Below are 53,195 nucleotides of genomic sequence, written 5' to 3' on the forward strand. Positions count from 1 at the left end.
CCGAAGCGCGCGAGCGAGCGCTCGATCCGGCGGATGTCGCAAAGGTCGGAGCCGATCCCGAGGATCATCGGCCCCGGCTCCCCGCCCGGGCCGCCTCCATCGCCGCGCGCATGTCGCGGATCGCCCGGGGCAGCCCGACGAAGATCGCGTCGGCGATGAGCGCGTGGCCGATGTTGAGCTCGCGGATCTCCGGGATCCGCGCGATCGGCCCGACGCTGTCGGTGGTCAGCCCGTGGCCGGCATGGATCTCCAGCCCGAGCCCCTGCCCGTGCTCGGCGGCACGGACGATCCGGGCGAGCTCGTGCGCGGTCGCGGCCGCATCGCCCGCGACCGCGGCCTCGCAGTAGCTGCCGGTATGAAGCTCCACGATCGGCGCGTCGAGCGCGTGGGCCGCCTCCATCACCGCCGCGTCCGGCTCGACGAACAGCGACACCCGGATGCCGGCCTCGGCCAGCGCGCGGATGCGAGGCGCGAGGTGATCGCGCCCGCCGACGATGTCGAGGCCGCCCTCCGTGGTGCGCTCCTCGCGCTTCTCGGGGACGAGGCAGGCGGCATGCGGCTTCAGCGTGCGGGCGAGCGCCACCATCTCGTCGGTCGCCGCCATCTCGAAGTTGAGCGGCACGGTCAGCGTCCGGGCGAGCGCGGCCATGTCGGCGTCGCGGATGTGCCGCCGGTCCTCGCGCAGGTGGGCCGTGATCCCGTCGGCACCGGCCTCCACCGCCAGCAGCGCCGCCCGCACCGGGTCGGGATAGCTGCCGCCGCGGGCGTTCCGGACGGTGGCGACGTGGTCGATGTTCACGCCGAGGCGGAGAGGATGTGCCGACATGCGCCGATCTTTTCGCGTGGCTTCGAGGTGATCGCGTCGTGCTTAGCCCAGATCGGGCCGCCCTGGCGCCTCGCCGCCGCGAGAAATCGCCCGACCCGTGCTGTTTCGAAGGCGACGCGGCGCGGGTCGGATGGTCGCGGCCTCCTGCGAAGGGCCCTCGAACGCGGAAAGGCCGGGCACGACGGCCCGGCCTCCCTTCGACGAAGCCCGAAAGCTCGTCCGTCGTTGGTGCTCAGCGGACCGGGTTGGCGCCGGCGTTGCCCGGAACCGTGCGGGCGCCGTCCTCGCGGCCGGCCGGCATCGCGTTGGCGGCGCCCGGAGCGGTGCCGGTTGTGGCCGGCATGTCGCCCCGCATCGTGCCGCCCTTCTCCATCGTCTTCTCGGACGGGCTCCTCACGCTGCCGGGATTGTTCATGTTGCCGGTCGCGGACTGCGCGAACGCCGCACCCGAGAGTGCGAGCACGAGCGCCGTGGCGGAGATGAGTGTCTTACGCATGGGACGGATCCTTCGTGTGGTCGGTGTGGGAGGAGGAACGTCGCGGCCCGGGGATGGTTCGGAGAAACTTCGCGCGGCCGACCTCTCGGTGCGTGCGAGCCGCGCCCAGGGGCCTGGTCCCGTTGCGCTTTCCGGGGAACGGAAATCGTCGCCGCCCTCCGGAAGCGCGTCGCGGCGTTCGATCGCCGGCACGCAGGCGACGGGACGGCCCGACGTGCCCGGCCGTGCGATGCAGCCTTGCGATTCAGCCTTGCGATTTTCCCCGAAACCGACTATCCGCCGCCACTCGCGTTCGCTCCGGCTGGGGGCTGAACGGACGGTGCCGTTCGCGGCACAGGCTTTTTTCCGCGTCGCCTGGCGACGATCGAACGAGCCGTCGTCCCGTGTCTCCGCCTTCGATCAACCGCTCGGGCCCGTTGAAACGGCTCGGAGGGCTTGGCGCCGGGCGATCTCGCGAACCGAACCGGCCCGGAACTCATCGTGCATCTGCATGTCCGGGCCTCATTCAAGCTGAAGGGCCCGTAATGCCTCTCTACGAGCACGTATTCCTGGCACGCCAGGACGTGACGTCCCAGCAGGTCGAGACGATGATCGAGACCTACAAGGGCGTCATCGAACAGAACGGCGGACGTTTCGAGAAGATCGAGATGTGGGGCGTCAAGTCCCTCGCCTACCGGATCAAGAAGAACCGCAAGGCGCACTTTACCCTGCTCAACATCGACGCCCCCCCGGCCGCCATGGCCGAGATGGAGCGCCAGATGCAGATCTCGGAAGACGTGCTGCGCTTCATGACCATCCGCGTGGAGGAGCTCGAGCACGAGCCGTCCGCGATGATGCAGAAGCGCGACCGCGACGACCGCAAGGATCGCGAGCGCGGCCGTCGTCGCGACGACGAGGGCTTCGGTGGTGGCGGCGGCTTCGGCGGCGACCGCGACCGTGGGGATCGTGGCGACCGCGGCGACCGGCCCGAGCGCAACTTCGGCGGGGAGAACTAAGCCATGGCATTCGGTGCAAGTGCTGGTGGAGCCGCCGGCGGCGGTGGCCGTCGTCCGTTCTTCCGTCGTCGCAAGACCTGCCCCTTCTCCGGCGCCAACGCGCCGAAGATCGACTACAAGGACGTGAAGCTGCTGTCCCGTTACGTCTCGGAGCGCGGCAAGATCGTTCCGTCCCGCATCACCGCGGTCTCGGCCAAGAAGCAGCGCGAGCTCGCCCAGGCGATCAAGCGCTCGCGCTTCCTCGGCCTGCTCCCCTACGTCATCAAGTAGGCTCTTCGGAAACCTGCTGGCCCTGGTCCGCCAGGGTCGGCCACCATCCTTCGGGCGACGGTCTCCGCCGCCCGATCGTTGGGGCGCCTCGCCTCTAACCCCGCCCGCACTCCTGCGCGGCGGCGGGACAGCGGATCTCATGGTTCAGAACCTCGGCATCGGCATCGGCGCGGGCCTCGTCTCTGCACTCCTGTTCGGGATGCTGCTGAAGGCCACCCCGCTCGCGATCGTCCTCTACCTCTTGGCGCCCCTGCCGATCCTCATCGTGGGACTCGGCTGGAATTCCCGCGCCGCGCTCGCGGCGGCGGCTTCCGGCAGCCTCGCGCTCGCCCTCGTCGTCTCCCCCTATCTCGGCCTCGGATTCGCCGCCTACCTCGCCGTGCCGGCGTGGTGGCTCGCCTATCTCGCCCTGCTCGGCCGGCCGAACGCCGACGGCAGCCTCGAATGGTATCCGACAGGCCGCCTCCTCGGCTGGACCGGCGCGACCGCGGCGCTGGCCTTCATCGCCATCGCCGTCCTGTCCGCGCCGAGCCACGAGGCGTTCGAGGGACAGCTGAAGAGCCTAGCCGGCACCATCGTCCGCGCCCAGATGCGTGGCCTGCCGAGCGCGCCGGCCAAGCCCGATGCCGCCCGCCCGGACGCCGGCGAGCCCGTCGCTGACAAGCCCGTCGGCGAAAAGCCGGCGCCCCCCGAAAAGCCCAGCGACGCGGCCGATGCCACGCCTGCGGGATCCGAGGCGCATGACGACCTGGTCGATGCGCTGGCGCGCACCGTGCCCGCTTTCGCCGCCAACGGGCTCGCCCTGCTCCTGACCTTCTACCTCTGGGCCTCCGCCCGCATCGTCCAGCTCTCGGGTCGCCTGCCACGGCCCTGGCCGGACATCCCGTCGACCGTGATGCCGCGCGCCATGCTCGGGCTGCTCGGCCTCGCCGTGATCCTCGCCTTCGCGCCGGGCTACGCGGGCGTGCTCGGCACGGCCCTGGTCGGCTCGGTGAGCGCGGTCTTCGCGCTGCAGGGGCTCGCCGCCTTCCACGACCGCAGCCGCGGCCGGCCGGCGCGCGGCATGATGCTGTTCGGTCTCTACCTGATCCTGTTCTTCACGCAGGGCATCGCCCTGATCGTGCTCACCCTGTTCGGCCTCGCCGACACCGCGCTCAACCGGCGCCGACGCCCCGACGGCGCGACCCCTTGAGACCCCGGCCGGCCCTCATCGGCGGCCTTACCTGAAGAAGGACGAAGACCATGGAAGTGATCCTGCTGGAGCGCGTCGCCAAGCTCGGCCAGATGGGCGAGACCGTGAACGTCAAGCCGGGCTTCGCCCGCAACTTCCTCCTCGCCCGCGGCAAGGCGCTGCGCGCGACGGAAGGCAACAAGAAGCACTTCGAGACCCAGCGCGCGCAGCTCGAGGCGAAGAACCTCGACCGCAAGAAGGACGCCGAGGCGGTCGCCGAGAAGCTCGACGGCCAGACCTTCGTGCTCATCCGCCAGTCGGGCGAGTCGGGCGTGCTCTACGGCTCGGTCTCGACCCGCGACCTCGCCGAGGTCGTGACCAAGGAGGGCTTCACCGTCGAGCGCGGCCAGTTCACCCTGAACCAGCCGATCAAGACGCTCGGCCTGCACGTGATCCCGGTGGTGCTCCACCCCGAGGTCGACGTGAAGGTCACCGTCAACGTCGCCCGCAGCCCGGAAGAGGCCGAGCGTCAGGCCCGCGGTGAGTCGGTCACCGAGCGCGAGGCGTTCAACCTCGACGACCTCGGCCTGGAGGTCGGCATGGCGCTGGCCGAGGCCGGCGAAGGCGCCGACGACCGCGGCTGATCGCATCGCCCTGCCCCCCCTCCCCACGCGGGAGGGGCGGGCTGTGAATGGCGGTGACAGCGGGGAAGGCGGCTCGGGAGGGTTGACGCGTTCCTCGTTTGTTCCAAGATGGGCGCCCGTTCCTCGCACCGAGGGGCGGGCGTCCTCGCGTTCCGGGCACGGTGACGCGGACGCCGGCGGCTAAGCATCGGTCAACCCGACTGGTGCCATGGTCGTCGGATCATGTCTGGGATGCGGCGCCGGCCCGGCCCGCATCGATTCGGAGCGACCGCCGATGGCCCTGCCCAATGCCCTAGCGGCCAAGCTCGAAGCCGTGCAGGCGGAGTACCGCGTCGCGCCGCACAACATCGACGCGGAGCAGGCGCTGCTCGGCGCGATGCTGGTGAACAACGACGCCTACTACCGCGTCTCGGACTTCCTGCTGCCCGAGCACTTCATGGAGGACGCCCACCAGCAGATCTTCCAGGTGGCGACCTCGCTGATCAAGGCGGGCAAGCTCGCGACCCCGATCACCCTGAAGACCTATCTCGGCGACGCCGACTTCGGCGGCCAGACGGTGATGCAGTACCTCGCGCGGCTGGCGGCCGACGCCACCACCGTCATCAACGCCGGCGAGTATGGCCGCACGATCTACGACCTCGCGATCCGCCGCCGGCTGATCACCATCGGCGAGGACCTCGTCAACGGCGCCTACGAGGCCCCGGTCGAGCAGGCCCCGCGCGACCAGATCGAGGACACCGAGCGCCGGCTCTACGAGCTCGCCGAGGCCGGCAAGTACAGCGGCGGCTTCCAGAAGTTCTCGGACGCGCTCACCGCCGCCGTCGACATGGCGGCCAAGGCGTATCAGCGCGAGGGCAAGCTCTCGGGGCTGGCCACGGGGCTCTCCGACCTCGACGCCAAGATGGGCGGCCTGCAATCCTCGGATCTGATCATCCTCGCCGGCCGCCCGGCCATGGGCAAGACCTCGCTCGTCACAAACATCGCCTTCAACATCGCGAAGGCCTACCAGGGCGAGAAGCAGGCCGACGGCACGATCAAGACCAAGAACGGCGGCATCGTCGGGTTCTTCTCGCTCGAGATGTCGGCCGAGCAGCTCGCCACCCGCATCATCGCCGAGCAGTCGGGCGTGCCCTCCTACAAGATCCGCCGCGGCGACATCCGGCCGGAGGACTTCTACAAGATCACCGACGCCGCCCGCGACATGCAGACGATCCCGTTCTACATCGACCAATCGGGCGGCATCTCGATCGCGCAGCTCGCCGCCCGCGCCCGGCGCCTCAAGCGCCAGAAGGGCCTCGACGTGCTGATCGTCGACTACCTCCAGCTGCTGGCGGGCTCGGGCAAGCGCTCGGACAACCGCGTGCAGGAGATGACCGAGATTACCACCGGCATGAAGGCGCTGGCCAAGGAGCTCTCGGTTCCGATCATCGCCCTGTCGCAGCTGTCGCGTCAGGTCGAGAACCGCGACGACAAGCGCCCGCAGCTCTCGGACCTGCGCGAATCGGGCTCGATCGAGCAGGACGCCGACGTGGTGATGTTCGTGTTCCGCGAGGAATACTACGTCAACAACAAGAAGCCCCGCGAGGGCACGGAGGAGTTCTTCGCCTGGGAGGCGGAGATGAACCGCGTCCACGGCAAGGCCGAGGTGATCCTCGGCAAGCAGCGCCACGGCCCGACCGGCACGGTGGAGCTGCAGTTCGACGCCAACATCACCCGGTTCTCGAACCTCGCGCAGAGCGACCGGCTGCCCGAGCAGATGTGATAGGGTGCGCGCTCCGCCCGATCGGAGACGCCCCATGGCGCTGGCGAAGCAGGCTCGGCCCCGCGAGACGATCACCCTGAACGACGTGTTCGAGGCCGAGCGCGGCCTCGTCGGGCTGATCCTCGCCGACCCTGCCACCTACGGAGTGATGGCCCAGATCCTCCGCGATGAGGATTGGACCCATCCGCTCCATCGCGGCGTGTTCGAGGTCGCGGGCGCCCTCGTGGCGGCCGGCGAGGCGATCACCCTCGCGGCCGTCCTGCCGCGGGTCGCCGACGTGGGGCCGGACGGAACGCCGGCCGAGGCCTATCTCGCGGCGCGGATCGCGGGCGCGCCTGCGGCATCGTAGGCCGAACCGCTCGCGCGGCGTCTCGCTGCCGCGGCCGACATCCGCGACCGCCCCGACCCCTATTCTCCGCGACGTCTACGCATGGGCCTTCGCGCAGACCGAGCGTTTCCGGCGCGGACAGTTCTCGTCCCTCGACGCACTCAACCTGGCGGAGGAGATCGAGGACTCGGGCACCGAGATCTACGACCGTCTGGAAAGCGTGCTCCGCAGCACGCTGATCCGTCTGCTGACATGGGATTTTCAGCCCGAGAAGCGGACGCGAAGCTGGGCGCTGTCGATTCGGACCGGGCGCCGGGCCGCAGTGAAGCTTCTCGAACGCAACCCCGGCCTCAAGAGCCGCCTGTCCGGTGCCATCCGGGAAGCCTACGACGACGCCCGGATCGAGGCCGCGGGCGAGACCGGCCTCGACGAAACGGTGTTTCCCGATGCCTGCCCCTATTTTCACGAGGCGATCATGACCGGCGCGATCGCCTGGCCGCCCGAGCCGGAGGCGGGCTAGGCGCCCACGCTAGAGCGTCACCAGCGCGCCGGGCTGCTTCACCTCGATCTCGACGAAGGCGATCGGGTGGTCCGAGCCGTTCATCACGTCGTGGCGGATGCCCGCCGGGCGGCTGTAGGCCTGCCCCGCGGCGAGCGCGGTCACGCCGACCTGCTCGCCGTCATGGACCCGGAGCGTTCCGGCCACCAGCATCACCACGAAGTAGGGCCAGCCATGCTCGTGCCATCCGGTCACGGCGCCGGGGGCGAAATCCCAGCGGGTGATGCGAAGCGTCGCGTCGTCCTGCTGGACGGTGGGAATCGCCGGGATCGTGCAGGCGAACGCCATTGGCTGTCTCCTCGGAAGGCTGCGCGCGCCGCAAGCCCCGTGTTGCAGGTCTTGCGTTGCAGGCCTCGTGCCTTCCGGCCGCTGGCGCGGTAATGGCATGCCCTGACCCGTCAGGCTGCGCGGACGGCGACGCACGCGCGGCGGAACATCGGAGCCCGACGATTTCCCGAGACAGCACCGTCGCGACCGACGCCATCGGGCACGGCGCCCGCCTCATCGTCGATCTCGACGCCATCGCGGAGAACTGGCGCCGCCTCTCGGCGGAGGCACCGGGCCGCGCCTGCGCCGCGGTGGTGAAGGCCGACGCCTATGGCTGCGGCGCCGAGCCGGTCGCCCGGGCGCTCTGGGCGGCGGGCTGCCGCACGTTCTTCGTCGCGCATCTCGGCGAGGCCGCACGCGTGCGGGGCGCGCTGCCCGAGGCCGCGATCTACGTCCTGAACGGGCTCTCGCCTGGCTCCGCCCCGGCCTATCTGGCGATGGACCTGCGCCCCGTCCTCGGCTCGGTCGACGAGGTGTCGGACTGGGCGGCGGCCTCGCGCGGGATGCATGCGGCCGCGCTCCACGTCGACACCGGCATGAACCGTCTCGGGCTCGCCGTCCCGGAGGCGCTGGCGCTTGCCGGCGATCCACGGATCGGGGCCGCCGGCATCGACCTCGTGATGAGCCACCTCGTCAGCGCCGAGCTGCCCGACGAGGCGGTCAACGCTCGGCAGATCGCCGACTTCGCGACGGTGCGGGCGGCGTTTCCCGGCATTCCCGGCTCGCTCGCCAACTCGTCGGGCATCTTCCTCGACGGGGCGACGCACCACGACCTGCTGCGGCCCGGCTACGCCCTGTTCGGCGGCGATCCGACCCCCTACCGCGACGCCAACCCGATGCGGCCGGTGGTGCGGCTGGAGGCGACGATCCTGCAGATCCGGCACGTCGCCGCCGGCGCGCAGGCCGGCTACAACGGGCGCTGGACCGCGCCCGCGCCCCGGCGCCTCGCGACCCTGTCGCTCGGCTACGCCGACGGCTATCCCCGGGCCGCGAGCGGGCACGGCCACGCGCTCGTCGCCGGCATCCCCTGCCCGATCCTCGGCCTCGTCTCCATGGACCTGATCATCCTCGACGTCACCGAGGCGGCGGACGCCCGGCGCGGCACCGTCGCCACGCTGATCGGCGATGGGCTGGACGTCGACACGGTGGGACGCGCCGCCGGCACGATCGGCTACGAGATCCTGACGGGGCTGGGTTCTCGTTACGTTCGCACGTATATCGGGGCGTGACGCCGTCCGCCCCGAGCGGGTCCGGCCCCGAACCCGCTGCGAGCGCATGGCAAAGATCCACCAGACCTTCATCTGCCAGGCCTGCGGCGCGGTCTACAACCGCTGGCGCGGGCGCTGCGAGGCCTGCAATGGCTGGAACACGATCGTCGAGGAGACGCCCGGGGGCTCCGGGCCGCAATCGGGCCCGGCCGCGACCCGGCCCGGCCGGGCCCGCGGGCGGGTGTTCCCCCTCGAGGGCCTGACCGGCGAGGCGCGGGAAGCGCCGCGCATCCCCTCCGGCATCGGCGAGCTCGACCGCGTCACCGGCGGCGGATTCGTGCGCGGCTCGGTGATCCTGCTCGGCGGCGATCCCGGCATCGGCAAGTCGACCCTGCTGATGCAGGCCTCGGCCGCGATGGCGAAGACCGGCGAGCGCGTCGCCTACATCTCCGGCGAGGAGGCGGTGGGGCAGGTGCGCCTGCGCGCCGAGCGCCTCGGGCTGTCGGGCCACCCGGTGGAGCTGGCGGCCGAGACCAACGTCGAGGACATCGTCGAGACCCTGTCTCAGGGACGCCCGCCGGCGCTGGCGATCATCGATTCGATCCAGACCATGTGGACCGAGACCGTCGAATCGGCGCCCGGCACGGTCACGCAGGTGCGCTCCTCCGCCCAGTCCCTGATCCGCTTCGCCAAGACCACGGGCACGGCGGTGATCCTCGTCGGCCACGTCACCAAGGACGGGCAGATCGCCGGCCCGCGGGTGGTCGAGCACATGGTCGACGCGGTGGCCTCGTTCGAGGGCGACCAGGGCCACCATTTTCGCATCCTGCGGGCGGTGAAGAACCGCTTCGGGCCGACCGACGAGATCGGCGTGTTCGAGATGACCGACATGGGGCTGGCCGAGGTGCCGAACCCCTCGGCGCTGTTCCTGGCGGGACGCGACCACCAGGCCGCCGGCACCGCGGTCTTCGCCGGCATGGAGGGCACGCGGCCCCTGCTGGTGGAGATCCAAGCGCTGGTCGCGCCCTCGTCGCTCGGCATGCCGCGCCGGGCCGTGGTCGGCTGGGACCCGAACCGGCTCTCGATGGTGCTCGCGGTGCTCGAAGCCCATGGCGGCATCCGCCTGGGCACGCACGACGTCTATCTCAACGTCGCGGGCGGCCTGCGCATCTCCGAGCCCGCGGCGGATCTGGCGGTGGCCGCCGCCCTGGTCTCGTCGCTGTCGGGCGCGGTGCTGCCGCCGGAGACCGTGTATTTCGGCGAGATCGGCCTGTCCGGCGCGATCCGGCCGGTGGCGCAGGCCGGCGCGCGCCTCAAGGAGGCGCAGAAGCTCGGCTTCGCCAAGGCGATGACGCCGCAAGGGCGCGGCGAGACCACCGACCGCGCGCTCGCCACGGAGTCGCTGCGCCACATCGCCGACCTCGTGGCCGGCATCGCCGCGAACGGGCCGCGCCGGGTCGCCTCGGGCAAGCGCCGCCATGCGGCCCACGACGAGGATGCGGATTAGGCGACCGGCTGAGCGCGGTTCTCAGGACGACCTGTGCCGCGCCGGCGGCTTGGGAAGGGCGGTGAAAGCCCGTCTGCAACCGGCGGGTTCCGGCGGCCGGCAGTCGCCACCGAGGGTGACGACCGAGTTTGACCGCGATATAAGGCGCCCGCGGTCCAGGGGAGCCGCAGACCGCATCGCTTTCGTCGTGGCATCTCCCCATCCGATCCGAACCCGCAGATGCCGTTTTCCGTCCTCGATCTCGTGGTGCTCGGCATCGTCGTGGTGTCCGCCCTGCTGGCGGCCGTCCGCGGCGTCACGCGGGAGGTGCTGGCGATCATCGCCTGGGTCGCCGCCGCCGCGGTGGCGTGGTCGCTCTATCCGATGCTGCTGCCGACGGTTAAGCAGCACGTGACCAGCGACACCGTCGCCCTCGTCGCCTCGATCGCGGCGATCTTCCTCGGCACGCTGATCGTCGTCTCGATCATCACGGTGAAGATCTCCGACGTGGTGCTCGATTCGCGCATCGGCGCGATCGACCGCTCCCTCGGCTTCCTGTTCGGCGCCGCCCGCGGCTTCCTGATCTGCGTGATCGGCTGGGTGTTCCTGTCCTGGCTGGTGCAGGGCAAGGTGCCGACCTGGGCCGCCGAGGCGCGCACCCGGCCGATGCTGGAGAAGTCCGGCGACGCGCTGGTGGCGCAGCTGCCGGAGAACCCGGAAGGCTTCCTGAAGCAGTTCAAGAAGCCGAAGGTCGACACCCCGCAGAACGAACCTGTGGATGCACCGGCCGAGACCGAGGTGCCCCCGCGCCAGACCACGCCGGCCGTGCCCGCGCCGCGGCGCTGAGGGCGCCGCTCGGCCGGGAAGGAAGGCCGGCTCGGCATATGTTGCCGCGGTGACCCTGACCTGCGTTCGATCCGGCTTGGTTGCGATGCCGCGAGGCCTCAGATAACGCCTTGACGACGGCGCCGCGGGGCCGGCCGCGCGGACGCGGTCCGGGCAGCTTGCGGGCGGACGGCAACCAGGGATCGACCTCAGGCCATGTCACACCGCGCCGCAACCGTGGATTCCGTGTTCGACCCCGAGACCGACGGCGATACGCTCCGCGAGGAATGCGGCGTCTTCGGCATCTTCGGGCATCCCGACGCCTCGGCGATCGTGGCGCTCGGGCTGCACGCCCTGCAGCACCGCGGCCAGGAGGCGGCGGGCATCGTCGCCTTCGACGGCGAGGTCTTCCATTCCGAGCGGCGCCCCGGCCTCGTCGGCGACTCGTTCTCGGACGGCGGCACGATCGCCCGGCTGAAGGGCCGCGCCGCGATCGGCCACGTGCGCTACTCGACCACCGGCGGCACCATCCTGCGCAACGTCCAGCCGCTCTTCGCCGAGCTGGCCGGCGGCGGCCTGGCGGTGGCGCATAACGGCAACCTCACCAACGCGCTCTCGATCCGACGCGATCTCGTGCGCGACGGCGCGATCACCCAGTCGACCTCCGACACGGAGGTGATCCTGCACCTGGCCGCGCGCTCGCGAAAGCCGCGGATCGTCGAGCGCTTCATCGACGCGCTGCAGGCGATCCAGGGCGCCTACGCCATCGTCGCGCTCACGAACAAGAAGCTGATCGGCGCCCGCGACCCGCTCGGCATCCGCCCGCTGGTGCTCGGCGAGCTCGACGGCCGCTACATGCTGGCCTCGGAGACCTGCGCGCTCGACATCATCGGCGCGAAGTTCGTGCGCGACGTCGAAAACGGCGAGGTCGTGGTGATCTCGGAGGACGGCATCGAGTCGATCCGCTTCGCCGACAAGGTGCCGATGCGGCCGTGCATCTTCGAGTACATCTACTTCGCCCGGCCGGATTCGGTGGTGAACGGCAAGAGCGTCTACGCCGTGCGCAAGAACATCGGCGTCGAGCTGGCCCGCGAGGCCGCGGTGCCGGCCGACGTGGTGGTGCCGGTGCCCGATTCCGGCGTGCCGGCCGCGCTCGGCTTCGCACAGCAGACCGGCATCCCGTTCGAGATGGGAATCATCCGCAACCACTATGTCGGCCGCACCTTCATCCAGCCGACCCAGTCGGTGCGCGAGCTCGGCGTGCGGATGAAGCATTCGGCCAACCGGGCAGCGATCGAGGGTAAGCGCATCGTGCTGGTCGACGACAGCCTGGTGCGCGGCACCACCTCGGTGAAGATCGTGCGGATGATGCGCGAGGCCGGCGCGGCGGAGGTGCACTTCCGCATCGCGAGCCCGCCGATCACCTATCCCGACTTCTACGGCATCGACACGCCGGAGCGCGAGAAGCTGCTCGCCGCCACCCACGACCTCGAAGGCATGCGCCGCTACATCGGCGCGGATTCGCTGGCCTTCCTCACGATCCCGGGGCTCTACCGGGCGATGGGCGAGGCGGAGCGGATCGAGGCCTGCCCGCAATACACCGACCATTGCTTCACCGGCGACTACCCGACCGGTCTGACGGACCTCGCCATCGCCGGGCCGAAGCGCCTCGCGATGCTCGCCGAAGCGGACTGACCCCTCGCGCATGACCGACACGAAGACCTCACTCGACGGACGCGTCGCCGTCGTCACCGGCGCGTCCCGCGGGATCGGCCGGGCCGCCGCGCTGGCCCTGGCGGAGGCCGGCGCGCACGTCATCGCCGTGGCGCGCACGCAGGGCGCGCTGGAGGAGCTCGACGACGCGATCCGCAGGGTCGGCTCGAGCGCGACCCTCGTGCCCCTCGACCTGACCGACTACGACGGCATCGACCGGCTCGGCGCGGCGATCAACGAGCGCTGGAAGCGCCTCGACATCGTCGTCGGCAATGCCGGCATCCTCGGCAATCTCATGCCGATCGGGCACATCACCCCGAAGGTCTGGGGCCAGGTGATGGATGTCAACGTCACCGCGAACTGGCGGCTGATCCGCTCGTTCGACCCGCTGCTGCGGATGTCGGATGCCGGCCGGGCGATCTTCGTCACCTCCGGGGCGGCGGGCAAGTGCCGGGCCTACTGGGGGCCCTACTCGGTGTCGAAGGCGGCGCTCGAGGCGCTGGTGCAGACCTACGCCGCCGAGAACGAGACCACCAACGTCCGGGCGATGCTCCTCAATCCCGGCCCCCTGCGCACCGACATGCGCCGCGCGGCGATGCCGGGCGAGGACCCGGAGACGCTGAGGACGCCGGAAGACCTCGCCCCGCATTTCGTGCGGCTGGCGAGCCCCGCCTCGAGCGAAACCGGGCTGATCTACGACTTCCCCACCGACCGCACCGTGAGCCCGCAAGCGCCGCGCTGAGCGGTCGGGGCCGAGCCCGCACTTTTCCGGATATCCTGATGATCGACGTGCGCTGCATCTGCGCGATCGGCCAGCGCGGCCAGCTCGGGCTGAACGGCCAGCTCCCCTGGGAGGGCAACACCGACCCGCTCTTCGTGGAGGACGTGACGCGGTTCTTCGCGCTGACCATGGGCCATGTGCTGATCGCCGGCCCGAAGACGGTGGCCTCGGTGCCGGCCTTCGCGTTCAAGGACCGCACCATCGACGTGATCCGGTCGCACGAGGATCCGGAGGCGGTGCTCGCCCGCTATCCCGGTCGCCGCATCTTCGTCGGCGGCGGCATCGCGGTCTGGAACGTCTACGCGAAGTACATCCAGAACTGGGACGTCACCCGCCTGCCCTACGACGGCGAGGCCGACCGCTGGTTCGACCCGGCCTGGCTCGTCGGCGGCGCCCTGCGCGTCGGATAGGCGGATCTGGACAGTCCGTCGGGAAAGTCCGTACTCTCGCCCGATGGGCGAGCACAGCGTTATCGAAGCCGAAGAGCATCTGTCCGAGCTGATCGACCGCGCGCTCGCGGGCGAAGGCGTCGTGATCACCCGGGATGGTCGGCCGGTCGCCAACCTACAGCCGATCCCTCGGTCGGGGCGGCCCGTGACCGCCGAGGACCTGGATTGGCTGGCAGCCCGTCGCGCGCGAACCGCCGCGCCCTCCGAGGATGCCGGGCACCTCGTCGGCCGCATGCGCGACGAGGATTGGTGAGGACGTACCTCGATGCCAGCGTCCTGGTCGCCCTTCTGACGGATGATCCGTCCACGGCGCGGGCGGACGCCTTCTTTCGACGTCACGAGCCGATCGCGATCGTCAGCGATTTCGCAGCGGCGGAATTCGCCTCGGCCCTCGCACGCCGGGTGAGAACCGGCGAGATCGACGCGGGCGCCGCGCAATCGGCGTTCTCGGATCTCGATCGCTGGATCGAACGGGTCGCGGAACGCATCGAGGTCGCATCGTCCGACGTCGTCGCGGCGACCGGGTTTCTCCGCCGCCTCGATCTCACGCTCCGTACGCCGGACGCCCTGAACATCGCTCTGTGCCGTCGTGCGAATGCCGTCCTCGCGACCTTCGACATCAAGATGGCGACCGTCGCGCGCACCCTCGGCCTGCAGGTCACGGAAGGATAGCGTCCTTCGCGCCGAAAAATGCGCCCTCGGGACCGCACTGGGCCCGCTCCCGCCCTATCTGCGCTCGGATCCTCCTGACGAAAGATGCCATGAGCGCCCACAGCTACCGCTTCGGCATCGAAGAAGAGTATTTCCTGGCCGATGCGGAGACGCGCGGCACGCCGCGGCGCTCGGTCAAGCCGTTCCACGTCGAGGCGGCCGAGCGCCTGCCCGAGGCGGGGCGCGAGCTGCTGCAGTGCCAGGTCGAGGTCTGCACCCCGCCCGTCACCGCCTTCGCCGAGGCGCGCGACTCGCTCGCCCGGCAGCGTGGCGCGCTCGCGGACCTCGCCGCCGAGCACGAGATGCTGATCTTCGCCGCGGGCACCCATCCGGTGGCCGACTGGTCGCGGCAACTGCCGACCAAGGGCGACCGCTACCGCGGCATCCTGCGCGACGTCGGCCTCGCCGGGCGCCGCAGCCTGATCTGCGGCATGCACGTCCACGTCGAGGTGCCGGACCCGGAGGCGCGCGTCGACCTGATGAACCGGCTGCTGCCGTTCCAGCCGCTGCTGTTCGCGCTCTCGGCCTCCTCGCCGTTCTGGCAGGGCAAGCCGACGGGGCTCACCGCCTACCGCCTCAGCGCCTTCGGCGAGCTGCCGCGCACCGGCCTGCCCGAGCTCTTCGCCGATGCCGCCGCCTATGCGCGCTACGTGCGGATCATGACGGAGGCGGGCTCGATCCAGGATGCGAGCTTCCTGTGGTGGTCGCTCCGGCCCTCAATCAAGTTCCCGACGCTGGAGCTGCGCATCGCCGACAGCTGCACGCGGCTCGCCGACGCGCTGACCATCGCCGCGCTGTTCCGCTGCCTCGTGCGCTGCGTGGTGCGCCGGCCGGACCTCAATGCCGGGCTCGACGGCGTCTCCCGGGCACTCGCCGACGAGAACCTCTGGCGCACCCAGCGCAGCGGCGTGGGCGCCGAGCTGATCGACGAAGCCCGCGAGGCGGCCCTGCCCTTCGCCGACGCCCTGGAGACGGTGCTCGACCTCGTCGCCGAGGATGCGGCGGCGCTCGGCTGCGCGGCCGAGGTCGCGCATGCGCGGACCATCGTCTCGGGCGGCACCAGCGCCGACGGCCAGATCGCCGCGTTCGAGGCCGCGCGGGACGCGGGGCACAGCAACCGGCAGGCGCTGGACAAGGTGGTGGAATGGCTGGCGCGGACGACCCGGGGCTGAGGCGTCGTCGCGCGGGGCCGGTGCTCAGCCCTTGTCGAACGGGTTCGACGAGGTGCGCAGGGAGAGCCGGATCGGGGTGCCCGGCAGGGCGAACGCCTCGCGCAGCGAGTTCGTGAGGTAGCGGGTGTAGCTCTTCGGCATCGCGTTGAGCTGGTTGCCGAACAGGGCGAAGTGCGGCGGGCGGCTCTTCACCTGCGTCGCGTAGCGGATCTTGATGCGCCGGCCCGATACGGCCGGCGGCGGGTTGCGCTGCGTCGCCTCGGAGAGCCAGTCGTTGATCCGCGAGGTCGAGATGCGGGTGTCCCAGACCTCGGCCGCCTGCACCACCGCCTGCATCAGCTTGTCGACGCCGTCGCCGGCGAGCCCCGAGAGCGGCACCACCGCGACGCCGCGGACCTGCGGCAGCAGGCGGGTACAGTCCTCGCGCAGCGACTTGAGCAGGCCCGGCTGGTCGGCGACGAGGTCCCACTTGTTGAGGCCGATCACCAGCGAGCGCCCCTCGCTCTCGACGAGGTCGACGATGGTGAGGTCCTGCTTCTCAAACGGGATCGTGGCGTCGAGCAGCACCACCACCACCTCGGCGAAGCGCACGGCGCGGATGCCGTCCGAGACCGCGAGCTTCTCGAGCTTGTCCTCGATCCGGGCGCGGCGGCGCATCCCGGCGGTGTCGTGCAGCTTGATCCGGCGCCCGCGCCATTCCCAGTCGAGCGAGATCGAATCGCGGGTGATGCCGGCCTCCGGGCCGACGAGCAGGCGGTCCTCGCCGAGCATCCGGTTGATCAGGGTCGACTTGCCGGCGTTGGGGCGGCCGACGATGGCGACCTTGAGCGGCTTGCCGCGCGGGTCGTCGTCGTCCTCGTCCTCGTCGGTCTCGGGCAGGGCTTCCTTCAGCGCCTCGTGCAGCTCGCCGATGCCCTCGCCGTGCTCGGCCGAGAACGGGATCGGGTCGCCCAGCCCGAGCCGGAACGACTCGTAGGCCCCGGCCATGCCGGCGCCGCCCTCGGCCTTGTTGGCGATGAGGATCACCTTGCAGCCGGCCCGGCGCACCAGCTCGGCGAAGGGCTGGTCGGCGGGCAGGATGCCGGCCCGCGCGTCGATGACGAACAGCACCACGTCCGCCTCGAGGATCGCGGCCTCGGTCTGCATCCGCATCCGGCCGAGCAGGGTGGCCGAATCGGCCTCCTCGAGACCGGCGGTATCGATGATGCGGAAGTTCAGCCCGCCGAAGGCGACGTCGCCCTCGCGGCGGTCGCGGGTGACGCCCGGGCGGTCGTCGACCAGCGCCAGCTTCTTGCCGACGAGGCGGTTGAACAGGGTCGACTTGCCGACATTCGGCCGTCCGACGATCGCGACGGTCGGCAGTTCCATGGGGTGGTCCGTTCTATGTTCGGTCGAGCCGCCGGGCTGGCCGGGCGGCGAAGGTCCGGAGAATGCCCAAAACCTCCAGTGCGAGCCAGTCGCGCCGGAGGTTTTGGACTGGCGTGTCGAGCGATCAGCGCGTGATCGGCGGCGGGGGCGCGGCGGGCTCGGGCTTCGCCTCGGTCACCGTCACGGGACCGCCGGCGACCAGGGCGACGTAGACCTCGATGCGCTGGCGCAGGTTCTGCGGCGTCTCGGGGTCCATGTTGAGCTGGTCGAACCAGCGCCCGGCCTCGTCGTACTGGCCGTTCTTCAGGGCGGTCAGCCCGAGCATCTCGCGGGCGGTGAAGCGGAACGGCGTGCCGGCGGCCAGGCTCTGCAGGCTGGCGAGCGCGGGCGCCGGATCGGGCAGGTCGAGGCGGATCAGCGCCGCGCGGAGCCGCGCGAGGTCGCGCAGGCCGTCGCCGAGCGCCGTGTCGCCGGAGATCGTCTCGAACGCGGCGGCGCCCGCGGCCGGGTCGCGCTTGGCGGTCTCGGCGGCCGAGCGGAACTGGGCGAGCAGGCGGTAGCCGGCCGGCCCCTGCGCCTCGAGGGCGTCGAACGCCTTGTCGGCCTCCGCCACCTTGCCGTCGCGGGCCAGGCGGTTGGCCTCGTCGAACTGCTGCGAGGCGGCCTCGGCCGCGTTGCGCTGGGCCGTCTGCCAGTAGCGCCAGCCGCCGACGCCGGCGACCACCAGGATCGCCACTGCGATGATCACGCCGCTGTAGCGGCGCCAGATCTCGGCGACCTTGTCGCGGCGATAGTCTTCGTTGACCTCGCGGATGAACTCGTTGTTCTCAGCCATCGTATCCCGGTCCGGCGCGCGAGCCGGACGACCTGAAGCGTCTCGATTGGCCCCGCGCCTAGCACGCGGGCGCCGGTTTGGCGACCGGGCGGCGTCTACGCCTGGCCCGGCCAGGCGTAGACGCCGATCAGGATCGGGTGGAGATACTTGCCGAACACGAACCAGGCGACGACGCCGACGACCACCGCGATCGCGTCGTTGCGCCAGCCCGCAGGGGCCGCGGCGCCCCCGTGCTGCGCGACGACCTGACCCGCCGTGAGCGCGCGGCGCTTGGCGCTGATCCGGGCGATCACCGCCCAGGCCAGGAACGAGCCGAACAGCAGGATCGAGCCGAGGTCGCCGTTGGCGAGCAGGTGCGCCGTCGCCCAGATCTTCACGGCGAGCAGCATCGGGTGCTTGGCCTTCGCCCGGATGTGGCCCGGCAGGTAGGCCGAGGCCAGCACGATGAAAGCGAGCAGCACCAGCACCAGGGACAGGTGGCGCGTCCAGACCGGCGGATCCCAGACCGGGATGTACCCGTCGACGCGATAGTTGTGGAAGCCGACACCGATCAGCACGAGGCCGAGGACCGAGAGCAGGGTGTAGCCGAGCTTGTACTTGCCCTCGCCGACTTGGCCGACGACCTCGGAGCGCTTGGCGCGCAGCATCGAGAAGGCGTGGGTGCCGAGGAACAGCACCAGCCCGAGGATCAGGATCAGCATGGATGGGGACTCGGCTCGGGAGGATCGGGCCCCCGCACCGGCGGGAAGCCATTCTGTAACGGTTCTGAACAGAAACTCCCGTGGTTTGTCCAGGCGCGCGACCGCCGTCCGTGCGCGCTCCTCGTCCAAGTGCGCTTTCGGCGCACCCACCGGTCTCGTCCCATGCGGCTCCGCCTCGCGCTGTTTCTCCTGTCGCTGCCGGCGCTCGCGCAGGCGGCCGCCGAGCCGCCGCTGTCGAGCCTGACCCTGGTCGGGCCGCCGAGCATCGTGTTCAAGGCCGGGCGCGACGCCTGCGACGGCGCCGACGTGCCCGACGCCTCGGCCCGCGCGTTCCGGGATGCCACCGGTGCGGTCGCCCTGTTCGGCATGCACTACCGCAACCGGGCCCTGCGCGGGCCGGACCTCGACCACCTCAAGCTCGACTGCACGGTGGTGCTCGACTCGGGCGAGAAGGCCGACCCGGCGCTCTACGACGACCGCTCCTGGATCACCGCCACCTGGACCGAGGACGGCGCCCGAATCGCCGCGCTGGTGCACCACGAGTACCAGGCGAACGAGCATCCGGGCCGCTGCACGGCCGAGACCTACGAGGCCTGCTGGTACAACACGATCACCGCCGCCGCCTCCGCGGATGGCGGCCGCAGCTTCCTGCGCACGACCCCGCCCACGGTGGCGATGGCGGCCCCGTTCCGGCAGGAGGTCGGCCAGGGGCGTCACCGCGGCTTCTTCAACCCGTCGAACGTCTTCGCCGACGGGCGCTTCCGCTACGTCTTCGTCTCGACCACCGGCTGGGACCGGCCCGGGGATCAGGAGGCCGGGGTGTGCCTGTTCCGCACCGCCACGCCCGGCGATGCGGCGAGCTGGCGCGCCTGGACCGGCACCGGCTTCACCGCGTCCTTCCCGGATCCGTATCGCACCAAGGGCGCGCAGGCCGAGGCCTGCAAGCCGGTGGCGCCGTTCCCGACGCCCGTCGGGGCGGTGGTCCGCCATCGCGGCACCGGCGCCTTCGTCGCCCTGTTCATGGCCAAGGCGGGTGACGGGTTCGCGCAATCGGGCTTCTACTGGACGAGCTCGCGCGACCTTCTGACCTGGGACGTGCCGCGGCTGCTCGTCGCCGGGGCGACGCTCTACGACGACCCCTGCGCGGCGCCGGGCGGCCTGATCGCCTACCCGTCCCTCCTCGACCCCAGGGCCGAGGGCCGGAACTTCGACGACGTCGGCGACACCGCGATCCTCACCTACGTGACGCTGCGGACGGAGGGCTGCACCATCACCTCGGACCGCGACCTGCTGCGGCGGCCGGTGGCGATCAAGGTTTGGCCGTGAGCGCATCGTGCGTTGACCGGGACCGCGCCTGCATCATCTTCGAGGGCTGACCACGAGGCCGCCATGACCGACCACCTGTTCGCCTGGGACGAACGCGACGAGACCGTCGCGGAAAACGGCGTCGCCAAGCGCACGATCCCGGGCGCGGGCGCCAGCCTCGTGCGGATCGTCGTCCCCGCCGGCACCTCGGCGGCGCGGCACAGCCACGCGCACGAGCAGTTCGTGCAGGTGCTCTCCGGCTCAGGCATCCTGGAGACCGAGCGGGGCCGTGCGGCATTCGGCCCCGGCAGCGTGTTCCACTTCCCCGCGGAGGCGTGGCACGCGGCGGAGTTCGAGACGGAGACGGTGCTGGTGGAGACCAACGTGTCGGCGTGAGGCCGGCGGATGGGTCCGTCGTTCGACGCGACCCATGTCGGCGGGCCCCTCCAACCTTCGACATCTATGAAGGCGTCCGACCGACCTCCCCTGACTCGATCCGATCGACCTCGTTCTCGGTATCCTGCGCATAGCGTGCGGCCTCTCCGGGTCGAAGAATTCTTCCCTCTTGCGGGTCGAAAGCCACGCCGTCGGTCAGCGTCAGGCAGGCGGCCAGCGCCAGCCACGTGCCGACGCAACTCGGCAAAGCCGCGAAATAGAAGGCGTAGGCGTAGGGCCACGGCCCGCCGAGATCGATGTCGTCGTACGTTTCCGCCAGTTCCGCGAACGCGCAAGCGCCGAACTCGAACCCGGCTTCTCGGCCACGCCAAAGCGCCGGAAGGTGCCCCCGATGATCCGCGAGATCGCGAGCCGATCTCAATCTCAGATCGAACCCGAGGGCATCGATCGACGCTTGCCAGTCTTCGATCGATTTGATCGGACGGGCGCAGAACGCGTAGGCTTCCATCGTCATGTTCTGTCCCTCAAAACCAGTGGATGTCGGCAGCAGCGCTTATCTTCGTCCTGTTCCGTCTTGAAATCTCATATCGCCGATATCAGCGCCGAGGATGTTCTTCCATCGCGCAAGACCACGTCGGTCCGCACGCTTCCCTCCAGCCCATAACCAACACTATCGCCCAGGCTGAAGCTTTGCTCGACGCCGTGCCGGACGATACCTGGAATATCCAGATTGCGAATCAATCGAGCTGTCGCAGCATGCAGTCGGACGCCGTAGGCCGGCACACGGACCTCTCCCGAGATCGAGATTGCCTCCTTGACGACATCCACAAGAAGCTCGGTCTTCGCGTCGATCCTTGCGTTCCCGGTTTTCTATCTGGCTGCGCACGATCTGACCGGCGCCGCCGGTCCAGCGACCATCCGGGCCTCGGGGTTGATCCGGGCGAAAGCCGGCTCTGAGGGAATGGCTGAGCACAGACAGTATCGCAATCCGCAGGCGGATCTCTGCAACTCTGTGCGCGAATCGAAGCTGGTCTCGACGTTCGTTCATGCCAAAGCTCCCCCGAAGAGGCTTTGCCATATTTTCCTAATAAAGTCCATTTTCCTATAGCGCTGCGGAGCGAGGCACGGCCGATCGCCCGGCCGTGCTTCCAGCGTGCAGTTGATGCTCCCGGGCGCCCGGCCTCAACTTTTCTTGCCCCCGCGGCAAAAAGGCCTGTGTTGGCGGCTTCCACGCACGCGTGTAGAGAGTAGCGCTACGAAGGCTCGCCCGTGCACGCCGACGGGACGAGCGCGCCGATTTCGCCCGCATACAAGAACAGAGGCCATCCATGAGCGCCGGTACCGCTTCCGACAAGCATTTCTCGAACTCCTTCTTCGCGGCCCCGCTGAGCGACGCGGATCCGGAGATCGCCAAGGCCGTCGAGCAGGAGCTCGGCCGGCAGCAGCACGAGATCGAGCTGATCGCCTCCGAGAACATCGTCTCGCGCGCCGTGCTCGAGGCGCAGGGCTCGGTGCTGACCAACAAGTACGCGGAGGGCTATCCCGGCCGTCGCTACTACGGCGGCTGCCAGTTCGTGGACATCGCCGAGAACCTCGCCATCGAGCGCGCTAAGCGCCTGTTCGGCGTCGGCTTCGCCAACGTGCAGCCGAACTCCGGCAGCCAGGCGAACCAGGGCGTGTTCATGGCCCTGATGCAGCCGGGCGACACCTTCCTCGGCCTCGACCTCGCCGCCGGCGGCCACCTCACCCACGGCGCGCCCCCGAACGTCTCGGGCAAGTGGTTCAAGCCGGTCTCCTACACCGTGCGCCGCGACGACCAGCGCATCGACATGGAGCAGGTCGAGGCGCTGGCCCACGAGCACAAGCCGAAGGTGATCATCGCCGGCGGCTCGGGCTATCCGCGCCATTGGGACTTCGCCAAGTTCCGTGAGATCGCCGACGCGGTCGGCGCGTACTTCTTCGTCGACATGGCGCACTTCGCCGGCCTCGTCGCCGCCGGCGTGCACCCGTCGCCGTTCCCGCACGCCCACGTCGCCACCACGACGACCCACAAGACGCTCCGCGGCCCGCGCGGCGGCATGATCCTGACGAACGACGAGGCGCTCGCCAAGAAGTTCAACTCGGCGATCTTCCCCGGCCTGCAGGGCGGCCCGCTCATGCACGTCATCGCCGGCAAGGCCGTGGCCTTCGGCGAGGCCCTGAAGCCCGAGTTCAAGATCTACGCCCGCCAAGTGATCGAGAACGCCAAGGCGCTGGCCGACACCCTGATGTCGGGCGGCTACGACATCACCTCGGGCGGCACCGACAACCACCTGATGCTGGTCGACCTGCAGCGGAAGGGCCTCACCGGCAAGGCGGCGGAAGCCGCGCTGTCGCGGGCCGACATCACCTGCAACAAGAACGGCGTCCCCTTCGACACGCAGAAGCCGACGATCACCTCGGGCATCCGCCTGGGCACGCCGGCCGGCACCTCGCGCGGCTTCGGCGTCGCCGAGTTCAAGCAGATCGGCGGCTTCATCGTCGAGGTGCTCGACGGGCTCGTGGCGAACGGCGAGGCCGGGGATTCCGCGGTCGAGGCCTCGGTCAAGACCCGCGTCCACGCCCTCACCGACCGGTTCCCGATCTACGGCTGATCCGGACGCCGCCGGAAGGGAAGCCTTCCGGCGTGCACTGCAACACGATAGAGACGGCCGCGGATCGCCTCGATCCGCGGCCGTTCTCGTTTCCCGAGAGGCCGCCGTCTTTCCAGCTCGATGAGAAGGTCCGCCCGATGCGGTGTCCCTATTGCGGCGGCTCCGACACGCAGGTGAAGGATTCGCGGCCGAGCGAGGACGGCGCCGCGATCCGCCGCCGCCGGGTCTGCCCGGACTGCGCCGGCCGCTTCACCACCTTCGAGCGGGTGCAGCTGCGCGAGCTCGTGGTGCTCAAGCGCTCGGGCAAGCGCGTGCCGTTCGAGCGCGACAAGCTGCAGCGCTCGATCGGCGTTGCCCTGCGCAAGCGCGCGGTCGACCCCGAGCGGATCGAGCGGCTGGTCAGCGGCATCACCCGCCAGCTCGAGAGCGGCGGCGAGGCCGAGATCACCTCGGAGGCGATCGGCGAGCTGGTGATGGAGGGCCTGAAGGGCCTCGACGACGTCGCCTACGTGCGCTTCGCCTCCGTCTACAAGAACTTCCGCGAGGCCAAGGATTTTGAGGACTTGCTCGGCACCTTGGCGGAGGCCGGCGTCGAGCCACCCGAGGGCGTCGCGGCGGGCAAGCCGCGCACGGCGCGGTCGCGCTCGTGACGGCCGACGCGCGCTTCATGCGCCTCGCCCTCGCGCTCGGGCAGCGCAACCTCGGGCGGACCTGGCCGAACCCCTCGGTCGGCGCCGTGGTGGTCGCGGGCGAGCCGGGCGCGGAGCGGATCGTCGGCCAGGGCGTCACCGCCCCGGGCGGCCGCCCGCACGGCGAGCCCCTGGCGCTCATGGATGCCGGCGCGGCGGCCCGGGGCGCGACCCTCTACGTCACGCTGGAGCCGTGCTCGCATCACGGCCGCACGCCGCCCTGCACCGACGCGATCGTCGCGGCAGGCATCGCGCGGGTCGTCAGCGCGATGGAGGACCCCGACACGCGGGTCTCCGGCCGCGGCCACGCGCTCCTGCGGGCGGCCGGCATCCGGGTCGAGACCGGGCTGCTGGGCACCGAGGCCCGCCGCGACCATGCCGGGCACGTGGCGCGGATCACCCACGGGCGGCCCCACCTCCACCTCAAGCTCGCCCGGACGCGGGACGGGTTCGCCGCCGCCTCCGACACGGCGCGCCTGCGCATCACCGGCGCGATCGCCGACGGCGCGGTGCACCTGTGGCGGTCCCATGCCGACGCGATCCTGATCGGCATCGGCACGGCGCGCGCCGACGACCCTTCGCTCACCGTGCGCCTGCCCGGCCTCGGCGGTCGCTCGCCGCTGCGGGTGGTGCTGGATTCGCAGCTGCGGCTGTCGCCGTCGAGCGTGCTCGTGCGCGGCGCCCACGACGTCCCGACGCTGGTCGTGACGACGCGGATCGCCCCGGCCCATGCCAAGCGGATGCTCGAATCGCTCGGCGTCGCGGTGGTGCGCGTCGCCGCCGATGCGCGCGGGCGGGTCGACCTGCACGCGGCGCTGGCGATGCTCGGCGAGCGCGGATTGACGCGGCTCTGCAGCGAGGGCGGCCCTCACCTTGCCGACGCGCTGGCCGAGGCCGATCTCGTGGATTCCTGCACCCTGATCACCGGGCCCGGCACCTGCGGTCCGCAGGGCGGCCTGCCGGCGGTCGGCCCGCATCTCGGGCAGGCGCTGGAGAGCGGACGGTTCCGGATCGCCCAGTCCCTCGACCTCGGGGCGGACCGGGCCGTGACCTACGAACGGAGTGAGGCTTAAGCGATGTTCACGGGTCTCGTCAGCGACGTCGGAACGGTGCTCTCGGTCTCGGGCGATGCGCGGATGCGCCGCCTCACGATCCGCGCCGCCTACGATGCGGCCACGATCGCGCTCGGCGCCTCGATCGCCTGCTCCGGCCCCTGCCTCACGGCGGTGTCGATCGAGCCGGCCGAGGGCGGCTGCGTCTTCGCAGTGGACGCCGCCGCCGAGACGCTGGCGCTGACCACGGTCGGCGGGTGGGAGGCCGGCACCCGAATCAACCTGGAGCGCTCGCTGAAGATCGGCGACGAGCTCGGCGGCCACCTCGTCACCGGCCACGTCGACGGCGTCGCCGAGATCCTCGCCCGCGAGACCGTCACCGCCGGCGCCTGGGGCGCGAGCGAACGGTTCACCCTGCGGGCGCCCGCCGGGGTCGCCCACTTCATCGCCAAGAAGGGCTCGGTCTGCCTCGACGGCACGTCGCTGACCGTCAACGCGGTCGAGGGCGACACCTTCTCGGTCCTGCTGATCCCGCACACGCTGGAGGTCACCACCTGGGGCGAGCGCCGCGCCGGCGACCGGCTGAACCTCGAGGTCGACCTGATCGCGCGCTACGCGGCGCGGCTCGCGGAGGGCCGCGAAAGCGCGGCGTGAGCCTGATTTCGGACGAGCGGATCAAGCTCTCCGCCGCCTACCTGAACACCGCCGCGGGCGGCCTGTTCACCGCGGGCGCGGTCGCGCCGCTCGTTGCGACCGTCTTCGGGGTTTCGGGACGGTCCAACCTGTCGGCGTTGACGCTGTCGGAAGGCATCGCGATCTTCTTCCTTGCGAGCATCGCCCTCCACGGGTGCGCGCGCATCATTCGCGGAAGGCTGCAGCCATGGCCGACATTCAGATCGTGGCCTTCGTCGTCGCGCCGCTGATGGCGGTCGCCGTCGGCTTCGGCGTCATGCAGTGGTCCCGCTACGCGGATCGGTAGGCCCTCACCGCGGCGGGATCGAGTACGTGCCGTTCGCCTGGGCGACGAGGTCGTCCGAGCTAGGCGCCGTGATCCGCACCTCGCCGACGGCGAGGCGCCGGCCGAGCTTCAGCAGCGTCACGTCGGCGATCAGCACCAGCCCCGCGGGCTTGCGCAGGAAGTTGAAGGTCAGGCTCGTGGTCACCGCGAGCGCCACCGGGCCGATCTGGGCGAGGATGGCCGCGTAGAGCGCATAGTCGGCCAGCGCCATCATCGACGGGCCGGACAGCGTGCCGCCCGGGCGCAGGAAGCGCGCGTCGCCGTCGAGCCGCATCCGCGCGGTCAGCGGGCCGACGGCCTCCAGGCAGTAGGCGCGCCCGCCCGCCTGCATCTGCGGGAACTCCCGGTCGAGGAAGTCGCGGGTCTCGGCAAGCGTCATCGCGGTCATGACGGCCGTTCCAGCATGGCGGTGCGCCGGCGGCAAGGCGGCCGACCGGGATCGCGGGTCACCCCGCCTTGGGAACGCCCTCGGCCGCGCGCGCGCGGCCGAAATCGGCCTCGGCCGTCTCCTGCCCCTGCGCGACGATGCCCCGGCGGATCGCGCGGGTGCGGGTGAACAGGTCGTGCAGGGCCGCGCCGTCGCCGTAGCGGATCGCGCGGGTCAGCACCGAGAGGTCCTCGCTGAAGCGCCCGAGCATCTCCAGCACCGCCTCGCGGTTGCTGAGGAAGATGTCGCGCCACATCGTCGGGTCCGAGGAGGCGATGCGGGTGAAGTCGCGGAAGCCGCCGGCCGAGAACTTCATCACCTCGGACTGCGTCACCTGCTCGAGGTCGGCGGCGGTGCCGACGATGTTGTAGGCGATCAGGTGCGGCACGTGGCTGGTGATGGCGAGCACGAGGTCGTGGTGCTCCGGCGTCATCGTCTCGACGACGGCGCCGAGCCCCTGCCACAGCGCGCGCACTCGCGCGACGGCGGCCTCGGGCGCGTCCTCCGGCGGGGTCAGGATGCACCAGCGCCCGGAGAACAGCGTCGAGAACCCGGCATCCGGCCCGGAATACTCGGTGCCGGCCACCGGATGGCCGGGCACGAACACGATGCCGTCGGGCAGGTGCGGGGTGACAGCCGCGACGACCGACGCCTTCACCGAGCCGACGTCCGAGACGACGGCACCCGGCTTCAGGTGCGGCGCCATCGCGGCGGCGACCGGGCCGATGGCGCCGACGGGCACGCACAGGATCACGAGGTCGGCCAGCGCCGCGCCCGCGGCGGCATCGCCGGTGACGTCGTCGGCGATGCCGAGATCGAGCACCCGCGCGCGGACGGCGGCGTCCGCGTCGATCGCGACGATGCGCTCGGCCAGCCCGTAGCGGCGGGCGCCGCGGGCGATCGACGAGCCGATCAGGCCGAGGCCGACGATGGCGAGGCAGCCGAGCGGCGCGGCCTCAGGCATGGTCGCCTCGGACAAAGGCGCCGAGCGCGCCGAGGAAGGCCTCGTTGCTCTCGACGCTGCCGATCGTCACGCGGAGCGCATTCGGCAGCCCGTACGCCGCCACCCGGCGCACGATCACCCCGCGCCCGGTCAGGAAGGCGTCGGCGTCGGCCGCCGTGCGGCCGGGCACGTCGGGAAAGTGCACGAGCATGAAGTTCGCCACGCTCGGCGTCACGGTCAGGCCGAGCGCGCGGGCGCCCGCGATCATTTGCGGCAGCCATTCGGCGTTGTGGGCGGCGGCCGTCGCGGCGTGCGCCTCGTCGGCGAGCGCCGCCGCCCCGGCCGCCATGCCGGCGGTGGACAGGTTGAACGGCCCGCGGATGCGGTTGACCGCGTCCATCACGTGGGCCGGCCCGACCATCCAGCCGACGCGCAGGGCGGCGAGCCCGTGGATCTTCGAGAAGGTGCGGGTCATCACGACGTTGTCGGCGTCGCGCGCGAGCTCGAGCCCGGCCGCGTAGTCGTCCGCCTGGACGTACTCGGCGTAGGCGCCGTCGAGGACCAGCAGCACGTCGCCCGGCAGGCCGGCATGCAGGCGCCGCACCTCGGCCAGCGGCAGGTAGGTGCCGGTCGGGTTGTTGGGGTTGGCGACGTAGACGATCTTCGTCCGCGGGGTCACGGCGGCGAGGATCGCGTCGACGTCGGCGGTGAGGTCGCGCTCGGGAGCGACCACGGCGGTGCCGCCCGCCGCCAGGATGGCGATGCGGTAGACCAGGAACCCGTGCTCGCAGAAGACGCCCTCGTCGCCGGGGCCGATGTAGGCGTAGGCGAGCAGCGAGAGCAGCTCGTCCGAGCCCGCGCCGCAGACGACGCGGCCCGCGTCGATGCCGTAGCGCGCCGCGATGGCGGTCCGCAGCAGCGTAGAGGTGCCGTCGGGATAGTTCTCGAGCTTGGCCGTGGCCGCCTGCATCGCCGCCATCGCCGCCGGGCTCGGGCCGAGCGGCGTCTCGTTCGACGACAGCTTGTGGATCTTGGCGTGACCCGGCGCCCCGCTCTTGCCGGGCACGTAGGGGTCGATCGCCAGGACGCCCGGACGGGGCACCGGGCGGAGACGGGGAGAGGCGGACATTGGTGTTCGCAGCCTGCAGAAGAAACGCGGGTGGCGCCCGTCTACAGCATTTCGCGCCGCGATGAAGCGGGGCGCGACCGGATCGGGCGCCCGGCGGCCCTCACACCCGGAACCGTGCCGCGTGGCTGCCGGTCTCGTCGAGGCTCGACACCGCCGCGCCCGCCCCGTCCAGGGCCTCGGCGAGCTGCCGCGTGCCGACGCCGCCCGGCACCGCCAGCAGCAGGCGCTCGACCTCGCCCTTGGGCTTGGCCCGCGCCACCACCTCGCCGTAGAGCCCCTGCACGGCGCGCTCGGCCTCCTCCGTCCAGGCGCCGCAGCGCACCGCCCACAGCACCCAGTCGCGCTGCGCCGCCGCCGGATCGTCGAGAGGCTTGGCCACCACGAAGACCGGCGTGCCGGCCGGGTGGGCCGGCCGCTCGATGAAGGGCAGCCGGGCGATCACCTTCGGCCGGCCCGCGCCGATGAGGCCCTCCCACCAGGCCTCTCCCTTCGCCGACCCCTTCGCGGGCACCTGGGCGGCGCGCGGGTCGAAGCGGAAGATGCCGAGGTCGCCGCGCGAGGCCGCCACCGCCTCGATCACCGCGGCGCAGGTCGGGTGGGGCCGGTAGGGCACGGTGAAGCCGAAGTGGAAGCGGGCGGAGTCGCGCATCGCCGGATCACCGGCGGAGATGTCGGCATGCACCGAGAACGGCGCCTGGACGTAGGTGAAGGTCGCGATGATGACCCGCCAGATCCCCTCGACGGTGTCGAGCGGCAGCAGCCCGCGGTGGCGCTCGGCGACGCGCCGCATCATCGCGGCCTCGCGACCGGGACGGAAGGCGGAGCCCGAGGCCGAGGTGCCCTTCACCGCGATCAGCCGGTCGATGATCCCGCCGCGCTGGATCAGCAGCGCGTGCATCTCGGCGTCGATCCGATCGATCTCGGCCCGGAGGGCGGCGAGGTCTTCCATCGGCGGCGCGGCTCGTTTGGGGAAGCGCATGGTTCGACAAGCTGAGGACGGGGCTGCTCGCGCGTGTTTACGGCCCGCCGCGCCGAAGGGCCAGCGCAGCAGGGCCGTGCGATCGACAACGGAGGGCGGATGAACGGCCTTCCGGCGGCCCCTTTCGTTGACGCTCGGCGGCGGGCACACTACGTCCGGTGCAGCGGCGGGCGCGGGAAGCGGGCGGCCTCGCGATTCCTTCGGCCCCTTCGGCGCGCGAGAAGCCGTTTCCAGACGCCTCATGGACAATCCCCTCGATACGGCCGTCACGGCCGCCTCCGCGACGGAGCCCGAGATCCGCAGCCGCGAGCCGTCGCAGGCGCGCGACCCGGCGGGGCTCGTCGCGCGGTTCGAGGCCGGGCAGCCGCTGACCATGGATTCGGGCGCCGCGCTCGCGCCGTTCCAGGTCGCCTACCAGACCGCCGGCACCCTCAACGCCGCGCGCACCAACGCGGTGCTGATCTGCCACGCGCTCACCGGCGACCAGCACTTCGCCCACCCCCATCCCGTCACCGGCAAGCCCGGCTGGTGGACGACGCTGGTCGGCCCGGGCAAGCCCATCGACACCGACCGCTACTTCGTCGTCTGCTCCAACGTGATCGGCTCGTGCATGGGCTCGACCGGCCCGGCCTCGATCGACCCCGCGACGGGCTCGGCCTACGGGCTCGACTTCCCGCTTGTCACGATCCGCGACATGGTCCGCGCCCAGGCGATGCTGCTCGACCATCTCGGCATCGCGGACCTGTTCCTGTGCATCGGCGGCTCGATGGGCGGGATGCAGGTGCTGCAATGGGCCTCGCTCTACCCTCAGCGCGTGTTCGCAGCGATGCCGATCGCCACGGGCGCGCGCCATTCGGCGCAGAACATCGCCTTTCACGAGGTCGGCCGGCAGGCGATCATGGCCGACCCCGCCTGGGCCGACGGTCGCTATCTCGAGGCCGGCACGCGCCCCTCGAAGGGCCTCGGCGTCGCGCGGATGGGCGCCCACATCACCTACCTGTCCGAGCCGGCTTTGCACCGGAAGTTCGGGCGGCGCTTCCAGGGCGGCTCGGCGCCGACCTTCTCGTTCAACGCCGACTTCCAGATCGAGAGCTACCTGCGCCACCAGGGCCTGAGCTTCGTCGAGCGGTTCGACGCCAACGCCTACCTCTACCTGACGCGGGCGATGGACTATTTCGACCTCGCCGCCGACCACGGCGGCGTGCTCGCCAACGCCTTCAAGGGCACGAAGACGCGGTTCTGCGTGATCTCGTTCACCTCCGACTGGCTGTTCCCCACGGCCGATTCCCGGGCGATCGTGCACGCGCTGAACGCCGCCTCGGCCCCGGTCGCCTTCGTCGAGGTCGAGAGCGACAAGGGCCACGACGCGTTCCTCCTCGACGAGCCGACGCTGTTCTCGGCGGCCCGCGGGTTCATCGACGCGGCCGCCCGGGCGCGCGGGCTGTGAGCGGGCGCGAGGACCTGTCCTTCGGCGACGCCGCCTCCGGCACGCCCTGGGAGGCGGCGGACGACCTGCCGCGCACGCCCGAATCCGGCGGCGCCCGCGTCGACCACCTCGTGGTCCTCGGGCTGGTGCCGCCCGGCGCGCGCGTCCTCGACATCGGCTGCGGCGACGGCTCGCTGCTGGCGCTGCTGCGCGACCGGCGCGGCGTCGACGGGCGCGGCATCGAGCTGTCGCGCGAGGGCGTGAACGCCTGCCTCGCGCGCGGCCTGCCGGTGATCCAGGGCGACGCCGACACCGACCTCGAGAACTACCCCGACGACGCATTCGACGTGGTGGTCCTGTCCCAGACCATCCAGGCGACGCGCAACCCGCGCATCGTGCTGGAGCACCTGCTTCGCATCGGCCGGCAGGTGGTGATCTCGTTCCCGAACTTCGGTCATTGGCGGGTGCGGGCCGAGCTCGCCTTCCGCGGGCGGATGCCGATCACCGAGATCTTGCCGGAAGCCTGGTACGAGACGCCGAACATCCACCACTGCACCATGCGCGACTTCGTCGAGCTGTGCCGGGCGGTCGACGCCCACATCGAGAAGGCGGCGGCGCTCGACGCGCGCGGACGGCCGATGCGCTTCTCGATGCCGTGGTGGTTCTGGAACCTGATCGGCGCGCAGGGGGTGTTCCTGCTCAGGCGGGGCCGCCTCGGAGCCGGCTGATCGGTCGACCGCGCCGGGCGGCATCGAGCCGATGCGGACATCGATCGCGTCGATCGTGCATCTTCTCACGAACCCGTGAGCATTCGTGAGCCCGCCTCAAGATCTGCAGAGGTATTGGTTAACCGCGATTTAAGCGATCTCGGGCGATCTTCGGCTGTCCAACGTGATCGGATAGATCGATGCTCCGTCTTTCAAACATCAAAATCCTGCCGAAGCTCATTGCCGTGATCGCATCGATCGCCGTCGTCGTCGGTGGGTGCGTCTGGTATGCGCAGGCGCGCATGACCACGATCGACGACGCCTACAGCCTCCTGATCGTCCACGAGGCGAAAGGCGTCGCGAGCGTGCGCCGGGCAAACGGCCTGATGTTCGAGCTCAACTACTGGGTCTACCGCATCATCGCCGAGACCGACGAGGCCCAGATCAAGAGCGCCAATGCGGGCTTCGAGGCGGTGCTGCCCAACATGCGGCAGGCGCTGGCCGACCTCCGCGAGCAGGCGCCTGCCTTCGGCGCGCGCGTCGAGGCGCAGAACGCCCGGGTCGACCGGTTCCTCAAGGACGTGACCGAGGTGCGCAGGCTCGGGACCGCGAACGAGAACGCGGACGCCATAGCCCTCGTGCACCGCGCCATCGATCCGACCTTCGCCACCATGACGGACGAAGGCAGCAGGCTCGCGCACGACATTGCCGCCTATATGGAGCATCAGTCCGACGTTCTGACCGATCAGACGAATGCGACGCGCTACACCCTGACGGCGCTGGCCGCTCTCGGCCTCCTGGTCGGCCTCGTCGCCGCGACCCTGGTGTCGATCGTCGGCATCACGCGTCCGCTGGGTCGGCTGGTCGTCGTCCTCCGGCGTATGGAAAACGGCGAGATCGATGCGCAGATCGCCGAGGCGCGCCGCGGCGACGAGGTCGGCTCCGTCGGCCGGGCCGTCGAAGGCATCACGGCCATGGTTGCCCGGAAGGCCGCCGAGCAGGCGGAGATCAAGGGCATCGCCGACGCGGCGGCGGCCTCCGAGCGCAAGCGCGTCATGACGGAGCTGGCCGACGGGTTCGAACGGGCGGTCGGCGGCATCGTCGGCATGGTGTCCTCCTCCGCCACCGAGCTGCAGGCCACCGCCCAGACGATGACCGCGACCGCCCGGGAGACGGCCAGCCAATCGTCCACCGTGGCGGCCGCCGCCGAGGAGGCGGCCTCCAACGTGAATACCGTCGCGGCGGCGGCGGAGGAGCTCGGCTCGTCGGTCCAGGAGATCGGGCGGCAGGTCTCCGGCTCGGCCGACCTCGCGCAGACGGCGGTCTCCGAAGCGGAGCAGACCGGACGCCTGGTTCACGAACTGAGCCAGGCGGCCGCCAAGATCGGCGACGTGGTGGGGCTGATCTCGAACATCGCCGGGCAGACCAACCTGCTGGCGCTCAACGCCACCATCGAGGCGGCGCGCGCCGGAGAGGCCGGCCGCGGCTTCGCGGTGGTCGCCGCCGAGGTGAAGGAGCTTGCCAACCAGACGGCCGGCGCCACCGCCGAGATCGGAAGCCAGATCGCGCAGATCCAGACCTCGACGCAAGGGGCGGTGCAGGCGATCGGGACCATCTCGACGCGCATCCGTGAGATCGACGCGGTCGCCGCGTCGATCGCGGCGGCGGTGGAGGAGCAGGGTGCGGCGACCCAGGAGATCGTGCGCAACGTCGCGCAGGCCTCCGCCGGCACGAGCGAGGTCACCGGCAACATCGCCGGCGTCGCGCAGGCTTCGGAGGAGACCGGCGCCGCGGCCGCGCAGGTGCTGGCCTCGGCGTCCGAACTGTCGCGTCAGTCGGAGCATCTGGGCGCGGAGGTCACCCGCTTCCTCGCCACCGTTCGTGCCGCCTGAGCCGCCGGGCTTTCCGGGGCGGCTCCGAGGCCGGGCATCGTGCCCGGCCTTCCTCCGTTCGCGGGCCTTCGCCGCGACACCGGGCGGTCAATGCCCGTCGAGGAACTCCAGCATCGCGGCGTCGAAGCGGTCGGTCGCCTCCATGTGGACGAGGTGGCCGATGCCCGCGAACACGATCGCCCGGCCGTTCGGCATCCTCGCGGCCAGCGCCGTCGCGTTGTCGGCGTTGCGGCCCATCCTCGCGGCGAGGTCCGGCGGGGCGTAGGGCTTGCCCGGCGCGTTGTGGTCGGCGCCGCCCATGACGAACAGGGTCGGCATCGGGAGCAGCGGGATCTCGTGCACCACCGGCTGGCCCCAGATCATGGTGTAGGAGTTCACGAACGATTGCAGCCAGCGCGGATACTCGCCCGCTCCCTTCACCCGCTCGCGCACCTCGACGAACGGCTCGATCGCCGATTCTGGCAGCGAGAGCGCGTAGCTGGTCATCAGCTGCCGGCGGTAGGCGGCCGCCGTGAGCTCGCCCTCGCGCTTGAGCAGGGTGTCGTTGGCGACCGGCGGCACGCTGAAGCGGTAATCCTCCAGGCCGAGCGGCGCCTCGAGGACAAGGCTGTTGACCCGGTCGGGGGCGTTGCGTGCCAACCGCACGGCCAGCATCCCGCCCATCGAGTGGGCGACCACGTCGACCCGGCGCAGGTTCAGGTGATCGAGCAGCGCGACGGTGTCGGCGGCCATCGCGTCGAAGGTGAACGGGCCGATGGGCTTCGAGGACTTGCCGAAGCCGAGCTGGTCGGGCGCGACCACGCGGTAGCCCGCGCCCGTCAGCGCCGCGACGACCGGCGCCCAGTAGCTCGCCGGGAAGTTGCGGCCGTGCAGCAGCAGCGCCGTGCGGCCGTTGGCCGTGCCGGTCGGCGCCACGTCCATGTAGGCGAGGCGCTGGGCCTCGCCGTCGCGCGACAGGGCGAGGAAGCGCACCGGATACGGGTAGGCGAAGCCTTCCAGCCCGATCCCGAGCGGCGGCGCCTCCTGCGCCGGCGCCGCCATCGGCATCAGCGGCAACAGGGCGAGCAGCAGGGCGGTGGTCCGCGTCATCGTCGGCATCGGGGCGTCATCCGTCGGATCGAGGCGACGACGCGATGGCGCGTCGTAAAGGCGGAAAAGCGGCGCACGGGCGAAGGATCCCGCGGCCATGTCACCGGCGCGCTGCTCAAGCCTGCGTGAAGCCGCTATGTGCGGGCGCAAGCGCCAGGCGGACCCACGGCGGCCGGCGGCCGGGGTCGGCCCAGAACGAGGTTTTCGACGATGACCGAGACGGCCGGATCGTCCGGACGACGCGCGATCCGCGGGGCGGAGGAGGAAGCGCAGGCGGCAAGCGGCCTCGGCGACGGGAGCCCGGCCGCCGCGAGGCCGGCCGACGGGCTTCCCCCGCGCGAGCGCCTGCTGGCGATGGCGGCGGTGTCGCTCGCCATGACCATGGCGGTGCTCGACGGGGCGATCGTCAACGTGGCGCTGCCGGTGATGGCCAAGGACCTCGCGGTCGATCCGGCCGCGGCGATCTTCGTGGTCAACGGCTACCAGATCGCGGTGACGGCGGCGCTCCTGCCCTTCGCCTCCCTCGGCGACATCCTCGGCTACAAGCGCGTGTACCTCGCCGGGCTGGCGGCTTTCGTTGCGGCCTCGCTCGCCTGCGCCTTCGCGCCGAGCCTCGGCTTCCTGATCGCCGGGCGCCTGGCGCAGGGGCTCGGCGCCGCCGGCGTGATGAGCGTCAACATCGCGCTGGTGCGCTTCATCTATCCCCACCGGATGATCGGCCGCGGCGTCGGCAACGTGGCGCTCGTCGTCGCCGTCGCCTCCGCGGCCGGCCCGACTGTCGCCGCCGCGATCCTCTCGGTGGCGTCCTGGCCGTGGCTGTTCCTGGTCAACCTGCCTGTGGGCGGCCTCGCCTTCCTCGTCGCCTCGCGGACGCTGCCGGCGACGCCGCGCAGCGGCGCGCGTTTCGACGCGTTGAGCGCGGTGCTGAACGCGCTGACCTTCGGCCTGCTGATCGTCGGCGTCGACCGCCTCGGCGACGCCGACGGACGGGCGATCGCCTTCGCCGAGATCGCGGGCGCCGTCGCGGTCGGCGCGGTGTTCGTGCTGTACCAGCTGCGCCTGCGGGCTCCGCTGCTGCCGGTGGACCTCCTGCGGATCCCGGCCTTCGCGCTGTCGATGGCGACCTCGATCGCCTCGTTCGCGGCGCAGATGAGCGCCTACATCGCCCTGCCCTTCTATTTCCAGGACGTGCTGCACCTCTCGGGCACGCAGACCGGCTTCCTGATGACGCCCTGGCCGATCGCGATCGCGGCGATGGCGCCGGTCGCCGGGCGGCTCGCCGACCGCTACCCGCCGGGGCTGCTCGGCGGCATCGGCCTCGCGCTGATGGCGTCGGGCATCGCGGCGATGGCGCTGCTGCCGGCGCACCCGGCGACCCTCGACATCGTCTGGCGGCTGACGCTGAGCGGCCTCGGCTTCGGCCTGTTCCAGACGCCGAACAACAAGGTCATCATCACCGCCGCCCCGCGCGAGCGCAGCGGCGGGGCGAGCGGCATGCAGTCGACGGCGCGGCTCACCGGCCAGTCCCTCGGCGCGGCGATGGTGGCGGTGATCTTCGGGATGACCCAGGGCGCCGGGCCGGAGCGGGCGGTATCGCTGGCGCTGTGGTCCGCGGTGGCGCTCGCCGTGTTCGGCGGCTGCGCCAGCGTTCTGCGGCGGGGCAGAGCCGGATAGGCTGCATGCCACCCGGGGCCGGACCGGCGCGTTGATCGGCATCGCGAGACATCGCGGCAACCAGGGATCGACCGAAATGGACATGAACCTGAAGGGCCGCCGCGCCCTCGTCACCGGCTCCACCGGCGGCATCGGCTTCGGGATCGCCCAGGCGCTCCTCGACCTCGGCGCCAGCGTCGGCATCAACGGGCGCACCGCGGAACGGGTCGAGGCGGCCATCGCGGCCCTGCGCGGGAAGACCCAGGCCGGCGAGGCGTTCGCGGCGGTCGGCGACGTGGCGACGGCCGATGGGGTCGCCGCGCTGGTCGCGGCGCTGCCGGACGTCGACATCCTGGTCAACAACACGGGGATCTTCGAGCCGAAGCCGTTCTTCGACATCCCCGATGGCGACTGGCAGCGCTTCTTCGACGTCAACGTGATGAGCGGCGTGCGGCTGTCGCGCGCCTACGCGCCGGGGATGGTGGCGCGGGGCTGGGGCCGCGTGGTCTTCATCGCCAGCGAGTCGGGCATCAACATCCCGGTCGAGATGGTCCATTACGGGATGACGAAGACGGCGCAGCTCGCGGTCTCGCGCGGGCTCGCCGAGACGGTCTCGGGCACCGGCGTCACGGTCAACAGCGTGCTGCCGGGGCCGACCCTGTCTGAGGGCGTCGCCGATTTCATGAAGCAGATGGCCGGCGGATCGGGCGAGGCCGATCTCGACGCCCTCGGCCGCCAGTTCGTCGCCGAGCACCGCCCGACATCGCTGATCGGACGGCTGGCCAGCGTCGAGGAAGTGGCCAACATGGTGGCCTACGTCTGCAGCCCGGCGGCGAGCGCGACCAGCGGCGCGGCGCTTCGAGTGGATGGCGGCGTCCTGCGCAACATCGCCTGACGCCTGATCGGGTCGCGCGGGGCGGCGTGGCGCCGCCCCGTTCGAGCGCACCGTCGAAGCAGGACGATCCGGGAACCGCGTCTCCGGATCGACCCGACGACGGGTCCGGCGCGGCTCAGGCCTTGAGGTGGGCGGCGAGGTGCTTATTCATCTCGAACATGCTGCACTTGTCCTTGCCGAAGACCTTCTTCAGCTTGTCGTCGGCGAGGATCTCGCGCTTGTTCTCCGGGTTCTGGAGGTTATGCTTCTTGATGTATTCCCAGACCTTGCTGACGACCTCGCCGCGCGGGATCGGGCTGGTGCCGACGATGGCGCCGAGATCGGCCGAGGGCTTCAGCGGCTGCTGCAGGGCGTTCGGCTTGGCGCCGGCGGCGGCCTTGGTCGCCTTGGGGGCTGCAGCCTTCGCGGGCTTGGCGTCCTTGGTCTCCTTCGCAGCCTTCGGGGCGGCCTTTTCCGTCGTCTTGGTTGCCATGGGGTTCCTCCGGTTCTCGCTGCGAGCGTGAACGTGACATCCCCGCAGCAGGGGTGAGCATAGCAGCAAGAACTAAGGGCTAGCGCAGCCGTTCCAAGGGAAAACTGGAACAGTTCCCTTCATCATCCACAGGGTGTGGCGCCGGCGGGCGGGTTCGGCACCGGTTTTCGCGCCGCGAAACCCTTTCTTCACCCAACCGGAGGACAGATCCGGGCATGGTCAGCACCGCCCTCGCCCTCGCTTTCGTCTCCGCGTTCGCCCTGGTCCTCGGGCTCGGCATCGGCATCGCCGCCGAGCCGAATGCTTGCGATCACCCGCATGGCGGCGGATTGATCTGAGGGCGCGAAGGCCGGAGTGGACGCCGGATCCTCGCGAACCGCCCGGACGTTGGCGGCGTCGGAGGACGGCCCTCCCGCCTTCCTCCTCGCGCCGCGGAAACCTCTGCCCATGTCGAGCCTCGAGCCGAACACCCTCGACGGCATCGCGCACATCATCCAGGTGGCGCTGACGCCGGTGTTCCTGCTGTCCGGGGTGGCGACCCTGCTCAACGTCTTCGGCGCGCGCCTCGCCCGCGTGTCGGATCAGGCGGAGCGGGCGTCGAGCCTGCTCGCGGGCGCGAGCGAGGCGGAGCGCCGCCGCCTCGGCCACCGGCTCGACCGCCTGCGGCTGCGGGCGCTGCTGCTCGACGCGGCCGTGGTGCTCGCGGCGCTTTCGGGGGTCTCGACCTGCGGCGCCGTCCTGACGCTGTTCGTCGGCGCGCTGCGCGACGCCACCGTGGCCGGCGTGCTGTTCGCGTTGTTCGGCACGGCGATCCTGTGCACGCTCCTGGCGCTGGTCGCCTTCGGGACCGAGATGCTGTTCGCGAGCCGCGGCGTGCGCAACCGTGTCGCCCTGCGGCGCGCCGAGGCGGAAGCCGGCCCGGAAGGCTGAAGGGGCCCGCGGAACCCATCGCGGGTCCGAGCTTTCCCCTGCGAACGCCCGGGATGCCGGGCCCGTGCAGTCCTGCGAAAGGGTATCGCGATGCCGACAGATCTTCCCAACGAGCGCAGCATCCGCAAGGCCGGCTCGATGGAGCTCGACCCCTCGGCCGAGGGCGTCGCCATCGACGAGACCGTCCGGCTGATCGCCTCCAACAAGGTCGAGGGCACGGCGGTCTACGATGCCGCCGGCAAGCACCTCGGCGCGGTGCACAACTTCATGGTCGACAAGGTCTCGGGCCAGGTCGCCTACGCGGTGCTCGCCTTCGGCGGGTTCCTGGGGCTCGGCGAGAACCACCACCCGCTGCCGTGGAAGGCGCTGACCTACAGCGTCGCGCTCGGCGGCTACGTCGTGGACATCGACCCGGCGACGCTCGCCGGCGCGCCGAGCCACGGCGCCGGCGAGGACGGCTTCGCCGATCCGGCTTATGGCGGCCGGCTCGACGACTATTACGGTCGCGGCCCGAAAGCGGCCTGACGATCAGAACTTGCCGCCGAGGCCGACGCTGCCGCCGGGCGTCAGGGACGGCGTCATGCCGCCCGACGACCCGCCGCTGGTGGGCTCGCCGTCGATCTCCTCGCGGCGGATGCGGCGCGCGCCGTCGTTCGCGGCGCGCGCGTCGTTGCGCTTGTCCTTGGGCAGGTCGAGCGTCCGGGTCGGCGCCGTCGCCAGCGGGCGCCCGTCGGAATCGACGTTGGCCATGCGCGCCTCGCGGCCCGGAAGGGCGCCGCGCAGCGACGGCGGCGGCCCGACCTCGGCCGCCGGCATCACGCCGCCGCCGCCGCCCAGCGCCCCGCCGAGCGCCTGGCATCCGGCCAGGGCCGCGCCGAGGCAGAGGGCGGTGGCCGTCAGCGCGAGCGGGCGGCGGAGGCGACCCGCGGCGGTCGAAGGCGAGGCAGGCAGAGGCGAGGCAGCCATGGGCGGTGAAGTCCTGTCTTCTCGTGGCGGCCATGGTGGGACCGGGCCGCCGTCATGTCGTTGACGGCCTCTCTACGATGCAGTTTGGGCGAAAACCAGACGCCGCCGCGTCCATCCCGGGGCGCGGCGCGAGGCCCTCGCCGATCGATCGGGGGCATCGGAGCGGATGCACGCGGCCCGAAACGTGCGGCGCGAAACCTGCACACCAAAACGTGCGGGTCGGGCGACCGGACGCGATTCACAACTTCGCCTTGGTCGAACGGCATGCGAAGGTCGTGCTCTCGTAACCCGTGACGATGCGGCGGAGACACCCGCGCGTCGCCACGGCCGCGCCGCGCCGACGCCAGCACTTGAGGACCTTGCGTGACCACACCGATCCGGATGATCGCGACCGCGACGATCACCCTCTGGACCGCCCTCCTCGGGAGCGCGTCCGTCATGGCTCAGGCGCCGATGGCGCAGACGCCCGCGCCGCAGACCCCGCCGGCCGGCAGCGAGACCGCGCCGGCGACACCGGCCGCGCCGCCCCCGGTCGCCCCGACCGCGCCGCCGCAGGCCCAGCAGGGCACCCCCGCCACCGTCCTCGACACCCAGGATTACGAGAGCGTGCTGGGCAAGAGCGTGCGCAGCGCCAACGGCGACGAGCTCGGCCGGGTGATCGACCTGATCATCGACAAGGAGGGGCGCCCGCGCGCGGCGATCATCGATTTCGGCGGCTTCCTCGGCGTCGGCTCGCGCAAGATCGCGGTCGACTGGCGGGCGCTCCGCTTCACCTCCGACGGCAAGGTCGGGCGGCTGTCGTTGCAGCTGAGCCGCAATCAGGTCCGCGTCTCGCCCGAATACAAGGCCGGCGAGCCGATCGTGGTCCTCGGCCCGGCGAGCCCCGGCCCGGACGGCGAGCAGGCGACGGCACCGGCCGCCGCCCAGCCCGCGCCCGCCCCCACGGCCGCACCGGCGCCTGCCGCCGTGCCGGCGCCGCCCGCGCCCGCGCCCGCCGCGAAGCCCGCGGACAAGCCGGCCGCTGAGAAGGTGCCCGATAAGTGACGGTGGCGCGACCGAAGGACCGCCGCGTCATCCCCCCCCGCGAGGCGCAGCGCCAGGCGAGGCTCGACCACGAGGTCCGCGCCCGTCCGGTCCGGCTGCGCGAGCCGACCGTCGAGCCGGCGCCCGCGGCCGCCGGCGCGGACGGGCTGTCGCGCGCGAGCCGGCGCGGGCTCGATCTGTTCGCCTTCTTCGTCGCCAACCTGCAGACCGGGTTCGGCCCGTTCCTGGCGGTGTACTTCACCCAGTCGAAATGGACCCAGTCCGACATCGGCTTCGCGCTCACCGTCGGCAGCCTGGTCAGCCTGCTCGGCCAGGTCCCCGGCGGCGCCTTCGTCGACGCGATGCGCTCGAAGCGGTTCGCGGCCGGCGTGTCGGTCGCCGCGATCTCGGCGAGCGCGCTGGCGCTGGCGCTGTGGCCGAACTTCCTCATCGTCCTGCTCGCGATGGCGGTGCATTCGGCCGCGAGCTGCATCCTGACGCCGGCGATCGCCGCGATCAGCATCGGCCTCGTCGGCCATGCCCGCGCCGGCGAGCGCCTCGGGCGCAACGCCAGCTTCCAGGCGATGGGCAACGCGGTGGCCGCCGCCGGCATGGGCGCTTGCGGCTACTACCTGTCGAACGACGCGGTGTTCTACCTCACCGCCGCCCTGGTGGTGCCGACGATCATGGCGCTCTCGGCGATCCGCGCCGAGGAGATCGATGCCGGCGTGCGGACCCAGGAGGCCGAGCCCCGCAGCGGCGACGCGGCGGCGGGCGGCGTGAAGGCCCTGCTGACCAACCGCGCGCTCCTCAGCTTCGCGGCCTGCATGACGCTGTTCTTCCTGGCCAACGCCGCGATGCTGCCGCTCGTCGGCAGCGTCCTGACGCTGCGGGCGAGCGAGACCGCGACGGCGCTCGTCGCCGCCTGCATCATGGTCCCGCAGGCGGTGCTGGCGGTGCTGGCCCCCGCCGTCGGCCGGGCGGCGGAGCGCTTCGGCCGCTATCCGGTGCTGCTGGCGGGGTTCGCCGCGCTTCCGATCCGCGGCCTGCTCTTCGCCTACACCGACAACCCCTACATGCTGGTCTCGATCCAGGTCTTCGACGGCATCTCGGCCGCGGTGCTCGGGGTGATGGTGCCCCTCGTCGTCTCCGACCTCACCCGCGGCACCGGCCGGTTCAACCTCGCGCTCGGCGCGGTCGGCACCGCCATGGGGATCGGGGCCGCGCTCTCGACCTCGCTCGCCGGAATCCTGGCCGACCGGCTCGGCAGCCACACCGCCTTCCTCGGGCTGGCGCTCGTCGGGGCCGGCGCCTTCGCCCTCGTCGCGCTGATCATGCCCGAGACCCGGCGCGGGGCGGCACGATGAGGATTCTCGCGGCCTGCACGGGGCGGTCCGGCACCGGAATCGCATACCGGTCAAACGGCGTTCAGCTTCGTGCGATAAAAGCGCGGCGCAGGAACGGGCTCACGCAACGGTTGACGAGGCTGTTGCGTTGCCCCGCCGGCGCTTATTTTTATCCGCGTCCCGTCGTAGTGCCATCCGCCAACGCATTCCTCGTGTCGACCGCCCCGTCGCTCACCGCGTCATTACCCCCTTCGCCCCTCCCCCTTCCGCCGGCCCTCCGCGTCGCCTGAAATCGAGATGCTCATCGCGATGGAAGACCTCTGCCAATACGCCGACCGGCCCTTCGCCTTCGTGGGCCGCTACCTGCGGCGCCGGGCGTTGCCGCATGCGGTGATCCTGATTGCGGTGCTCGGCGCCGTCGGCTTCTCGGTCTCGACCGACTACGCGCTGAAGGGCGTGGTCGACGCGCTCAGCAAGGGGCCGCAGGCGAACCTCGTCTGGGGGGCGCTCGCGGTCCTCATCGCCTTCATCGCCGCCGACAACATGCTCTGGCGCGTGGCCTCGCTCGTCGGCTCGTTCACCTTCGTCGGCGTCACCGGCGACATCCGCCGCGACCTGTTCCGGCACATGACCGGGCACTCCCCGAGCTTCTTCGCCGACCGGCAGCCGGGCACGCTGGCCTCGCGCATCACCGCGACCTCGAACGCAATCTTCACGGTCGAGAACATGTTCGTGTTCAACGTGATGCCGCCCTGCGTCGCGGCCTTCGGCTCGATTCTCTACATCGGCAGCGTCAACGTCACGATGGCCCTGGTGCTGGCCGGCATCTTCGCCGCCGTGGTGGTGCTGATGTTCAAGATGGCGGCGGCCGGCAAGCCGCTGCACCACGACTTCGCCTCGAAGGCCGCGAGCGTCGACGGCGAGATGGTGGACCTCGTCGGCAACATGCCGTTGGTGCGCGCCTTCTCCGCGTTCAAGCGCGAAGGCGTGCGCTTCGAGGGCACGATCGCCCAGGAGATGCGCGCGCGGCGCTCCTCGCTGCTCTACCTCGAGAAGCTCCGCATCGTGCACGCGATCCTCACCGTGCTCGCGGTGCTCGGCCTGCTCTACTGGGCGATCACCATGTGGGAGGCGGGGCAGGCGACCAACGGCCAGGTGGTGCTGGTCTGCACGCTGGGCATCCGCATCCTCGCCGCCACCCGCGACCTCGCCGTGGCGCTCGTCGACGCGACCCAGCACACCGCCCGCCTCTCGGAGGCGCTGCACACCCTGCTGCAGCCGCACGACCTGATCGACCACCCCGAGGCGGTGCCGCTCTCGGGCACCGGCGCGCGCATCGAGTTCCAGCACGTCGCCTTCGCCTACCCGGACGGGCGCTCGGTCTTCACCGACTTCGACCTCGTGCTCGAGCCCGGCCAGCGCGTCGGCCTCGTCGGCAAGTCGGGCGGCGGCAAGTCGACCCTGTTCTCGCTGATCCAGCGCTTCTACGAGGCCAAGGGCGGCAAGATCCTGATCAACGGCCAGGACATCGACCGGGTGACGCAGGAATCCCTGCGCGAGGCGATCACGGTCGTGCCGCAGGACGTGTCGATGTTCCACCGCACCCTGCGCGAGAACATCCGCTACGGCCGGCCGGAGGCCTCGGACGAGGACGTGTGGAAGGCGGCCGACGCGGCGCACTGCACCGACTTCATCAACGCCCTGCCGGAAGGATTCGACACCATCGTCGGCGACCGCGGGGTCAAGCTCTCGGGCGGCCAGCGCCAGCGCATCGCCATCGCCCGCGCGATCCTCAAGGATTCGCCGATCCTGCTCCTCGACGAGGCGACCTCGGCGCTGGACGCCGAGTCGGAGGAGGCGATCCGCCACGCGCTCGCTAACCTGATGAAGGGCCGCACGGTCATCGCCATCGCCCACCGGCTCTCGACCCTCAAGGACTTCGACCGGATCGTGGTTCTGGAGGGCGGCCGCATCATCCAGGACGGCTCGCCGGACAAGCTGACCCATCTCGACGGCTTCTACCGCGAGCTGATGAAGAAGGAATCGATGTCGATGGGCGCGCTCGCCGCGGCCTGAGGCGGACGTCCCCTGCCCTCCCCCTCTGCGGGGGAGGGAAAGTGGAGGTCGGCGTTTCGATCGGCGCCGGAACTCAGCCGACCTTCATCGACCGGAACAGGAAGCGCCGGGCGTCGTCGTCCACCTCGGCCTTGAACGCGTGCCGGCCCTTGAGGCTTTCCGCCCGCTGCGCCGCCGGGCGGGCGCTCACCGTGTCGAGCAGCTGCTTCACGTTCGGGAATTCGAGGATCGCGTCCTCGCCGAGCATGAAGGGCAGCATCCGCGCCCAGCCCCAGACCGCCATGTCGACGATGCCGTACTCGGCGAGCACGAAGCTGCGGCCGGCGAGGTGGGCGTCGAGCACGCCCCAGTGGCGCCGCGCCTCGAACACGTAGCGCTCGGCGGCGTATCCCGTCCGCTCGGCCTCCGGCGCGAAGTGGCGGAAATGCACGCACTGGCCGGAAAACGGCCCGATCCCGGTGGCCACGAACATCAGCCAGGACAGCATCTGGCCGCGGGCCGCCTCGCCGTGGGGCAGGAAGGCCCCGGCCTTCTCGGCCAGATGCAGCAGGATCGCGTTCGAATCGAACACCGTAGCGTCGCCGTCGACGATCGCCGGCACCTTGGCGTTCGGGTTGATCGCGGCATAGGTCTCGGCGAACTGCTCGCCCCTGCGCGTGTCCACCGGGATCGGCTCGTAGGCGAGCCCGGTCTCCTCAAGGCACAACGCCACCTTCATCGGGTTCGGCGCGAGGTTGTAGTAGAAGCGGATCATCGGGTGTGCATCCTGCGTGTCGGCCGGGTCGGGCATCGCGCGAACGCGGCACCGGTGGCAAGGCCGGCGGGCGCCGGAGGGCGGTGGGCCCGCTTACTCCACCACCACCTTGTAGCTCTGCCCCGTCTTCAGCGGCACGCCGCGCTCCAGGCCGTTGAGCACCAGGAACCGATCCAGCGCGCGGTCCGGCACCGCCATCCGCCGGGCGAGGTCCTCGGCGTTCGACGAGGCGGCGACGACGATCTGCAGGCGCAGCGGCTTGAGCGAGGCGGTCTCGGCCGGCGAGACCGAGGCCAGGCTCGCGATCCAGCGGCGGAAGGCCGGGTCGGGGTCGGTCGCGCCCTTGGCCGCCATGATCAGGCGGAAGGTGGCGTCGCCGACGCGGATCGCGGCGAGCCGGAAGGTCCAGTCCTTGCCGCGGGACAGGGCGGTCGCCGCCGGATGGTCGGCGATCGGCTGGACCTCGATCGAGGCCGGGTCGATCGCGTCGTTCCACGTCGCCTTGAGGATCGCGTCGAGTGTCTGGCCGTCCTTGGCCTCGACCTGGTCGAACAGCAGGCGCCGGCTGCCCTCGTTGGTGGTGCCCAGCACCGCGTTGCGGGTGTTCTCGATCGAGAAGCCCTCCGGCACCTCGAAGGCGATGCCGAGGCTCGGATGCACGAAGCGGTGCCCGCGCACCGCGCCCTCGCCGGGGTTGTCGCCGTAGGCCAGCCCGTCGATCGCCGCGAGGTAGGCTGCGCGGTCGTCGGTGCCGACGCCCGGGGCCCCGGTGCGCCGCGCGGCACGAGTGACGAGCCCGATGCGCTCGGCCGTGCCCGGATGAGTCGCGAGCATGTCCGGCTCGGCCGCGGTGCCGCCGCCGGCCTTCAGCGCCAGGGTCCGGTTCAGCGCGGTGAGGAAGCGGCCGGCGCCGTAGGGGTCGTAGCCGGCCTTCGCCAGGGTGCGCACGCCGGCCGCATCGGCTTCGAGCTCCTGCTCGCGGGAGAAGCGGGCGAGCGCGAAGCGCGACTGACTCTGGAGCTGGGCGCCGGTGGCCGGATCGTTCAGCACGTCGGCGACCACGCGGCTGACGAGCTGCGAGCGCAGCTCGAGCTCGGTCCGGGCGGTGGCGTGGCTCAGCGTGACGTGCGCGATCTCGTGGGCGAGCACGGCCGCGATCTCCGAGGTGTCGCTCGCCAGCGCGACGAGGCCGCGGGTGACGTAGAGGCGGCCGCTCGGCAGGGCGAAGGCGTTGACCACGGGCGAATCGAGCAGCGTCACCGCGTAGGTCTGGTCGGGCCGGTCGCTCGCCCTGACCAGCCGGTCGGTCACCTCGGTGAGCAGGCGCAGGGTGGCCGGCGACCGGTATTCCCCGCCGAAGGAGGCGACGAGCTTGGCGTGGTCGGCATCCGTGACGTTGGCGGGACGGCCGGTGGTGCGCGGCGCCTCCGGCGGCACGGAGACGACGGCCGGAACCAGCACCGCCCCGGTCTGCTCGCCGGCGCAGGCCGAGAGCGCGAGCAGCAGGGCGAGCGCCGGCGCGCGACGCGCCTGCGCGCGGCCGCCCTGCCCAATTCCCGTTCCGCTCCGCGTCGTGCCGCCCATCATGCCGTTCAGCGCCGCAGCGCCCGCTCCCCATCCGTGCTCGCGCCGGCGATCGCCGTGGGCGCCTCCAGCACTTCGATCGTCTCCGGCACCGCGATGTCGAGGGTCGGCCCGCGACGGATCTCGACCACCCCGCGCACCCGCACCCGCGCATTCTTGAGCCTGTCCGCACTCAAACCATGTTCGCGCATCCTGCGCCAAGTGCGTTTCGACACGGTGACCGTGAGCCCGTCCTCCCCCCGGGCCGCGAAGTCGAGATAGGTCCGGCTCGGGCGCTCGCCGACATGGCGGATCGTGCCCTGGACCACGACGAACCGCCCCGCCGCCGCGCGCAGGCCAGTACCGTCCGAGGCCTCGAGCGACGGCTGGTGCCAGAGCCCGAGTCCGGCCGTGCGCGCGGCCTCCTCGACGGTGAGCAGCCCCGGGCGGCACAGGGCGTCGCCCTCGCCGGCATCGACCTGGGCGAGACCGGCACCGACGAGGTCCCCCGCGAGGTCGACCGGTCCATCCGCCTCCGACAGGGCGTCGATGCGCAGGCGGCCCCAGCGGTCGGCCTCGCCGCGGGCGACGACGGTCAGCGGGCGGCCGCGCAAAGCCAGCAACCTCTCGGTCGCGGCCTTGGCGATCTCCGGGTCGTCGGGCCAGCGCACCGATCCGAGCACCGCGCGAGCGCCGGAGGCCAGCGCGAGCTCGCCGCGGGGCTCGACCGCGGACAGGGTCTCCGTCCGTCCCCGGAAAGGCACTCGGCCGTGCCGGATCGCGGCGCCGCCGCGACGCGGGCGGCCGAGGCGGCGAGCGCGCAGGCCGCGACCGCGAGCATCCGCCCCGTCCATCCCATCGCCACGACTCCCGCTCCGACGTCCGCTGCAGCATGCCCCGGATCGACGCGATCCGCACAGGGCGATCCGGCCACACCGGCGAAGCCGCGGTTGCCCAGTGGACTCGCACGGCGACGATGGTACAAACCTCCGGTACGTCTCCGTAGCTCAGCTGGACAGAGCACAGGTTTCCTAAATGCAAATTGGGCGCCGCATCGGGAAACCGCGCGGCGGATCCGCTCAAATTCGGGGAACGCTTCCGGTCCCGGCGATCCAGGTCGCCGGAATCCTGCCGATCCCGAGCCAAGCCCGCGCAGTGCCATGCGCGGGAAGGTGTAGAGACTAGACGGGCGGCACCTAAGGGCGCCTTCGGGCGCCTAGGGCGAAGGGATAGTCCAGGCCACGAACGCGGGCACCCGCCCGCGGCGGCGAAAGCCGAAGTGGTATGAAACCTGGGGTCGCAGGTTCGAGCCCTGCCGGGGACGCCACAGCTTCTTAAGGCCTTGATTGGCCTGAAACTCTGCCGATATCAGTGCTTTAGCAGACGCCGGTCCTACAATCCGGTGATGCAAACGCCATGGCCCTGATGTCGTATCTCGTCCGCGACCGCCACTGCACCTACTACTTCCGCCGGCCCATCCCCGTGGCCTTGCGCCCCTTCATGCCGGCGCCGTGGACCGGCAAGACGGCCTGGACGAAGAGTCTCAGGACCAAGCTCCCGGCCGCCGCCAAGCAGGCAGGGGCACGGGCCTTGCGGGACTGTATGGCGGACTTCGAGGCGGCCGAGCGGGCCCAGCGTGGCGAATCACTACCCCCTCCCCCGCGCCGATCCCCGCTGCCGCCGCTGGAGGAAATCGAGCGGGACGTGCTCGCGGGCCTGCTTGCGGACGACGAGGCGGAGCGGCTTCACGGCGATGCCCGGCGGCACCTCCAGACGGCGGAGGAGCGGCGATTGCTGCCCGACCTCGTGCCCGTCCCTCACGGCCGGCGCGGGATCGGAGAGGATTATGCCCACGTTCTAGGGCTGGAGCTGGAGGAGGAGCTGGCGGAATACCGTAGGGCTCTCTCGCGCTCTGAGCCGGGAGCGGTGGACGGGGAAACCCGCGCGTACCTCAGGGCGAAAAACGTACCGATAGACCCGACCTCCGAGGCCTACCATGAGGCTGGCATCGCGGTGCTCAAGGCCCACGTTCGCGCCTACGGCCTCCGGCTAGAGCGCCAGCGCGGTGAGGTCGTGCCCACCCCTGCCCCGAGTACCGGCCAGGGCCCGAAGCTGTCAGAGGCCTATGAGGCTTGGAAGGCGGGGAGCGGGGCCAGGGGCAGCCGGAAGCCGGCCGCGAAGACGCTGCTTGAGGCGGACCACGCGGTTCGGCGCCTCACGGAATGGGTGGGCGATATCCGCCTGGGCTCCCTCACCCGGGAGATGGTGAGGACGTTCCGCGATGCTCTCGCCACGATGCCCACCCGGCTCCCGGAGAGCTTGCGCCGCCTGCCGCTCCGCGAGTTGCTCATGCGGGACCTCAAAGCCTACCCGGCGGCCCACGCCTCAACGATCAACAAATCCCTCAACATCCTTTCGGCCATCGTGAGCCACGCGGAGGCTGCCGGGAAGCTCGACGCGGTGCCGGCCTTCCGCAATCCATTCGGCAAGGGCGCCAAGCTCGTGGTCGAGGAACGGGCGGAGGAGGCAAGGCAGCCGTTCTCCCGCACCGACCTCGCGAGCATCTTCGGGGCGGAGGTCTTCACCAACGGCAAGCGGCCGGTCGGTGGTGGCGGCGAGGCGGCCTTCTGGTTGCCCGTCCTGGCGCTGCTCTCCGGTGCGCGGCAGGGCGAGCTTGCTCAGCTCCGAGTGGCCGACCTTGCGCAGGATGAGGAGACGGGGGTCTGGCACATCGCCATCGGGACGGACGGCGGCCGGAACATCAAGACGGCCTCCTCCCGGCGCAAGGTTCCGCTGCATCCGGCCTTGGAGGGCATCGGCCTCCTCCGCTACCGCCAGAGCTTGGTAGACGCGGGAGCGGGGCCTACGGCTTCCCTATGGCCCGCCATGAACGTGGACCGCGTGGCTCAGCCGGCTGGTGCGTGGTCGAAATGGTTCACCCGGTTCCTTCGGGAGACGGCTGGTGTTGCTGACCGGACGAAGGTCTTTCACAGCTTCCGGCATACCTTCAAGCGGCTGGCGCGTGACGCGCGGCTCGGTGAGGAGGTGCACGATGCGCTCACCGGGCACACAGGCGGCGGTGGCGTTGGACGGAGCTACGGAAGCGGCTTCGGCTTGAAGGCCTTGGCGGAGGAGATAGCGCGGATTGAGGCGCCCGAAGCGGTGCGGGGTCTGAGGTGGGAAGCGCCCCGCCCGGCCGCCGCACAGTGGTAGTCCCATGGTGCCAGTAACCCTCTGACGCTTTAAGCCCGCTCTATCGCCGCAGGGCCTTCTGCAAGCGAGCCGTGCCATATATTGCCTTAATCGCCGGCCATCGAGCGGCGGCAATTGGCCAGCTTAGAATTATGATGCAGCACCATTCCGTCTCAGGCCCGGCATCGTTGACCGTATGGCCCACCGACATGAGCACGAAGGCCACGGAGCCGAGGGAGCTGCCCAGCTTCAAAGAGGCGCTGGATGAAGCCCTCAAGGCGCTCAATGACGGCACCGGGACGCCCTGGGTGACCACGAGTGACGGTCTTATTCTGTCCCCGGCTCACCTCAGAGGCATGCTGCATTCGGCGCGAAGTTCCGATGGTGGCTTGAGCGGTCCGATGCCTGAGGTGGGAGGCCGGTGTTAAGGTCTACTTTGCCGCCGGGGCTCCTGGATTTGCCTCAGGATCAATCTCTCGGTTCTGATTGGCTGCGCCCTCGGTAGGCTCCTTCTGAGCGGCGACCTGCTGGCGCGTCACGCTGAGCAGCTTGTCGAGCTTTGCCAGCTCCCCGGTCTTCGCCGTGAGGTCCTCTGCAACCGAGGAAAGCTGGCCTTGCGTCTCTGCGAGCTTGCTCTTGGCAGCCTCCAGCTCAGAGGCACTACTCAGCTTCTCCGCGCTCAACTTCGTAACGGCATCTTGTACCTGGCTTCGCTCTGCGTGTGCGAGGGCGATATCTCGCGCAGCCGCCGCCAAGGCATCGCTCGATTGCTGAGCCCGGGCCTGGAGAGTAACAAGCTGCTGAGCCTCGGCACTTACCATCTTGTCGGCCTCCTCCGCTCTTTGCTGTAACTCGCTCCGGCGCAGCTCCAAGGCGGCAAGCTCTTCTCGCGCCGTCACGAGCTTCTGAGTGGCCAGCTTGCCCTCCTGCTCGCTTGCGGCGGTTCTGGCCTGCAACTCGGTGAGAGTACCTGCCGTCGCCTGTTGCTGGACGAGTTGCTGCCGGAGGTCTTCTTGGGCTGTGACGAGCATCGTAATGTGCCGAGCATGCGACCGGCGCTCATTGCCTTGCTGGACGGCCATGATGATCCCGACAGCGAGCAAGGCGACGACGGCGATGGCCAAACCGAGCGAGACGGGCCGGCGTAGCTCCGAGACGGTTTCAAGTGCCACAGGGCGACCTCACAGGCTGGCGGGTAGGCGAACCGTCAACGCGAGGATAGGGCGGGTGGGTCCGCCTTGGGCCGGGTTGTATGAGCGGTCTGAAGCTTCGGCATTGTGCGGGCTGCGCCCATTGTAGGGCTCGCTGGTCGCTCGCTAGTTTTGTCCGGTCCTGGCGTGAGGAGACCCACCGATATGCGGAAGGCAGCGACCACGGCGGTGGTCCTTGCGGTCGCCCTCACGCCTACCCTCGCGCTGGCCCGGCGGGTGATCGTTGAGGACGGCACCGCGAGCCGGGACCTTCAAGGCGCGGCGGCCTTCCTCGCGCTGTTCCCCCTGGTGGCCGTGGCGGTCTTCGCGATGGCACGGTGGGTGGGCTGGCGGGGGTAGGATAGAAGGCCACGATGCGCTCCCTGAGCACACGGGCAGCATTGGCGTCGGGAGGAGCTACGGGGGCGGCTTCGGGTTAAGGGGCCTGGCCGAAGGAGCTGGAGCGGATACAAGCGCCCGAGGCGGCCCGGGGTCTTAGATGAGAGCGCTAAGCGGGCTTCGCCCATTGTAGTGCTCGCTGGTCGCTCGCTCTGTCTAAAAGGGAATGTCATCATCCAGCTCAAGAGCTTGTGACTTGGGCGGGTTTCCCCGCCTGTCATGACTTACCGGGTCTTGAAGGTAGCGCAATACTCGCTTGGCGATAGCAAGAAGGCCATCGAAAGTGATTATCTCAATTCGATTAAGGTGCCCATTGTGCCGGACGAGTGAGGATCGCTGTGCATCATCTCCGTCACGTCCAATGATTATCTTCGCGCATACCTTCGCAGTGTCGATATTGTCAGTAACTTTAATGGCATTGCGGTTGCCATCGAGGCTGTCGAGATAGTTTTCTACTTGGGCGGTAACCCTGGAAAGGGCGGACGAAGGGAAGAGGTTTTTATGGTCGGCGTCGTAAGCAAAAAGGCTTTTACCGTTCATCGGAGTTTTTATCTCGATCACCTCGATGCGCCCATCGGTGGTACGCCGAGTTACAAAATCTTTTTGCTGATCGCGCACAAAGCATCGGCGGGGCAATAATTCTGAGTACCCGCTTCCAAACAACCACGGATGCTCTTCGAGCAGACTCTGAAAATCCTGCTCTCTCGTTGATGTGTCTATGAGGTACTCTAATTTCTTTACGACGCGTTCGTAGACCGCTAGATTTATGGATGCTACAGTTTTTTCGAGGTAGTCCCCATCGGTTGAGAGGCGTTCGATTAGGTCTCTCAGCATTTGCGGCTTCTCGGATGCGTGGCGAAGAAGAAGCGCCAACGCATCAGTCTTATCAGGCGTTTCTAATGCTCCGACTTGTTCGAGCAAGAACTCCGCCTTTGCCCCTGCAGGGAGCATGAGATACCGCCCTCTATCTGAGGGGATAACACCATCTCTTCTGGCGCCGAGGAAGTCGGTAAGCCTATCAATTTCTTCTCTCTCCAAACTTATGGAGCGTCCATCAACCGGTGGTCCCCAACCGCCGTTCTCGCGTATTTGGGTTTCGATCTTGAGATTATCATGATGAACACCCCCTCGCTTGGTATCGGGGATATCGAAAAGTGTTGCGGTCTTAAAAACTCGCGGGCCGCTCTTCAACGCAATACTTTTAGCTGTTGGTGCACCCGGCTTTGTTAAGCGATTTGGAACGTGGACCTGAATTTCAGACGGGCTGCGCACTGAGGCCTCACCGAACTGCTGGATGGGTTCAGCACCCTAGCCACGCTGCTGCCAAGCAGTCACTCGGTATTTGACGTGCTGCCGAGGTGAACACGTATCGCCCACCTCAGCCACCATCTCTCCCGCCTACTGCTCCGGCACCACCCGCTGAGGCCCCCCTCCAAACGCTTTACCCATCCTAGCGATGGCCCCCCACCCGTCGGCTGGTCCGTCCTCGCCCCTTCACCGCCGCGGAAGCCGCAAGGCCCCATACAGCCTGCTTGAAGACCGCCTCGCGCACCACCGGGTCCGCCCTCAGCCGCTTGCCGGACGCTTCTCAATACGTCGCTGCGGTACCGCTAAGCATCGTTAGCGGCTGAGACCCCCTCTTCCTCCCCACCCTTCTCGCGACCTCCAGGCCTGCCGGTGCTGCTGTCCTCAAGGTGACTGGGAAGTCACCACCTCAAGCCCCTCTCATGACCACCACCCGGCACAGTCCACCCCGCACTAGGGCACCTTCATGCCCGCCACCAAGCCAACTCTTGCCCGTCACCGGGTGGGCTTCTGGTGTCCCTACAGGGTGAGCCTCCACGCCCCGCCCGTAATGGGTGCAGTCCCTCGCCCCCAACCTCCGCGGGTACCTGATGCCCGACTTGGGGGTGCCACCGGGTACCGTGGGTGGGCATGGGGTCGGGCCTTGTGGACCCAAACGGGTCCGGTCGTTCACAGTCTCAGATTCACTGCCGCTAAGGTGGCTGGTTGGTACCTTGTGGTGGGGCCTGCTGGACGCATGAGGCCGGCAGTGGAGGGGGTAGGAGATTGGGGCAATATCACCACCACTGATTGCCCTTAGGGGGCTTAGACTCTGCGTGGTCTCATTCTCCTCGGTCGATCCACTCGGTGCAGCCTTCCAGCAAATGGCAATTAGGATTGAGGCGGCGGGATTGCCCTGTTCCGCTTCGGAAGACCTAGAGGAGAGACACAAGGGCATAAGCAGGGAGCTAAATTGATAAGCTATTGATATTGCTCGCCATAGTCGATGCTCAGGGCCGCGCGAGGTTCGCCCGTGGCGGAGGCAAATGCATTGGCCATTGCGAGGCGTGCTCTCTCTGCTTCGGACCGTGCCACGAGGACGGAGTCATGAAGCGGGAGAGCCGTCACCCCCTGTCGGGC

General features: G+C 70.5%; 58 protein-coding genes (2 of these 58 running past the window's edge). 36 read left to right on the forward strand and 22 right to left on the reverse strand.

Annotated features, from left to right (window positions below):
• From acpS to ACFZ8E_RS22420, 3 genes are all read right to left on the reverse strand, one after another.
• On the reverse strand, positions 1-68 hold the beginning of the coding sequence (gene acpS, locus ACFZ8E_RS22410; RefSeq protein ID WP_405043816.1) for a holo-ACP synthase. It extends 346 nt beyond the left edge of the window; 68 of the gene's 414 nt are visible here — the first part of the coding sequence; the start codon lies at positions 66-68; its stop codon lies beyond the left edge, outside the window.
• Positions 65-826: a pyridoxine 5'-phosphate synthase gene (locus ACFZ8E_RS22415; protein ID WP_243945622.1), complete on the reverse strand. Its 762-nt coding sequence runs from the start codon at positions 824-826 to the stop codon at positions 65-67. The genes acpS and ACFZ8E_RS22415 overlap by 4 nt, the downstream gene beginning before the upstream one ends.
• 232 nt (positions 827-1,058) lie before the next feature.
• Positions 1,059-1,322 carry a hypothetical protein gene (locus ACFZ8E_RS22420; RefSeq protein WP_405043817.1) on the reverse strand — a complete coding sequence of 88 codons (264 nt, stop codon included), beginning with the start codon at positions 1,320-1,322 and terminating at the stop codon, positions 1,059-1,061.
• A 524-nt stretch (positions 1,323-1,846) separates the two neighbouring features.
• Between ACFZ8E_RS22420 and rpsF the strand changes: the two genes are divergently transcribed.
• The 7 genes from rpsF (at position 1,847) to ACFZ8E_RS22455 (ending at position 7,012) form a co-directional block, all read left to right on the forward strand.
• Positions 1,847-2,317, forward strand: a complete 471-nt coding sequence (gene rpsF, locus ACFZ8E_RS22425; RefSeq protein ID WP_147725734.1) for a 30S ribosomal protein S6 — start codon at positions 1,847-1,849, stop codon at positions 2,315-2,317.
• A 3-nt stretch (positions 2,318-2,320) separates the two neighbouring features.
• Positions 2,321-2,587, forward strand: a complete 267-nt coding sequence (gene rpsR, locus ACFZ8E_RS22430; RefSeq protein ID WP_147725733.1) for a 30S ribosomal protein S18 — start codon at positions 2,321-2,323, stop codon at positions 2,585-2,587.
• Positions 2,588-2,726: 139 nt separating this feature from the next.
• On the forward strand, positions 2,727-3,779 hold the full coding sequence (locus ACFZ8E_RS22435) for a hypothetical protein (RefSeq protein ID WP_243935830.1): 1,053 nt from the start codon (positions 2,727-2,729) through the stop codon (positions 3,777-3,779).
• Between the two features lie 50 nt (positions 3,780-3,829).
• Positions 3,830-4,402, forward strand: coding sequence for a 50S ribosomal protein L9 (gene rplI, locus ACFZ8E_RS22440; protein WP_147725731.1), 573 nt, complete (start codon positions 3,830-3,832; stop codon positions 4,400-4,402).
• Positions 4,403-4,676: 274 nt separating this feature from the next.
• On the forward strand, positions 4,677-6,164 hold the full coding sequence (locus ACFZ8E_RS22445; RefSeq protein ID WP_147725730.1) for a replicative DNA helicase: 1,488 nt from the start codon (positions 4,677-4,679) through the stop codon (positions 6,162-6,164).
• A gap of 34 nt (positions 6,165-6,198) precedes the next feature.
• Positions 6,199-6,513, forward strand: coding sequence for a DnaB-like helicase N-terminal domain-containing protein (locus ACFZ8E_RS22450; protein WP_405043818.1), 315 nt, complete (start codon positions 6,199-6,201; stop codon positions 6,511-6,513).
• Positions 6,514-6,574: 61 nt separating this feature from the next.
• On the forward strand, positions 6,575-7,012 hold the full coding sequence (locus ACFZ8E_RS22455) for a DUF29 domain-containing protein (protein ID WP_405044434.1): 438 nt from the start codon (positions 6,575-6,577) through the stop codon (positions 7,010-7,012).
• A gap of 9 nt (positions 7,013-7,021) precedes the next feature.
• Here the strand turns inward: ACFZ8E_RS22455 and ACFZ8E_RS22460 are convergent, their stop codons facing one another.
• Complete coding sequence (locus ACFZ8E_RS22460; RefSeq protein ID WP_405043820.1) at positions 7,022-7,339, reverse strand: cupin domain-containing protein; 318 nt, start codon at positions 7,337-7,339, stop codon at positions 7,022-7,024.
• Between the two features lie 92 nt (positions 7,340-7,431).
• Between ACFZ8E_RS22460 and alr the strand changes: the two genes are divergently transcribed.
• The 9 genes from alr (at position 7,432) to ACFZ8E_RS22505 (ending at position 15,723) form a co-directional block, all read left to right on the forward strand.
• Positions 7,432-8,607 carry an alanine racemase gene (gene alr / locus ACFZ8E_RS22465; protein WP_405043821.1) on the forward strand — a complete coding sequence of 392 codons (1,176 nt, stop codon included), beginning with the start codon at positions 7,432-7,434 and terminating at the stop codon, positions 8,605-8,607.
• Positions 8,608-8,653: 46 nt separating this feature from the next.
• Positions 8,654-10,093, forward strand: a complete 1,440-nt coding sequence (gene radA, locus ACFZ8E_RS22470) for a DNA repair protein RadA (RefSeq protein WP_147725726.1) — start codon at positions 8,654-8,656, stop codon at positions 10,091-10,093.
• A gap of 219 nt (positions 10,094-10,312) precedes the next feature.
• The gene (locus ACFZ8E_RS22475; RefSeq protein WP_147841975.1) at positions 10,313-10,918 is read left to right on the forward strand and encodes a CvpA family protein; all 606 of its coding nucleotides are present in this window, start codon (positions 10,313-10,315) and stop codon (positions 10,916-10,918) included.
• A 195-nt stretch (positions 10,919-11,113) separates the two neighbouring features.
• Positions 11,114-12,592, forward strand: coding sequence for an amidophosphoribosyltransferase (gene purF / locus ACFZ8E_RS22480; RefSeq protein ID WP_405043822.1), 1,479 nt, complete (start codon positions 11,114-11,116; stop codon positions 12,590-12,592).
• 10 nt (positions 12,593-12,602) lie between these two features.
• A complete protein-coding gene (locus tag ACFZ8E_RS22485) occupies positions 12,603-13,352 on the forward strand; it encodes an SDR family NAD(P)-dependent oxidoreductase (protein ID WP_405043823.1) in 750 nt (249 codons plus the stop codon).
• Positions 13,353-13,390: 38 nt separating this feature from the next.
• Positions 13,391-13,801: a dihydrofolate reductase gene (locus ACFZ8E_RS22490; RefSeq protein WP_147841973.1), complete on the forward strand. Its 411-nt coding sequence runs from the start codon at positions 13,391-13,393 to the stop codon at positions 13,799-13,801.
• Between the two features lie 43 nt (positions 13,802-13,844).
• A complete protein-coding gene (locus ACFZ8E_RS22495; protein ID WP_147725721.1) occupies positions 13,845-14,093 on the forward strand; it encodes a type II toxin-antitoxin system Phd/YefM family antitoxin in 249 nt (82 codons plus the stop codon).
• The gene (locus ACFZ8E_RS22500; RefSeq protein WP_243945627.1) at positions 14,090-14,512 is read left to right on the forward strand and encodes a type II toxin-antitoxin system VapC family toxin; all 423 of its coding nucleotides are present in this window, start codon (positions 14,090-14,092) and stop codon (positions 14,510-14,512) included. The genes ACFZ8E_RS22495 and ACFZ8E_RS22500 overlap by 4 nt, the downstream gene beginning before the upstream one ends.
• An 89-nt stretch (positions 14,513-14,601) precedes the next feature.
• On the forward strand, positions 14,602-15,723 hold the full coding sequence (locus tag ACFZ8E_RS22505) for a carboxylate-amine ligase (RefSeq protein ID WP_243945629.1): 1,122 nt from the start codon (positions 14,602-14,604) through the stop codon (positions 15,721-15,723).
• Positions 15,724-15,747: 24 nt separating this feature from the next.
• Here the strand turns inward: ACFZ8E_RS22505 and der are convergent, their stop codons facing one another.
• The 3 genes from der to ACFZ8E_RS22520 all read right to left on the reverse strand — a co-directional run bounded on the left by der (position 15,748) and on the right by ACFZ8E_RS22520 (position 18,627).
• Entirely contained in the window at positions 15,748-17,091 is a 1,344-nt protein-coding gene (gene der, locus ACFZ8E_RS22510; protein ID WP_147725718.1) for a ribosome biogenesis GTPase Der, read from the reverse strand.
• Between the two features lie 124 nt (positions 17,092-17,215).
• Positions 17,216-17,926 carry a tetratricopeptide repeat protein gene (locus ACFZ8E_RS22515; RefSeq protein ID WP_243945633.1) on the reverse strand — a complete coding sequence of 237 codons (711 nt, stop codon included), beginning with the start codon at positions 17,924-17,926 and terminating at the stop codon, positions 17,216-17,218.
• A gap of 95 nt (positions 17,927-18,021) precedes the next feature.
• On the reverse strand, positions 18,022-18,627 hold the full coding sequence (locus ACFZ8E_RS22520; RefSeq protein ID WP_147728307.1) for an NnrU family protein: 606 nt from the start codon (positions 18,625-18,627) through the stop codon (positions 18,022-18,024).
• A gap of 162 nt (positions 18,628-18,789) precedes the next feature.
• Here ACFZ8E_RS22520 and ACFZ8E_RS22525 point away from each other — a divergent pair, with 162 nt between their 5' ends.
• Together ACFZ8E_RS22525 and ACFZ8E_RS22530 are read left to right on the forward strand one after the other, a co-directional pair.
• On the forward strand, positions 18,790-19,953 hold the full coding sequence (locus ACFZ8E_RS22525; protein ID WP_405043824.1) for a hypothetical protein: 1,164 nt from the start codon (positions 18,790-18,792) through the stop codon (positions 19,951-19,953).
• A gap of 63 nt (positions 19,954-20,016) precedes the next feature.
• Positions 20,017-20,328, forward strand: a complete 312-nt coding sequence (locus ACFZ8E_RS22530; RefSeq protein ID WP_405043825.1) for a cupin domain-containing protein — start codon at positions 20,017-20,019, stop codon at positions 20,326-20,328.
• A gap of 64 nt (positions 20,329-20,392) precedes the next feature.
• On the opposite strand, the gene ACFZ8E_RS22535 is transcribed toward ACFZ8E_RS22530, so the two are convergent.
• Positions 20,393-20,842: a hypothetical protein gene (locus tag ACFZ8E_RS22535; RefSeq protein WP_405043826.1), complete on the reverse strand. Its 450-nt coding sequence runs from the start codon at positions 20,840-20,842 to the stop codon at positions 20,393-20,395.
• Between the two features lie 68 nt (positions 20,843-20,910).
• The gene (locus tag ACFZ8E_RS22540; protein WP_405043827.1) at positions 20,911-21,156 is read right to left on the reverse strand and encodes a hypothetical protein; all 246 of its coding nucleotides are present in this window, start codon (positions 21,154-21,156) and stop codon (positions 20,911-20,913) included.
• A 500-nt stretch (positions 21,157-21,656) separates the two neighbouring features.
• On the opposite strand from ACFZ8E_RS22540, the gene glyA reads away from it, so the two are divergent.
• From glyA to ACFZ8E_RS22565, 5 genes are all read left to right on the forward strand, one after another.
• The gene (gene glyA / locus ACFZ8E_RS22545; RefSeq protein ID WP_243932298.1) at positions 21,657-22,961 is read left to right on the forward strand and encodes a serine hydroxymethyltransferase; all 1,305 of its coding nucleotides are present in this window, start codon (positions 21,657-21,659) and stop codon (positions 22,959-22,961) included.
• Positions 22,962-23,098: 137 nt separating this feature from the next.
• Entirely contained in the window at positions 23,099-23,611 is a 513-nt protein-coding gene (nrdR, locus tag ACFZ8E_RS22550; protein ID WP_147858293.1) for a transcriptional regulator NrdR, read from the forward strand.
• Complete coding sequence (ribD, locus tag ACFZ8E_RS22555; protein ID WP_405043829.1) at positions 23,608-24,723, forward strand: bifunctional diaminohydroxyphosphoribosylaminopyrimidine deaminase/5-amino-6-(5-phosphoribosylamino)uracil reductase RibD; 1,116 nt, start codon at positions 23,608-23,610, stop codon at positions 24,721-24,723. Before nrdR ends, ribD begins: the two co-directional genes overlap by 4 nt.
• A gap of 3 nt (positions 24,724-24,726) precedes the next feature.
• Positions 24,727-25,356: a riboflavin synthase gene (locus tag ACFZ8E_RS22560; RefSeq protein ID WP_243945639.1), complete on the forward strand. Its 630-nt coding sequence runs from the start codon at positions 24,727-24,729 to the stop codon at positions 25,354-25,356.
• Positions 25,353-25,625, forward strand: a complete 273-nt coding sequence (locus ACFZ8E_RS22565) for a hypothetical protein (protein ID WP_405043830.1) — start codon at positions 25,353-25,355, stop codon at positions 25,623-25,625. Before ACFZ8E_RS22560 ends, ACFZ8E_RS22565 begins: the two co-directional genes overlap by 4 nt.
• Positions 25,626-25,685: 60 nt before the next feature.
• Here the strand turns inward: ACFZ8E_RS22565 and ACFZ8E_RS22570 are convergent, their stop codons facing one another.
• The 4 genes from ACFZ8E_RS22570 to ACFZ8E_RS22585 form a co-directional block, all read right to left on the reverse strand.
• Entirely contained in the window at positions 25,686-26,108 is a 423-nt protein-coding gene (locus ACFZ8E_RS22570) for a PaaI family thioesterase (RefSeq protein WP_243935861.1), read from the reverse strand.
• 58 nt (positions 26,109-26,166) lie between these two features.
• The gene (locus tag ACFZ8E_RS22575) at positions 26,167-27,111 is read right to left on the reverse strand and encodes a prephenate/arogenate dehydrogenase family protein (RefSeq protein WP_147858296.1); all 945 of its coding nucleotides are present in this window, start codon (positions 27,109-27,111) and stop codon (positions 26,167-26,169) included.
• On the reverse strand, positions 27,104-28,219 hold the full coding sequence (locus ACFZ8E_RS22580) for a pyridoxal phosphate-dependent aminotransferase (protein ID WP_405043832.1): 1,116 nt from the start codon (positions 28,217-28,219) through the stop codon (positions 27,104-27,106). The genes ACFZ8E_RS22575 and ACFZ8E_RS22580 overlap by 8 nt, the downstream gene beginning before the upstream one ends.
• A 100-nt stretch (positions 28,220-28,319) precedes the next feature.
• Complete coding sequence (locus tag ACFZ8E_RS22585) at positions 28,320-29,198, reverse strand: chorismate mutase (protein WP_243935865.1); 879 nt, start codon at positions 29,196-29,198, stop codon at positions 28,320-28,322.
• A gap of 241 nt (positions 29,199-29,439) precedes the next feature.
• Here ACFZ8E_RS22585 and ACFZ8E_RS22590 point away from each other — a divergent pair, with 241 nt between their 5' ends.
• The 3 genes from ACFZ8E_RS22590 to ACFZ8E_RS22600 all read left to right on the forward strand — a co-directional run bounded on the left by ACFZ8E_RS22590 (position 29,440) and on the right by ACFZ8E_RS22600 (position 33,223).
• On the forward strand, positions 29,440-30,645 hold the full coding sequence (locus ACFZ8E_RS22590; RefSeq protein WP_279596203.1) for a homoserine O-acetyltransferase: 1,206 nt from the start codon (positions 29,440-29,442) through the stop codon (positions 30,643-30,645).
• A complete protein-coding gene (metW, locus tag ACFZ8E_RS22595; RefSeq protein WP_147727140.1) occupies positions 30,642-31,352 on the forward strand; it encodes a methionine biosynthesis protein MetW in 711 nt (236 codons plus the stop codon). Before ACFZ8E_RS22590 ends, metW begins: the two co-directional genes overlap by 4 nt.
• Before the next feature lie 179 nt (positions 31,353-31,531).
• Positions 31,532-33,223, forward strand: coding sequence for a methyl-accepting chemotaxis protein (locus ACFZ8E_RS22600; RefSeq protein ID WP_405043833.1), 1,692 nt, complete (start codon positions 31,532-31,534; stop codon positions 33,221-33,223).
• An 87-nt stretch (positions 33,224-33,310) separates the two neighbouring features.
• On the opposite strand, the gene ACFZ8E_RS22605 is transcribed toward ACFZ8E_RS22600, so the two are convergent.
• Positions 33,311-34,321, reverse strand: a complete 1,011-nt coding sequence (locus tag ACFZ8E_RS22605) for an alpha/beta fold hydrolase (protein WP_405043834.1) — start codon at positions 34,319-34,321, stop codon at positions 33,311-33,313.
• 345 nt (positions 34,322-34,666) lie between these two features.
• Between ACFZ8E_RS22605 and ACFZ8E_RS22610 the strand changes: the two genes are divergently transcribed.
• Positions 34,667-35,986 carry an MFS transporter gene (locus ACFZ8E_RS22610; RefSeq protein WP_243932323.1) on the forward strand — a complete coding sequence of 440 codons (1,320 nt, stop codon included), beginning with the start codon at positions 34,667-34,669 and terminating at the stop codon, positions 35,984-35,986.
• 76 nt (positions 35,987-36,062) lie between these two features.
• Positions 36,063-36,860 carry an SDR family NAD(P)-dependent oxidoreductase gene (locus tag ACFZ8E_RS22615; RefSeq protein ID WP_147858299.1) on the forward strand — a complete coding sequence of 266 codons (798 nt, stop codon included), beginning with the start codon at positions 36,063-36,065 and terminating at the stop codon, positions 36,858-36,860.
• A 115-nt stretch (positions 36,861-36,975) separates the two neighbouring features.
• Here ACFZ8E_RS22615 and ACFZ8E_RS22620 read toward each other — a convergent pair whose 3' ends face one another.
• Entirely contained in the window at positions 36,976-37,332 is a 357-nt protein-coding gene (locus ACFZ8E_RS22620; protein ID WP_147727136.1) for an SWIB/MDM2 domain-containing protein, read from the reverse strand.
• Positions 37,333-37,547: 215 nt separating this feature from the next.
• Here ACFZ8E_RS22620 and ACFZ8E_RS22625 point away from each other — a divergent pair, with 215 nt between their 5' ends.
• From ACFZ8E_RS22625 to ACFZ8E_RS22635, 3 genes are all read left to right on the forward strand, one after another.
• On the forward strand, positions 37,548-37,670 hold the full coding sequence (locus ACFZ8E_RS22625; protein WP_279593021.1) for a hypothetical protein: 123 nt from the start codon (positions 37,548-37,550) through the stop codon (positions 37,668-37,670).
• 109 nt (positions 37,671-37,779) lie between these two features.
• Positions 37,780-38,262, forward strand: coding sequence for a DUF2721 domain-containing protein (locus tag ACFZ8E_RS22630; RefSeq protein WP_147841307.1), 483 nt, complete (start codon positions 37,780-37,782; stop codon positions 38,260-38,262).
• A 90-nt stretch (positions 38,263-38,352) separates the two neighbouring features.
• Positions 38,353-38,787: a PRC-barrel domain-containing protein gene (locus ACFZ8E_RS22635; protein ID WP_243935869.1), complete on the forward strand. Its 435-nt coding sequence runs from the start codon at positions 38,353-38,355 to the stop codon at positions 38,785-38,787.
• 3 nt (positions 38,788-38,790) lie between these two features.
• Here the strand turns inward: ACFZ8E_RS22635 and ACFZ8E_RS22640 are convergent, their stop codons facing one another.
• The gene (locus tag ACFZ8E_RS22640; protein WP_243983963.1) at positions 38,791-39,228 is read right to left on the reverse strand and encodes a hypothetical protein; all 438 of its coding nucleotides are present in this window, start codon (positions 39,226-39,228) and stop codon (positions 38,791-38,793) included.
• A 363-nt stretch (positions 39,229-39,591) separates the two neighbouring features.
• Here ACFZ8E_RS22640 and ACFZ8E_RS22645 point away from each other — a divergent pair, with 363 nt between their 5' ends.
• The 3 genes from ACFZ8E_RS22645 (at position 39,592) to ACFZ8E_RS22655 (ending at position 43,673) form a co-directional block, all read left to right on the forward strand.
• Positions 39,592-40,272, forward strand: a complete 681-nt coding sequence (locus ACFZ8E_RS22645; RefSeq protein ID WP_405043835.1) for a PRC-barrel domain-containing protein — start codon at positions 39,592-39,594, stop codon at positions 40,270-40,272.
• Complete coding sequence (locus tag ACFZ8E_RS22650; protein WP_405043836.1) at positions 40,269-41,618, forward strand: MFS transporter; 1,350 nt, start codon at positions 40,269-40,271, stop codon at positions 41,616-41,618. The genes ACFZ8E_RS22645 and ACFZ8E_RS22650 overlap by 4 nt, the downstream gene beginning before the upstream one ends.
• Positions 41,619-41,906: 288 nt before the next feature.
• A complete protein-coding gene (locus ACFZ8E_RS22655) occupies positions 41,907-43,673 on the forward strand; it encodes an ABC transporter ATP-binding protein (protein WP_147844649.1) in 1,767 nt (588 codons plus the stop codon).
• Between the two features lie 73 nt (positions 43,674-43,746).
• On the opposite strand, the gene ACFZ8E_RS22660 is transcribed toward ACFZ8E_RS22655, so the two are convergent.
• The 3 genes from ACFZ8E_RS22660 to ACFZ8E_RS22670 form a co-directional block, all read right to left on the reverse strand.
• Positions 43,747-44,427 (reverse strand): glutathione S-transferase family protein, encoded by a 681-nt coding sequence (locus ACFZ8E_RS22660; RefSeq protein ID WP_243932320.1) that lies wholly within the window; start codon positions 44,425-44,427, stop codon positions 43,747-43,749.
• 93 nt (positions 44,428-44,520) lie between these two features.
• The gene (locus ACFZ8E_RS22665) at positions 44,521-46,011 is read right to left on the reverse strand and encodes a M48 family metalloprotease (RefSeq protein WP_405044435.1); all 1,491 of its coding nucleotides are present in this window, start codon (positions 46,009-46,011) and stop codon (positions 44,521-44,523) included.
• 8 nt (positions 46,012-46,019) lie between these two features.
• On the reverse strand, positions 46,020-46,754 hold the full coding sequence (locus ACFZ8E_RS22670; protein WP_405043837.1) for a thermonuclease family protein: 735 nt from the start codon (positions 46,752-46,754) through the stop codon (positions 46,020-46,022).
• Between the two features lie 652 nt (positions 46,755-47,406).
• Here ACFZ8E_RS22670 and ACFZ8E_RS22675 point away from each other — a divergent pair.
• Positions 47,407-49,203, forward strand: coding sequence for a DUF6538 domain-containing protein (locus ACFZ8E_RS22675; RefSeq protein ID WP_405043838.1), 1,797 nt, complete (start codon positions 47,407-47,409; stop codon positions 49,201-49,203).
• A 410-nt stretch (positions 49,204-49,613) separates the two neighbouring features.
• On the opposite strand, the gene ACFZ8E_RS22680 is transcribed toward ACFZ8E_RS22675, so the two are convergent.
• A complete protein-coding gene (locus ACFZ8E_RS22680; protein WP_405043839.1) occupies positions 49,614-50,354 on the reverse strand; it encodes a hypothetical protein in 741 nt (246 codons plus the stop codon).
• A gap of 183 nt (positions 50,355-50,537) precedes the next feature.
• On the opposite strand from ACFZ8E_RS22680, the gene ACFZ8E_RS22685 reads away from it, so the two are divergent.
• On the forward strand, positions 50,538-50,732 hold the full coding sequence (locus tag ACFZ8E_RS22685) for a hypothetical protein (protein WP_405043840.1): 195 nt from the start codon (positions 50,538-50,540) through the stop codon (positions 50,730-50,732).
• Between the two features lie 195 nt (positions 50,733-50,927).
• Here ACFZ8E_RS22685 and ACFZ8E_RS22690 read toward each other — a convergent pair whose 3' ends face one another.
• Positions 50,928-52,043, reverse strand: a complete 1,116-nt coding sequence (locus tag ACFZ8E_RS22690; RefSeq protein ID WP_405043841.1) for a Shedu anti-phage system protein SduA domain-containing protein — start codon at positions 52,041-52,043, stop codon at positions 50,928-50,930.
• A 993-nt stretch (positions 52,044-53,036) separates the two neighbouring features.
• Positions 53,037-53,195 carry the 3' end of a hypothetical protein gene (locus ACFZ8E_RS22695; protein WP_405043842.1) on the reverse strand. It continues 909 nt past the right edge of the window, so 159 of the gene's 1,068 nt are visible here — the last part of the coding sequence; its start codon lies beyond the right edge, outside the window; it ends in the stop codon at positions 53,037-53,039.

It is taken from the genome of Methylobacterium sp. HMF5984 (assembly GCF_045033435.1).
In the GTDB taxonomy this organism is placed as follows: Bacteria; Pseudomonadota; Alphaproteobacteria; order Rhizobiales; family Beijerinckiaceae; genus Methylobacterium.

Excerpts from the sequence above, each read along its gene's own strand:
- ACFZ8E_RS22415 (WP_243945622.1), bottom strand. The coding sequence starts at position 826 with ATGTCGGCACATCCTCTCCGCCTCGGCGTGAACATCGACCACGTCGCC.
- ACFZ8E_RS22560 (WP_243945639.1), top strand. The coding sequence starts at position 24,727 with ATGTTCACGGGTCTCGTCAGCGACGTCGGAACGGTGCTCTCGGTCTCG.
- ACFZ8E_RS22590 (WP_279596203.1), top strand. The coding sequence starts at position 29,440 with ATGGACAATCCCCTCGATACGGCCGTCACGGCCGCCTCCGCGACGGAG.
- ACFZ8E_RS22520 (WP_147728307.1), bottom strand. The coding sequence starts at position 18,627 with ATGCTGATCCTGATCCTCGGGCTGGTGCTGTTCCTCGGCACCCACGCC.
- ACFZ8E_RS22495 (WP_147725721.1), top strand. The coding sequence starts at position 13,845 with ATGGGCGAGCACAGCGTTATCGAAGCCGAAGAGCATCTGTCCGAGCTG.
- ACFZ8E_RS22490 (WP_147841973.1), top strand. The coding sequence starts at position 13,391 with ATGATCGACGTGCGCTGCATCTGCGCGATCGGCCAGCGCGGCCAGCTC.
- ACFZ8E_RS22580 (WP_405043832.1), bottom strand. The coding sequence starts at position 28,219 with ATGTCCGCCTCTCCCCGTCTCCGCCCGGTGCCCCGTCCGGGCGTCCTG.
- ACFZ8E_RS22685 (WP_405043840.1), top strand. The coding sequence starts at position 50,538 with ATGCGGAAGGCAGCGACCACGGCGGTGGTCCTTGCGGTCGCCCTCACG.
- ACFZ8E_RS22655 (WP_147844649.1), top strand. The coding sequence starts at position 41,907 with ATGGAAGACCTCTGCCAATACGCCGACCGGCCCTTCGCCTTCGTGGGC.
- ACFZ8E_RS22610 (WP_243932323.1), top strand. The coding sequence starts at position 34,667 with ATGGCGGCGGTGTCGCTCGCCATGACCATGGCGGTGCTCGACGGGGCG.
- ACFZ8E_RS22435 (WP_243935830.1), top strand. The coding sequence starts at position 2,727 with ATGGTTCAGAACCTCGGCATCGGCATCGGCGCGGGCCTCGTCTCTGCA.
- nrdR (WP_147858293.1), top strand. The coding sequence starts at position 23,099 with ATGCGGTGTCCCTATTGCGGCGGCTCCGACACGCAGGTGAAGGATTCG.
- ACFZ8E_RS22450 (WP_405043818.1), top strand. The coding sequence starts at position 6,199 with ATGGCGCTGGCGAAGCAGGCTCGGCCCCGCGAGACGATCACCCTGAAC.
- ACFZ8E_RS22585 (WP_243935865.1), bottom strand. The coding sequence starts at position 29,198 with ATGCGCTTCCCCAAACGAGCCGCGCCGCCGATGGAAGACCTCGCCGCC.
- ACFZ8E_RS22640 (WP_243983963.1), bottom strand. The coding sequence starts at position 39,228 with ATGGCTGCCTCGCCTCTGCCTGCCTCGCCTTCGACCGCCGCGGGTCGC.
- ACFZ8E_RS22530 (WP_405043825.1), top strand. The coding sequence starts at position 20,017 with ATGACCGACCACCTGTTCGCCTGGGACGAACGCGACGAGACCGTCGCG.
- ACFZ8E_RS22625 (WP_279593021.1), top strand. The coding sequence starts at position 37,548 with ATGGTCAGCACCGCCCTCGCCCTCGCTTTCGTCTCCGCGTTCGCCCTG.
- ACFZ8E_RS22600 (WP_405043833.1), top strand. The coding sequence starts at position 31,532 with ATGCTCCGTCTTTCAAACATCAAAATCCTGCCGAAGCTCATTGCCGTG.
- radA (WP_147725726.1), top strand. The coding sequence starts at position 8,654 with ATGGCAAAGATCCACCAGACCTTCATCTGCCAGGCCTGCGGCGCGGTC.
- ACFZ8E_RS22630 (WP_147841307.1), top strand. The coding sequence starts at position 37,780 with ATGTCGAGCCTCGAGCCGAACACCCTCGACGGCATCGCGCACATCATC.
- ACFZ8E_RS22445 (WP_147725730.1), top strand. The coding sequence starts at position 4,677 with ATGGCCCTGCCCAATGCCCTAGCGGCCAAGCTCGAAGCCGTGCAGGCG.
- ACFZ8E_RS22420 (WP_405043817.1), bottom strand. The coding sequence starts at position 1,322 with ATGCGTAAGACACTCATCTCCGCCACGGCGCTCGTGCTCGCACTCTCG.
- ACFZ8E_RS22605 (WP_405043834.1), bottom strand. The coding sequence starts at position 34,321 with ATGCCGACGATGACGCGGACCACCGCCCTGCTGCTCGCCCTGTTGCCG.
- ACFZ8E_RS22485 (WP_405043823.1), top strand. The coding sequence starts at position 12,603 with ATGACCGACACGAAGACCTCACTCGACGGACGCGTCGCCGTCGTCACC.
- ACFZ8E_RS22660 (WP_243932320.1), bottom strand. The coding sequence starts at position 44,427 with ATGATCCGCTTCTACTACAACCTCGCGCCGAACCCGATGAAGGTGGCG.
- ACFZ8E_RS22675 (WP_405043838.1), top strand. The coding sequence starts at position 47,407 with ATGGCCCTGATGTCGTATCTCGTCCGCGACCGCCACTGCACCTACTAC.
- ACFZ8E_RS22615 (WP_147858299.1), top strand. The coding sequence starts at position 36,063 with ATGGACATGAACCTGAAGGGCCGCCGCGCCCTCGTCACCGGCTCCACC.
- rpsF (WP_147725734.1), top strand. The coding sequence starts at position 1,847 with ATGCCTCTCTACGAGCACGTATTCCTGGCACGCCAGGACGTGACGTCC.
- ACFZ8E_RS22575 (WP_147858296.1), bottom strand. The coding sequence starts at position 27,111 with ATGCCTGAGGCCGCGCCGCTCGGCTGCCTCGCCATCGTCGGCCTCGGC.
- ACFZ8E_RS22620 (WP_147727136.1), bottom strand. The coding sequence starts at position 37,332 with ATGGCAACCAAGACGACGGAAAAGGCCGCCCCGAAGGCTGCGAAGGAG.
- ACFZ8E_RS22460 (WP_405043820.1), bottom strand. The coding sequence starts at position 7,339 with ATGGCGTTCGCCTGCACGATCCCGGCGATTCCCACCGTCCAGCAGGAC.
- rplI (WP_147725731.1), top strand. The coding sequence starts at position 3,830 with ATGGAAGTGATCCTGCTGGAGCGCGTCGCCAAGCTCGGCCAGATGGGC.
- ACFZ8E_RS22505 (WP_243945629.1), top strand. The coding sequence starts at position 14,602 with ATGAGCGCCCACAGCTACCGCTTCGGCATCGAAGAAGAGTATTTCCTG.
- rpsR (WP_147725733.1), top strand. The coding sequence starts at position 2,321 with ATGGCATTCGGTGCAAGTGCTGGTGGAGCCGCCGGCGGCGGTGGCCGT.
- der (WP_147725718.1), bottom strand. The coding sequence starts at position 17,091 with ATGGAACTGCCGACCGTCGCGATCGTCGGACGGCCGAATGTCGGCAAG.
- ACFZ8E_RS22535 (WP_405043826.1), bottom strand. The coding sequence starts at position 20,842 with ATGACGATGGAAGCCTACGCGTTCTGCGCCCGTCCGATCAAATCGATC.
- alr (WP_405043821.1), top strand. The coding sequence starts at position 7,432 with ATGGCATGCCCTGACCCGTCAGGCTGCGCGGACGGCGACGCACGCGCG.
- glyA (WP_243932298.1), top strand. The coding sequence starts at position 21,657 with ATGAGCGCCGGTACCGCTTCCGACAAGCATTTCTCGAACTCCTTCTTC.
- ACFZ8E_RS22635 (WP_243935869.1), top strand. The coding sequence starts at position 38,353 with ATGCCGACAGATCTTCCCAACGAGCGCAGCATCCGCAAGGCCGGCTCG.
- purF (WP_405043822.1), top strand. The coding sequence starts at position 11,114 with ATGTCACACCGCGCCGCAACCGTGGATTCCGTGTTCGACCCCGAGACC.
- ACFZ8E_RS22665 (WP_405044435.1), bottom strand. The coding sequence starts at position 46,011 with ATGGGCGGCACGACGCGGAGCGGAACGGGAATTGGGCAGGGCGGCCGC.
- ACFZ8E_RS22475 (WP_147841975.1), top strand. The coding sequence starts at position 10,313 with ATGCCGTTTTCCGTCCTCGATCTCGTGGTGCTCGGCATCGTCGTGGTG.
- ACFZ8E_RS22515 (WP_243945633.1), bottom strand. The coding sequence starts at position 17,926 with ATGGCTGAGAACAACGAGTTCATCCGCGAGGTCAACGAAGACTATCGC.
- ACFZ8E_RS22570 (WP_243935861.1), bottom strand. The coding sequence starts at position 26,108 with ATGACCGCGATGACGCTTGCCGAGACCCGCGACTTCCTCGACCGGGAG.
- ACFZ8E_RS22525 (WP_405043824.1), top strand. The coding sequence starts at position 18,790 with ATGCGGCTCCGCCTCGCGCTGTTTCTCCTGTCGCTGCCGGCGCTCGCG.